Below are 43,921 nucleotides of genomic sequence, written 5' to 3'. Positions count from 1 at the left end.
TTTTGAAATTCAGAAACTGTTTTTCAAATCGAGGTTTCTTTAGATTGTACGATGGATTACCGCCTGAGCGGGAATGACGGAATTTGATGACCTACTGTATTTAAAGTTAAGTATGTTTGCAATAGTCTCGGGTTTCAGACGACCTTAATCCACTATACGATAAAAATTTGATAGAAGGCTTGAATTAAGGTCGTCTGAAACGTTATGCTTACCGTCTGTATTCCCATTTTTACCCGAAAGCAAAACCATGAGCAAAACCGTCCATTATCTGAAAGATTACCAAACACCTGCCTACCACATTCTCGAAACCGACCTGCATTTCGACATTGCCGAACCGCAAACCGTCGTGAAATCCCGTTTGACGGTCGAGCCGCAGAGGGTGGGGGAGCCGCTGGTGTTGGACGGTTCGGCGAAACTCTTGTCCGTCAAAATCAATGGGACGGCGGCGGATTATGTGTTGGAAGGCGAGACGCTGACGATTGCAGACGTGCCGTCCGAACGCTTCACCGTCGAAGTGGAAACCGAAATCCTGCCGGCGGAAAACAAATCGCTGATGGGGCTGTATGCTTCCGGCGGCAATCTGTTTACCCAATGCGAGCCTGAGGGCTTTCGTAAAATCACATTTTACATCGACCGTCCGGATGTGATGTCCAAGTTCACGACTACCATCGTCGCGGACAAAAAACGCTATCCCGTTTTGCTTTCCAACGGCAACAAAATCGACGGCGGCGAGTTTTCAGACGACCGCCATTGGGTGAAATGGGAAGACCCGTTTGCCAAACCGAGCTATCTGTTTGCTTTGGTCGCGGGCGACTTGGCGGTCACGGAAGACTATTTCACCACCATGAGCGGCAGAAACGTCAAAATCGAGTTTTACACCACCGAAGCGGACAAGCCCAAAGTTGGTTTTGCCGTGGAATCCTTGAAAAACGCGATGAAATGGGACGAAACGCGCTTCGGTTTGGAATACGACTTGGATATTTTCATGGTCGTCGCCGTGGGCGATTTCAATATGGGCGCGATGGAAAACAAGGGTTTGAACATCTTTAACACCAAGTTCGTCCTCGCCGACAGCCGCACCGCCACCGATACCGATTTCGAAGGCATCGAATCCGTGGTCGGACACGAATATTTCCACAACTGGACGGGCAACCGCGTGACCTGCCGCGACTGGTTCCAGCTTTCGCTGAAGGAAGGGCTGACCGTGTTCCGCGACCAAGAATTTTCCGGCGACCGCGCCAGCCGCGCCGTGCGCCGCATCGAAAACATCCGCCTGCTGCGCCAGCACCAGTTCCCCGAAGACGCAGGCCCGACCGCGCATCCGGTGCGCCCCGCCAGCTATGAGGAGATGAACAATTTCTACACCATGACCGTTTATGAAAAAGGCGCGGAAGTGGTGCGGATGTATCACACCTTGCTCGGCGAAGAGGGCTTCCAAAAAGGCATGAAGCTCTATTTCCAACGCCACGACGGGCAGGCCGTGACCTGCGACGATTTCCGCGCGGCGATGGCGGACGCGAACGGCATCAATCTCGACCAGTTCGCCTTGTGGTACAGCCAAGCAGGCACGCCCGTTTTGGAAGCCGAGGGTCGTCTGAAAAACAATGTTTTTGAGTTAACCATTAAACAAACCGTGCCGCCCACGCCCGATATGGCGGATAAGCAGCCGATGATGATTCCCGTCAAAGTCGGGCTGCTGAACCGCAACGGCGAAGCGGTGGCATTTGATTATCAGGGCAAACGTACAACCGAAGCCGTATTGCTGCTGACCGAAGCCGAACAGACCTTCCCGCTCGAAGGCGTAACCGAAGCCGTCGTTCCCTCGCTGCTGCGCGGGTTCAGCGCGCCGGTGCATCTGAACTATCCGTACAGCGACGACGACCTGCTGCTCCTGCTCGCCCACGACAGTGACGCTTTCACGCGCTGGGAAGCCGCCCAAACGCTCTACCGCCGCGCCGTCGCCGCCAACCTCGCCGCGCTTTCAGACGGCGTCGAGTTGCCGAAACACGAAAAACTGCTTGCCGCCGTCGAAAAAGTCATTTCAGACGACCTCTTGGACAATGCCTTCAAAGCCCTGCTTTTGGGCGTGCCGTCCGAAGCCGAACTGTGGGACGGCGCGGAAAACATCGACCCGCTACGCTACCATCAGGCGCGCGAAGCCTTGTTGGACACGCTTGCCGCCCACTTCCTGCCGAAATGGCACGAATTGAACCGTCAGGCGGCGAAGCAGGAAAACCAAAGCTACGAATACAGCCCCGAAGCCGCCGGCTGGCGCACGTTGCGCAACGTCTGCCGCGCCTTCGTTCTGCGCGCCGACCCTGCGCACATCGAAACCGTTGCCGAAAAATACGGCGCAATGGCGCAAAACATGACCCACGAATGGGGCATCCTGTCCGCAGTCAACGGCAACGAAAGCGATACGCGCAACCGCCTGCTGGCGCAGTTTGCCGACAAGTTTTCAGACGACGCGCTGGTGATGGACAAATATTTCGCCCTCGTCGGCTTAAGCCGCCGCAGCGACACCCTGCAACAGGTTCAAACCGCCTTGCAGCATCCGAAATTCAGCCTCGAAAACCCCAACAAAGCCCGTTCGCTCATCGGCAGCTTCAGCCGCAACGTCCCGCATTTCCACGCACAAGACGGCAGCGGCTACCGCTTCATCGCCGACAAAGTCATCGAAATCGACCGCTTCAACCCGCAGGTCGCCGCCCGTTTGGTGCAGGCATTCAACCTCTGCAACAAGCTCGAGCCGCACCGTAAAAGCTTGGTGAAACAAGAATTGCAGCGCATTCGGGCGCAGGGAGGATTGTCGAAAGACGTAGGCGAAATCGTCGGCAAGATTTTGGATTGAGGCACTATCCAAATAAACGGATTGCGCATTTTTTGAATACAAATACCTAATCGTCAAACCCGTAAAAAAGGCGCATGATTGCGCCTTTCTCAAACGAAGGAGCTGGTGTGCGGGTATGGTGATTACCATTGCTGCTACTTTGATGCAGATGAAAAATCATGATTGAGAAGCAGGAGTACCGTTGCTAGACAAAAAATCTCAGTAAAAATAAAAGGTCGTCTGAAAACGTACAATATTTGTTTTCAGACGACCTTTAAATTTGCAACGCATCAAAACAGCTATTTGCCTGCTTTCAGCGATTGCCACAAGCGGACGCTCAGACGGCTTGCATCTGTTGATTTGGGCGATACGATGAAACTTTTATCCATCAATTCCTTGGTCGGGAAGATAGACGCATCGCCGGTATATTTTGCGTCCATCAATGCGCGTGCGGGGCGGCTGGCGGGGGCGTAGGTAACGAAATTGCCGTTTTGTGCCGCGACTTCGGGATCGAGCGTGTGGTTGATGTATTTGTGCGCATTGGCGGTGTTTTGGGCATCGCGCGGAATCATCAGGGAATCCACCCAAATACCGACGCCGCTTTTTGGGGCTAACACTTCGATTTCGACGCCGTTCTTCGCTTCTTGCGCGCGTGTTTTGGCGATGTTCAAATCGCCGCCGTAACCGACTGAAACGCAAAGGTTGCCCGCCGCCATATCGTCAATATAGCCTGACGAAGTGAAGCGTTTGATGTCGGGACGCACTTTTTTCATCATGTTGACGGCGGCTTTGATGTCGTCGGGGTTTTCGGTATTCGGGTCTTTGCCCAAATAATGCAGCGCGAGCGGGATTTGTTCGATGGCGCTGTCAAAATAGCTGATACCGCAGGATTTCAGCTTTTTGGTGTATTCGGGATTGAACACCAAATCCCATTCGTTTTCGGGCAATTGCTCCGTCCCCAAGGCTTTTTGAACCAGTTTTTTATTGATGGCGAGCGTGTTGATGCCCCAGAAATAAGGGACGGCGTATTGGTTGCCCGGATCGACTTTTGCCATCATGGCAAGCAGGTCGGCATCGATATTGGCGTAGTTCGGGATTTGGCTTTTGTCGATTTTTTGATACGCGCCGGCTTTGATTTGGCGTCCGACGTTGGCAATGGACGGTGCAACGAGGTCGTAACCGGATTTGCCGGTCAAAAGCTTGGCTTCTAGGGCTTCGTTGCTGTCGTAGTAGTCGTAGCGGACGTTGATATGCGTATTTTTTTCGAACGCTTCAAGCGTGGCGGGATCGACGTAGTCCGACCAGTTGTAGATATTGAGCTTGTCGGAGGCGGTATGGGAAGAAGGTGCGGAAGATTCTGCGGCGGTTTGTTGGCCGCCGCTGCATGCAGTCAAGACGAGGCCGATGAGTGCCGCCGCCATTGAAGTTTTTTTCATGGGTACAGTCCTTTTGTGGAAGGGGGGATTGTTGCAGCGGCGGCAGTCAGTCAAGCGCAAACTGTCCGCATACAAAAGGTTAACTGTGGGGGCGGCCGGCATATGCCTCGGGCCCTTGATTCAGCAGGTTCGCATTAAACGGCAAAATCCCTGTCGGCGCAATAGGTTAGACGGGAAAATTTCTTCTTTTTTTCGTTGTTTCCGCTATGGTTTTCTTCATAAACAAAAAAATATTCAGACGACCTGTTACATACTGGCCACACATAAATTTTCCCTATCCGCACACCCATGCCCTTTGCCTAAAACCCATGTTATTTGTTATACTTTTTGAGAATTATTTTTAATTAAATCAAATCCGAATCCCCGCATGACTACCCCCGACTCCGCCACCGTAACCGACCACACCCGCCAATGGCTCGAAAAAGCCGTCATCGGACTCAACCTCTGCCCCTTCGCCAAACCGCCGCACGTCAAAAACCTCGTGCGCATCAGCGTCAGCCAAGCACGCCATCTGGACGGTTTCCTCGAAGACTTAGACCGCGAATTGCAGCTTTTGGGCGATACGCCCGCCGACGAGCTGGAAACCACCCTGCTTGTCCACCCGACCCTTTTCCCCGACTTCGACACCTTCAACCAAATGCTCGACATTGCCGATGCCGCCGTTGTGGACAACGGTTTGGAAGGCATTGTCCAAATCGCCCCGTTTCATCCCGATTTCCAATTTGAAGGCACGGATTCAGACGACATCGGCAACTACACCAACCGCTCGCCCTACTCCACCCTGCACCTCATCCGCGAAGACAGCATCGCCAAAGCCGCACAAGCCTTCCCCGACGCCTCCGTCATTTTCGAGCGCAACATCGCCCTGCTCGAAAAAATGGGACACGAAGGCTGGGACAAGCTCGATATTCCCCGCTGCCCGTTTGATCACGGCAAAACCAAAGCATCCGAATAAGATTTCCAACAAAACAACATGATTCGCTACTTACTCATCTTTTGCGGCGCAGTTTCCTTTCTCTTAGGCATCATCGGCATTTTTCTGCCGATTATGCCCACCACCCCCTTCATCATCCTTGCCGCCGCCTGCTGGGCAAGAGCCTCGCCCCGTTTCCACCGCTGGCTGCACCAACACCGCTATTTCGGCCCCATGATACAAAACTGGGAAAACAACGGCGCCGTCCCGCGCAAAGCCAAAATCTTCGCCATCAGCATGATGAGCCTATCCTGCATCTTCATGTTTTGGCGCTTTCCCGAAAAATGGTGGATAGGCGCGGCGTCCACATTGGGCTGCGGCTGCGTCGCCGTCTGGATGTGGCTGCGTCCCGAACCCTGATTCGTATCCAAAACACAAGGTCGTCTGAAAACGCAGTTTCCGTTCCGAAACCGTATTTTCAGACGACCTTTTGTCATTTCAAACCATCGGTTTTAAAATATCCGCAACACAAACTGCCAAAAGGAAAACCGCCATGGCACAATTCTTCGCCATCCACCCTGACAACCCGCAGGAACGCCTGATCAAACAAGCCGCCGACATCGTCCGCAGCGGCGGAGTCATCGTATACCCCACCGACTCCTGCTACGCGCTCGGCTGCAAACTCGGCGACAAAGCCGCGATGGAACGCATCCTCGCCATCCGCAAAATCGACTTGAAACACCACCTGACCCTCATGTGCGCCGATTTGAGCGAATTGGGCACTTACGCCAAAGTCGACAACGCCCAATTCCGCCAGCTCAAAGCCGCCACCCCCGGCAGCTACACCTTCATCCTGCAAGCGACCAAAGAAGTCCCCAACCGCACGCTGCACCCGAAACGCAAAACCATAGGCCTGCGCGTGCCCGACAACAACATCGCCTTGAGCCTGTTGCAGGAATTGGGCGAGCCGCTGCTCAGTTGCACCCTGATGCTGCCTGAAGACGACGAGCCGCTGACCGACCCTTACGAAATCCGCGACCGTCTCGAACACAGCGTCGATTTGGTGATTGACGGCGGCTGGTGCGGCACCGAGCCGACCACCGTCATCGACATGACCGACGGCACGGAACTCATCCGCCAGGGCAAAGGCGACACCGCCCTATTCGGTCTGTAAGCCCCAAAAACTATAGTGGATTAACAAAAATCAGGACAAGGCGACGAAGCCGCAGACAGTACAGATAGTACGGAACCGATTCACTTGGTGCTTCAGCACCTTAGAGAATCGTTCTCTTTGAGCTAAGGGCGAGGCAACGCCGTACTGGTTTAAAGTTAATCCACTATAAAAGGTCGTCTGAAAACCCAAATCCGTTTTCAGACGACCTTTTTATTCAACTTTATTCAACTTTTTTGCTGCCACACCACATCCCTCACGTTTTGCACCATGAAACTCTATGTTGTCGGTCATATTCATATATAATACCGACCTTCAAAAATAATTCCCTCAATAATTACATTACGGAAATAACAAATGGAAAATACCCAAACTCCCTCCCGTTGGCGTTTTGCCCTCAAAAACGCGGGCTGGCATCTTGTCGTCAGCCTGATACTTGCAGGCCTCGCGGCACTTTTGGTCTTCGCCGTCTGGTATCCCTACCCCTACTCAGAACTGACGGGCGGATTGAATTTGTACACACTCGTCGTCTCGGTCGATATTGTCTGCGGCCCCCTTCTGACACTGGTTCTCGCCAGCCCCAAGAAAAAACTGCGCGAACGCATTACCGACTTTTCTTTGGTCGGCATCATCCAGCTCGCCGCTCTGATTTACGGCTTGCACAGCGTTTCCTTAGCGCGCCCCGTCGTTGCAGCCTTTGAAAAAGACCGTATCAACATTGTTACCGCCGCTGAAATCGACGAAGCGGATTTAGCCAAAGCCCCCGAAAAAATGCGTCAACTGCCGTGGTTCGGCATCGAACGCGTCAGCCTGCGCGATCCCGCAACCGTCGAAGAAGCCAACGAAAGCCTCAGCCTTTCCCTCAAAGGCATAGAACCGAGTATGCGCCCGAATTGGTGGCAGCCCGACAGTCCTGCAGAACGTGCGAAAATCCGCAGTGCGATGAAACCTTTGGCAGAACTTGCCATTGCCCGAAACATGAGCGAAGCGGACATCCTCAAAGCCACCTCCGTCAAACAAGCCGACAAACCTCTGTTTTTCCTGCCGCTTACCAGCGGGAAAATCAAAAACTGGATTGTCGTCATGGATGAAAACGCCGACTTCCTCGGCTATGCGCCGATTGACGGCTTTATCGACAAAAAGCCCGAATTTAAAGAAAAAGTTATCTGATAGACAATTAGGTCGTCTGAAAATAGATTCCGCCCAATACCGCCGATAAAATTTCAGATAATCTCTCACCGTCAAAATGGTCGAACCCGAAGTCAGGGATTCGGCCTTTTCCGTTTAAAGCAATCCTATCCGGTGGTATGATGGGAAACATTCGCATCATCGGATGGATATAATATGGGGACGTCAAATAGTATCTCTCCCATCCCCCATAAGATCGGATTTTGATTCAGAAAGGAAAAACATGAGCGGCAACGCATGGCTTTTTTGGGCATTGGCTTCCGCAGGTTTCGCCTCGTTGACGGCGATTTTCGCCAAAATGGGTTTGCAGGGCATCGATTCAGATTTCGCCACTTTCATCCGCACGCTGGTCATCCTTGCCGCGCTGGTCTTGTTCCTGACCTATACCGGCAAATGGCAGGGTGTGAACGGGTTTACAGGAAGAAATTGGACTTTCCTGATTCTCTCCGGCCTCGCCACCGGCGCATCTTGGCTCGCCTACTTCAAAGCCCTACAACTGGGCAACGCTTCGCAAGTCGCCCCCGTCGATAAATTCAGCTTGGTATTGGTTGCGCTGATGGCGGTGGTCTTTTTGGACGAACGCCCCAGCACTCAGGAATGGATTGGGCTGGGGCTGGTTACGGCGGGCGTATTGACATTGGCTTTGAAACGCTAGAAATATAGTGGCTTAAACTTTAAACCAGTACGGCGTTGCCTCGCCTTACCGTACTATCTGTACTGTCTGCGGCTTCGTCGCCTTGTCCTGATTTAAATTTAATCCACTATATTTTTCCAATGAGAAAGGTCGTCTGAAAACCAAAATTCAGGTTTTCAGACGACCTTTTTACTTCCTTAACAACTTTACCTGACGCGTTTTACCTGCCCGACTGTGCCCACACGTTTTGCAGGTAGGCGTAGGTCAGCTCGGCGGTGCCGGAGACCAGCGCGATGTCGCTGCCCAAGTCTTCGGCTTTGCCCACGCCTATGGGCAAGGCGCCTGAGGCTTTGATGGCGGCGACGCCGGCGGCGGCGTCTTCAATGCCGATGCAGCGGCGGATGTCCGCGCCCACGCCCTCGGCGGCGGCGAGGAAGATGTCGGGGGCGGGTTTGGAATGCGCGACGGCGGCAGGGTCGGCGACGGCGTCGAAGAAGTGGGTCAGCCCCATGCGTTCCAGCAGGAACGGACCGTTTTTACTGGCGGACGCAAGGGCGATTTTTTTGCCGTTCGCCCTCAATGCTTCCAGCAGCGGCAAAATGCCGGGGTACACGTCTTCGGGTTTGACCGCCTGAATCATCTCGACGTAGTTGTCGTTTTTGCGGCGGGTCAGTTCGGCGAACTCGGCTTCGCTGATGGTTTTGCCGCCGTGCGCGAGGATGCGTTTGAGCGAATCGTCGCGCGACACGCCTTTGAGCTGCTCGTTAAACTTGCGGTCGATACTGATGCCCAGTTCTTCGGCGAGCTTTTTCCATGCGCGGTAGTGGTATTCGGCGGTGTCGGTGATGACGCCGTCGAGGTCAAACAGGACTGCGGTGAAAGTCATTTTGCGCCCTCCTTATTTTTCCAACGCGACGGTGTGGCTGCCGTTGAGCGTGATGTCTTTGCCGTACACCTGCAATTCGAGCGGCTCTCCTTTGAGCAGGGTGAAGACGACGTTTTCTTTGCCGACAGCGACTTTAATCAGACGGCCGCGGTAGTTGATGTGGAAGGCGTAGCCTGTCCACGCACTCGGCAGGAACGGGGCGAAGCTGAGTTTGCCGCCCCAGGTTTTCATTTGGGCGAAACCTTGGACGATGGCGAGCCACGAGCCGGTCATGGAGGTGATGTGCAGGCCGTCTTCGGTGTCGTTGTTGTAGTTGTCCAAGTCCAGTCGGGCAGTGCGCTGGTACATTTCCACGGCTTTTTCTTCTTTGCCCAGTTCGGCGGCGAGGATGGCGTGGATACAAGGCGACAACGAGCTTTCGTGCACGGTCATCGGTTCGTAGAAGTCGAAGTTGCGGCGTTTTTCGTCGATATTGAAACGGTCGCCGAAGAAGTAGATGCCTTGCAATACGTCCGCCTGTTTGATGAAGGGAGAACGCAAGATTTTGTCCCACGACCATTTCTGGTTGAGCGGCAAATCGTCGGGCGAAAGCGCGGACACGGGGCGGATGTCTTTGTCGAGGAAGCCGTCGTGTTGCACGAATACGCCGAGTTCTTCGTCATGCGGACGGTACATATTGGCGCTGATGTCCGCCCATTTTTCCAGCTCGGCGGCACTCACATTCAAATCCGGACGCGGATATTTCGCCAAGGCTTCGCGGGTGTAGTCCAATACCCATGCGGCGAGGGTGTTGGTGTACCAGTTGTTGTTGATGTTGTTTTCGTATTCGTTCGGGCCGGTTACACCGTGAATCATGTATTTGCCGTTGCGTTTGGAGAAGTGGACGCGGTCCGCCCAGAAGCGGGACACTTCGACCAAGACTTCCAAGCCTTCTTTGGCAAGATAGCTTTCGTCGCCGGTGTAGTTGGTGTAGTTGTAGATGGCGTAAGGAATCGCGCCGTTGCGGTGGATTTCCTCGAAGGTAATTTCCCATTCGTTGTGGCACTCGATGCCCGTAAACGTTACCATCGGATAGAGTGCGCCCGCCAAGCCCTGTTCGCGCGCGTTGTGTTGCGCCTGCGGCAGCTGGTTGCGGCGGTATTGCAGCAGGTTGCGGGTAACTTCGGGTTCCGCCAGTGCGAGGTAAAGCGGCACGGCGTAGGCTTCGGTGTCCCAATAGGTCGCGCCGCCGTATTTTTCGCCGGTAAAGCCTTTCGGGCCGATGTTCAGGCGTGCGTCTTCGCCGTAGTAGGTGGAGAACAGTTGGAACAGGTTGAAGCGGATGCCCTGCTGCGCTTCGTCGCTGCCTTCGATAACCACGTCGGCGATTTCCCAACGGTGCAGCCAGCCTGCTTTGTGCGCGTCCAGCAAGGTTTCAAACGCAACGCCTGCAATTTTTTCCGACAAGGCGCGGCCGGCGGCTTTCACTGCTTCCAAGCCCTGATAATCGCGACTGGTGGTAACAATCACGCGTTTTTCAAAGGTTTCGGGCGTACTGCCGACTTCGGCTTCAAAAGAATTGGAGACCTGCCAGTCGGTTTGGCTGCCGCCGAGGGCTTTGAAGCTGCCGGCGAAGGTTTGCTCGGCGTTGACGATGAATTGCTCTACGCCGAAGGGATTGGCGACGGTTTGGGTGGCAATGTAGGAGCGGTCGTCTGAAACGCCTTTGTCCAATACCTGCCAGAATTTTTCTTCGTAGTTGGAGTCTTCGTTTTTCACGTCGGCGTCGATGATGGAATCGATGCGGACTTGGTGGGTTTTGCCGTCGACGGATACGGCTTCCCAGCGGATGACCGCCAGCTCTTTTTGCGCGACGGACAGGAATTTGCACACATCGAAACGCACGCCGAATACGGTGAACGAGCGGCGCAACACGCCGTGCTGCATATCGAGTTCGACGGAGAAGTCGGTAACGTCATTTTTCGCCAAATCCACTTCCTGCCCGTCGACAAAGATTTTGACTTTGCTGAAATTGAGCGCGTTGATGGCTTTGCCGAAATATTTGGGGTAGCCGTTTTTCCACCAGCCGACGCGGGTTTTGTCGGGGAACCACACGCCGGCGATGTAGGTGCCCAAGTGGCTGTCGGCGGAATAGGTTTCTTCAAAGCTGCCGCGCATACCCATATAGCCGTTGCCCAAGCTGGTCAGGCTCTCTTGCAGCCGTTTGTGTTCTTTTTCCAGTTTTGCCGAACGCAGCGTCCAAGGGCTGATTTCCATGATTCTTGTATACATCGTAAAGCTCCTGTTTTGATGGTTTTATGGCAAACCGTTTTGGAATACGGTTCGTCTTATTCAATCGGATAAAGCGTCGGCAGAAGTTTCAGACGACCCTCCTGCCGATAAATGAAGAAAATTATGCGCCGCCGCGTGTTTCTTTAATCAGGAACACGGAAAACGCGCCCAGCAGCAGGGCGACGCCCCCTACCAAGAACATATTGGCCTGCAACTCGCCCAGCATCGGGAACAATTTGACGGTCGACAGCGAAGCGACGATTTGGGGCATACAGATGGAGCCGTTGAACAAGCCCAAGTAAGTGCCCATGTGTTTGCCCGACAAGGCGTTGGTCACAATCGTCAGCGGATAAGTGATGATGCCCGCCCAAGCGATGCCGATTAAGGTGTAAGACAACACCAGCGCGTATTGGTTACTGATGTAGCAAACGGAGAAAAAGCCGAGTGCGCCCAAAGCCAGACAGCTGAAATAACCCGCCTTATGGTATCGGTTGGGGATTTTTGCCAATACAAACGAACAAATCACCGCCGCAACCGACTGCACCGCCGCCAATACACCATACCAGTTGCCCGCTTCCTGATAGCCTACGGAAGACGCATTGGTCGCATGCCAGACGTTTTCCGCAATCGCGCCTGTGGAATAAATCCACATATATTGGAAGGCGAACCAGCAGAAAAACTGCACCAAAGTAACCGTCCAAAACGCCTTAGGCGCGGTTTTCAAGAGTTCGATCCAGTTGGTCTTTTCCTGATTCGCCGCCACATCTATGCCGTGGTAGCGGGCGTAGGTCTCCGGATCGTATTCCTTCACTTTGAAAATCGTGAACGCGCTGGTAATCACCAGCAACGCCGCACCCACATAAAACGCCACGACCACGGTCTGCGGCACGACGCCTTTCTCGGCAGTGTTCGCCAAACCGATATACGCAAACACAAACGGCAGAATCGCCGCCAAAACCGCGCCCGTATTCGCCAAGAAGCTCTGAATCCCGTAGGCGTAGCTTTTCTGCTCCTCATTGACCATGTCGCCAACCATCATCTTAAACGGCTGCATCGCCATATTCGACGACACGTCCAACAGCGCAATCATCAGCGCGCCGAACGACAAAGCCGCCAGCGACGCATAACCGAAACCGAAGCTGCCCGAGTTCGGCATCAGAATCATCACAATGACCGCAATCAGCGTGCCGTAAAGCAGATACGGCAGACGGCGGCCGCCCAAGCGCGGCTTCCATGTGCGGTCGGAGTAATAACCGACAATCGGCTGCACCAGCATCCCCGCCAACGGCGGCAGGATAAAGAACCAGCCGAGGCTGTGCGGGTCGGCACCGAGCGTCTGGAAGATGCGGCTCATCTGCGAGCTTTGCAGGGTAAAGGCCGTCTGAACGCCGAGAAAACCGAAACTGAGCATCCAAATCGTGCTTTTCGGCAGCGAGGGCAAGCCCTGCCGCGTAGGTTGCGTATTGTCCGACATGAGGTAGTCCTTTCGTTTTTTTGTAAAGAAAGCAATAAAACCATTTAAGCATTGACCCAAACCAGCCCTATTCGTTCATTTATCTTTACAATCGGGCGTTCGAAAAATTAAGGAAGGGGTCGTCTGAAAGCGTAGTTCTGATAAGCACGGGAAAGCGTCATGTTGCCCGTACGCAAAATTTCCCCATTCTATCCACGACGGCGGCAAACAGACAACCGTTGCACGTCCCAAACCTGTCTTACATCAAACATAACGGCAAACTTTCTTTTCCCCTATTTACAGAATACATTCCCTGCCTTTTGCCCGAAAAAGAGAAAAATCCCCACAGACAGTTTTCAGACGACCTTTTTCAATTCACCGTTTAAAATAGTAAACCGCCCTAAAACAGGGTAAAATACGCTCCGTTTCCAACACGACGCCTGAATCAGCAGGCTTTTATTATGGACCTTCCCAGTTCGTTTTTACTGAACTTCCCTTCCGGTTTATCCCGAAATACACGATAACCATCCCGCCGAAATGCCCTCCCGCATCCGGCGGGCGGAGCATTTATGAGCATCGAACAAACCCCTCCGAACCTTGAAAACGACGGTATCGAAAGCGACGTAGAGCGCGTTTCCGCCGATTTCGACCGTATCCACGCGCTGTGCGAAATTCTTTCGCCCGCCTTCCCGCAAATTGAGGAAGGCGTGCCGATTGAGGACGAGGCGTTGCGCGACAAATTTACTGAGCTGACCGTCCTTTTGAACGAGCTGCACCCTGCCGACGTGGCGGCGGTGTTGGAATCGTTGCCGCCGCGCGAACGTAATATCGTCTGGCTTCTGGTTACGCCTGAAGACGACGGCGAAGTGTTGCTGGAAGTCTCCGATGCGGTGCGCGAAACGCTGATCGAGTCGATGGACAAAGATGAGCTGTTGGCGGCGGTCGATGATTTGGACGCAGACGAGCTGGCGGAGCTGGCGGGCGATTTGCCGCACCAGGTGGTCTATGAAGCCTTGCAGACGCGCGACGAGGAAGAGCGCGCCCAAGTCAAGGCGGCGATGTCGTATGAAGACAACCAAGTCGGTGCGATTATGGACTTCGAGTTGGTCAGCATCCGCGCCGACGTTACTTGTGAAGTGGTGCTGCGTTATCTGCGCCGCTTCGAGAGCCTGCCTGACCATACCGATAAGATTTTTGTGGTCGATGAAAACGACATCCTGCAAGGCGTGCTGCCCATCCGCAAACTTTTGGTCGCTGATCCCGAAGATTTGGTGGCGGACGTGATGGCGACCGAAGTCGTGCGCTTCCGTCCCGAAGACGATGTGGAAGAGGCGGCGCAGGCGTTTGAACGTTATGACTTGGTTACCGCGCCCGTGGTCGATGAAAACAAAAAGCTCATCGGCAGGATTACCATCGACGAGATGGTGGACGTTATCCGTGAAGAATCGGAAGCGGATATGTTGAACATGGCGGGTTTGCAGGAAGAGGAAGATTTGTTTGCGCCCGTCTGGGATTCGGTAAAAAACCGCTGGATGTGGCTTGCCGTCAACCTCTGCACCGCCTTTCTCGCCAGCCGCGTTATCGGCGCGTTTGAAGGCAGTATCGAGAAAATCGTCGCACTCGCCGCGCTGATGCCCATCGTCGCCGGTATCGGCGGCAACTCCGGCAACCAAACCATCACCATGATTGTCCGCGCGATGGCGATGGGGCAGTTGACAGGGATGCAGGCAGGGCGGTTGTTGAAAAAAGAAGTCGGCGTCGCTTTGGTCAACGGCATCATCTGGGGAACGGTCATGGGCGTGGTGTCATGGCTGCTGTACGGCAGCATCGGCATCGGCTTGGTGATGGTCGCCGCAATGACGCTGAACCTCTTGCTTGCCGCTTCGGTCGGCGTACTCATCCCAGTCATCATGGATAAATTCGGACGCGACCCCGCCTTGGGCAGCTCGGTGCTGATTACGGCGGTAACGGATTCCGGCGGTTTTCTGATTTTCTTGGGGCTGGCGACAATGTTCTTGCTGTGAGGTCGTCTGAAAAGCGGACGGGAAAGATAAAAGGTCGTCTGAAACCCATGTGATTACGGGTTTCAGACGACCTTTTTAACTTTTATGGTGGAGTAACGTGAGTCTAAGAGAAGCAAAGAACTTTCTCACTGAGTACCACAAAAAACTTCCTTGACAGGTATAGTAGATTAATTTTAAACCAGTACGGTGTTGCCTCGCCTTACCGTACTATCTGTACTGTCTGCGGCTTCGTCGCCTTGTCCTGATTTAAAGTTAATCCACTATAAATTCGGCGGGGTGGCGGGTAGAGCACTGCGATACCTGCCGCGGATCGTAGCGTGGGCTTTGCCCATGAAATCGATGGCTTGGTTTCCGAGTCGGGCGATAAATAGTATTGTTTTTTTCGTGGGCGAAGCCCACGCTACGGCTGGGTGTGGATAGGTCGTCTGAAACCCTATCTTTAAGTATTTCAGACGACCTTTTATAGTGTATGAACCTAAAAATCACCCATTCCGTTATTGCCGTGCAGGCACGGTTCGAATCCTTCTGCCTTCATGAAATATTCAAAGACGGCCTTCATTTTAATACCGCCCTCGCTTTATCTGCCATACATTTCCCACAAGCTTTCTTGCAGGCTGAATGCGGGTTCGCCGTTTTCGGGGCGGGCGCGGATGTAGCTGCCGTCAGGCTGCATCAGCCAGGCGCGAGTGTTGTCTTGCAGCGCCATTTCGATGCCTTCGCGGATGACGCGGGCTTTGAGTTCGGGCGTGAAAATCGGGGTGGCGACTTCGATGCGGCGGAAGAAGTTGCGCCCCATCCAGTCGGCGCTTGAGATGAAGGTGTCGTCCGCGCCGTTGTTGTGGAAGCAGTACACGCGCGAGTGTTCGAGCTGTCTGCCGATGATGGAGCGGACGCGGATGTTTTCGGACAGGCCTTTGACGCCGGGGCGCAGGGTACACATGCCGCGCACGATGAGGTCGATTTGCACGCCTGCGCTGCTGGCGCGGTAGAGGGCGTCGATGACGCTCGGCTCAATCAGCGAATTCATTTTGGCGCGGATGCGGGCGGGTTTGCCTGCTTTGGCGTGTTGGATTTCGCGCTCGATGCGGTCGATAACCATTTTGTGCAGGGTAAACGGGCTTTGGTAGAGCTTGTTCAGACGACCCGGTTTGCCCAAGCCTGTGATTTCCATAAAGATGGTGTTCACGTCGGCGGTGATTTGGTCGTCGGCGGTGATGATGCCGAAGTCGGTGTAAATGCGCGATGTGCCTTGGTGGTAGTTGCCGGTGCCGAGGTGGGCGTAGCGTTTGAGCGCGCCGTTTTCGCGGCGGATGACGAGTGCCATTTTGGCGTGGATTTTGTAGCCGAATACGCCATAAACGACGTGCGCGCCTGCGTTTTCAAGCTGTTGCGCCCAGTTGACGTTGTTGGCTTCGTCAAAACGCGCCATGAGTTCGACGACGACGGTGACTTGTTTGCCGGCAAGGGCGGCTTTCATCAGGGCGCGGACGAGTTCGGAATTGCTGCCGGTACGGTAGATGGTCATTTTGACGGCAAGGACGGCGGGGTCGGCGGCGGCTTCGCGTATCATGTGGACGACGGGGTCGAAGGACTGATACGGATGATGCAGCAGGATGGGCGACTGTTTCGCCAGTTTGAAAATGGAGCCGTTCTTGCGCAATGCTTTCAGACGACCTGCCCCGCGTGCGGGAAACTTGAGATCGGGACGGTCAACCAAATCGGGCACGGCATTGAGGCGCACGAGGTTGACCGGGCCTTTGACTTGGTAAAGCTCGGCGGGGGTGAGTTTGAACTGGGCGAGCAGGAAGTCGTGGATGTGGGGCGGGCAGGTGTCGGCGACTTCGAGGCGCACGCCGTCGCCGTATTCGCGGTCGTGCAATTCGTTTTGAATGGCGGCGCGCAGGTTTTTGAGGTCTTCTTCATCGACGGTCAGATCGCTGTCGCGGGTGAGGCGGAACTGGTGGCAGCCTTTGACCGTCATGCCGGGGAAGAGTTTGCCGACGTGGGCGTGCAGGATGGAGGAAAGGAAGACGAAGCCGCTGCCGCCTTCGCACAATTCGGCGGGCAGGGGGACGACGCGCGGCAGGATGCGCGGGGCTTGTACAATCGCCATGCCGGAAGGGCGGCCGAACGCGTCCGTACCTTCAAGCTCGACGGCGAAATTGAGAGATTTGTTCAAGGGCCGCGGGAAGGGGTGCGACGGGTCGAGTCCGATGGGGGTAAGGATGGGCAGCAGTTCGGCGTCGAAATACTGCTCGATCCATTTCTGCTGCCCTGCCGTCCAGTTGCGGCGGCGGTAGAAATGGATGCCTTGTTTGCTCAACTCGGGCTGCAAGACTTCGTTGAACAGGCGGTATTGCTCCTGTATTAGAGCGTGCGCTTCGGCGGCGACGGCGGCGATGGTTTCGGACGGCGTGGTGCCGTTGTCCAAACGCTCGTGCGGATTCATTTTTTGCGCACGTTTGAGCCATGCCATGCGTACCTCGAAAAATTCGTCGAGATTGGAAGAGACGATGCACAAAAACCGCAAACGTTCCAAAAGCGGCACGTTTTCATCCTGCGCCTGCGCCAAAACGCGGCGATTGAAAGCAAGCAGGCTCAGTTCGCGGCAGAGGATGCGGTTTTGTTCGGGCATGGTGTTCTCCTGAAGCGGGTGGGTCGGACGGTTAATTGGGAAGTATAACGCGTTTCGGACGGGCGGGGCAGTGGTGCGGGATGGGCGGGCGGTTGATAGGGTGGGAGGTCGTCTGAAAAGACAGATTCACTATAAAAACAAACGTATTTACAAAAGCAGAATTAAGATGAAAAACCATAAAAATAGTCGTCTGAAAACGAATGTGGCGGGTTTGCTCTATCGTTTCAGACGACTATTTTCATCAGAGGAAGATTCGCGGGCAAAGCCCGCGCTACGGGTTGTCGCGGTTGAGTTTAAACCGTTTCAAATAATAAAAGGTCGTCTGAAACCCGTTTTCAGACGACCTCTTTGCCGTTTTATTTCACTGCCGATTCAAATCAGAACAAGCCGTGGATCACGCCGTCTGCGTCTACGTCGATTTTCTCGGCGGCGGGGACTTTGGGCAGGCCGGGCATTTTCATCATGTTGCCGCACAGGGCAACGATGAAGCCTGCGCCGGCGGAAACGGTGATGCCGCGCACGGTGATGCGGAAGCCTTCGGGGCAGCCCAAGAGTTTGGCGTTGTCGCTGAGGGAATATTGCGTTTTCGCCATGCAGACGGGCATTTTGTCCAAGCCCAGTTTTTCCAGCGAGGCGATTTCGGCGGCGGCTTCCGCGCTGAAATCGACGTCTTCCGCGCCGTACACTTTTTGGGCGATGGCGCGGATTTTGTCTTTGATGCTCAACTCGACATCGTAGGCGAAGCCGAAGTTATTAGGTTGGTTGTCGATGGCGTTGACGACTTTGCGCGCCAAATCCGCGCCGCCCGCGCCGCCTTTGCCCCACACTTCGGTCAGGGAAACTTCGACACCGTGTTCGGCGCAGGCTTTTTCAATCATGGCCAACTCGGCATCGGAGTCGGACACGAAGCGGTTGATGGCGACGACGACGGGCAGGCCGAATACGTTTTTCAGGTTGGAAATGTGTTTCAGCAGATTGGGCAGGCCTTTTGCCAAGGCTTCGAGGTTTTCCTCGCCGAGGTTGGCGCGTTCTACGCCGCCGTTGTATTTCAAGGCGCGGACGGTGGCGACGACGACGGCCGCGTCGGGTTTCAAGCCGGCAAGGCGGCATTTGATGTCGCAGAATTTTTCCGCACCCAAATCCGCGCCGAAGCCTGCTTCGGTCACGGCGTAATCGGCAAGGTGTTTCGCCAGTCGGGTGGCGGTAACGGAGTTGCAGCCGTGGGCGATGTTGGCGAAGGGGCCGCCGTGTACGAAGGCGGGCGTGCCTTCGATGGTTTGCACCAAGTTGGGCTTGATGGCGTCTTTGAGCAATGCCGCCATCGCGCCGTGGGCTTTCAAATCTTTGGCGTAAACGGGGCTGCCGTCTTTAGCGTAGGCGACGAGGATGTTGCCCAAACGCTCTTTCAAATCGCTGATGTCTTTGGCGAGGCAGAATACCGCCATCACTTCGGAGGCGACGGTGATGTCGAAGCCGTCGGGACGAATCACGCCGTCAACGGGTTTGCCCATGCCGTCGATGATGTTGCGCAACTGGCGGTCGTTCATATCGACCACGCGACGCCACAGCACGCGTTTGGGGTCGATGTTCAACTCGTTGCCTTGGTAGATGTGGTTGTCAAGCATGGCGGCGAGCAAGTTATTCGCCGCGCCGATGGCGTGGAAGTCGCCGGTGAAGTGCAGGTTGATGTCTTCCATCGGCAAAACTTGGGCATAGCCGCCGCCCGCCGCGCCGCCTTTGACGCCGAACACAGGCCCCAAAGAAGGTTCGCGCAGGGCGATAACAGAATCTTTGCCGATGTGGCGCAACGCGTCCGCCAAACCGATGGTCACGGTGGTTTTGCCTTCGCCCGCCGGAGTCGGGTTGATGGCGGTAACCAAAATCAGACGGCCTTGTTTTTGCGGCAGTTTGAACGCTTCGGCGGGGTTGATTTTAGCTTTGTAATGGCCGTAGGGTTCGATATTGTCAACGTTCAAACCCAGCTTGGCGGCAATTTCGCCAATCGGACGCATGGTGGAGGATTGGGCGATTTCGGCATCGGTTTTGAAGCTCATGATTTTCCTTTACTGAATGGAGAAGAAAAAGAGGAGGGTCGTCTGAAAGCCCATCGGAAAGACAAACGCTGATGGATTCAAAAGAATATTAGGCATATTATAGCGTTATCTGAGAATGAATCGCAGTGAAAAATTCGATAGTTCAATAAAAATACAGTTCATATTGTTGACAATTCATAATCAAAGGTCGTCTGAAAAATGTCTGTCCCAAAAGATTTGCACACCCACACCATACCCGCCGTCTATTTTTCCGACACCGCCACCGAACACGCCCGCCGTTTGGCGCAGAAATTCGACCTCCCTACCCTGCCCTGCCCGCCCGACAACGGCGAATACCTGCTTGCCGATGCGGAGGGCGTCAGCTTGTGCCGCGCGGGAGAAAAGGGGCGCGTCCGCGTCGACTTCGGCGGCGGCGCAGCCCAATACCGGCGCACCAAAGGCGGCGGCGAGCTGATTGCCAAAGCGGTCAACCACACAGCCAAACCGACCGTCTGGGATGGCACCGGCGGACTCGGGCGCGACAGTTTCGTCCTCGCCTCGCTCGGTTTGAACGTCCACACTTTCGAGCAGCATCCCGCCGTTGCCTGCCTGCTCGCCGACGGCCTCGAACGCGCGCTGCAAGAGCCTGAAATCCAAGACATCGCCCGCCGCATGACTTTCCATTATGGCAACGCCGTCGAATTGATGCGCGAACTCGCCGCACAATCGCGCCCCGACATTGTCTATCTCGACCCCATGTACCCCGAACGCCAAAAGTCCGCCGCCGTCAAAAAGGAAATGGCGTATTTCCACAGCGTCGTCGGTGCCGCCCAAGAAGAAGCCGGGCTGCTTGCCGCCGCCCGCGCCATCGCCAAAAAACGCGTCGTCGTCAAACGCCCGCGCCTCGGCGAATTTCTCAACGGCGAAAAACCCGCCTACCAATACACGGGCAAAAGCACCCGCTTCGATGTGTATTTGCCCGACCATCCGGTTAAAGACGGGGAATAATTCAAAATGTAAAGGTCGTCTGAAAACGGGCAAAATGGTTTATCGGCATCCCCACCTGAATTTTCAGACGGCCTTTTCCCTTCATAAACCAACAAATTAGAATAAACACTCGTTGAAAAAATACGCATTCGGGCGAAATCTCCGAATTTGCCCGTTTTGTTCAAAAACCGCCTTTTTTCGAGATTTTGCTAGACATTTGTCGGCAAGTTCGGGAAAATAGTCAAATTCATTTACGGGGTTTCTACTCCTGAGAATGCCCCTTTATGGAACAAAATACTGTCCGGTTTGCGCCGTTGCCGCAGGCCGGTTGTTTTCTGAAATATCACGCAACAAACACGGCCGCTTAACGACATTTGGGCCGTATCTAAAGGAACGAAAATGGATTTGCGCAAGTTAAAAAAACTGATTGATTTAGTAGAAGAATCAGGTATCGCCGAAATCGAAGTGACCGAAGGCGAGGAAAAAGTCCGCATCACCCGCGCCACCGCCGCTCCGGCTCCCGTTTATGCCGCGCCCGCCCAAGTAGCGGTGCCTGCCTCTGCACCCGCCGCCGCGCCTGCCGCAGCAGCAGCCCCCGCTCCCGCAGCCCCAGCCGCCCGCGACCTGTCCAACGCGCAAAAATCGCCTATGGTCGGTACGTTCTACCGCGCGCCCGGCCCGAATGCCGCCTCCTTCGTCGAAGTCGGTCAGCAAGTCAAAGCCGGCGATACGCTGTGTATCATCGAAGCGATGAAGTTGATGAATGAAATCGAAGCCGAGAAATCCGGCACGGTTAAAGAGATTCTGGTGGAAAACGGTACGCCTGTGGAATTTGGCGAGCCGCTTTTCATCATCGAATAATTCGTTTTCAGACGACCTTCCGGATTGCGGGGAGGTCGTCTGAAATGCTTTCCAACTCAGGATTTCCACCATGCGCCTGCTGTTAGCCATCTTCCTGCCCTTTGCCGTATTCTTCACCATCGGCCGTCCGATTGCGGGCATCATCTGCCTGATTCTCCAATTCACCTTAATCGGCTGGATTCCTGCCGCCATGTGGGCGGTGTACGCGTTGAGCCAATACAAGACCGATGAAAAAATCCGCAATGCGTTGGGCAAAAGGTAACAAGCAGGTCGTCTGAAACCACAGGAAAGGTCATCATGCTGAAAAAAGTATTAATCGCCAACCGAGGCGAAATCGCGCTGCGCGTCCTGCGTGCCTGCCGTGAAATGGGCATCGCCACCGTCGCCGTGCATTCCGAAGCCGACAAAGACAGTCTGCACGTCAAACTTGCCGACGAATCCGTGTGCATCGGCCCTGCCGCTTCCGCACAAAGCTATCTCAATATCCCCGCCATCATCGCCGCCGCAGAAGTTACCGGCGCGGATGCCATCCACCCGGGCTACGGCTTCCTGGCCGAAAACGCCAACTTTGCCGAACAGGTCGAACAATCCGGCTTCATCTTCATCGGCCCCAAAGCCGAAACCATCCGCCTGATGGGCGACAAAGTTTCCGCCAAACACGCGATGATTGAAGCGGGCGTACCCTGCGTTCCCGGTTCGGACGGCGCCCTGTCCGACGATCCCGCCGAAATCCTCAAAACCGCCGATAAAGTCGGTTATCCCGTGATTATCAAAGCATCGGGCGGCGGCGGCGGACGCGGTATGCGTGTGGTCGAGAAAAAAGAAGACCTGATCAAATCCGTCGAAATGACCAAAGCCGAAGCAGGTGCGGCGTTCGGCAATCCGATGGTCTATATGGAACGCTACCTGCAACGCCCGCGCCACGTCGAAATCCAAGTGCTCGCCGACGAACACGGCAACGCCATCTACCTTGCCGAGCGCGATTGCTCCATGCAGCGCCGCCACCAAAAAGTCATCGAAGAAGCACCCGCTCCCTTCATCGACGAAAAAGCCCGCGAAAAAATCGGCAAAGCCTGTACCGATGCCTGCAAACGCATCGGCTACCGTGGCGCAGGTACGTTTGAATTCCTGTATGAAAACGGCGAGTTTTTCTTTATCGAAATGAACACCCGCGTCCAAGTCGAACACCCCGTTACCGAGCTGATTACCGGCGTGGACATCGTACAGGAACAAATCCGCATTGCCGGCGGTCTGCCTTTGCAATACAAACAAAAAGACATCCACATCGAAGGCCATGCTTTCGAGTGCCGCATCAATGCCGAAGACCCGTACAACTTCATCCCCAGCCCCGGTCTGATTGAAAGCTGCCACCTGCCCGGCGGCTTCGGTATCCGCGTGGACAGCCATATTTACCAAGGCTACCGCATCCCGCCGTACTACGACAGCCTGATCGGCAAAGTCTGCGTCATCGGTAAAACCCGCGAGCAGGCAATGGCAAAAATGCGCGTCGCCCTCGCCGAGCTTGCCGTAACCGGTATCAAAACCAATACACCGCTGCACCGCGATTTGTTCAGCGACCCCGGTTTTGAAAAAGGCGGCGTCAGCATCCATTATCTGGAACACTGGCTGGAAGAACGCAAAGCCAAACAGGACAAATAAAACCGTCCCGCTTGGATAGTCGAAGGTCGTCTGAAAAACCGCATGGCTTTCAGACGACCTTTTTTCAGACAAATTGAAACCTGATTTCGGGTGTACATCAGCGATTGCTGACAAGCCTATAATTATGACTGAGTAAGCCTGTCCGCCGCCATTTCACGCAAGAAAAAAACGTGTTCAGGCAGAAAAACGATTCAATCACACTGTTACGCCAATAGCCGAAACATACCGCAAACGACCAACATCGCGTATTTGACCGCCATTTCCTAATTTCAGACGACCCCACCGAGAAAGCCCACCATGTCCTATCAACAAATCACCATCAACGTCAACGACGCCGTCGCCGAACGCCTCGCCGACGCCCTGATGGAAAACGGCGCACTCTCCGCCGCCATCGAAGACGCCTACGCAGGCACCGAAAACGAACAAGCCATCTTCGGCGAACCCGGTATGCCGACCGAACAAATCTGGCAGCAAAGCAAAGTCATCGCCTTGTTCGGCGAAAACGACGATGCCGCAGCCATGATTCAAGCTGCCAGCCAAGCATGCGGACTGAAAGACTTGGCATACACCAGCGAAATCCTCGCCGACCAAGACTGGGTGCGCCTGACCCAAGCGCAGTTCGACCCCATCCAAATTTCCGAACGCCTGTGGATTACCCCCTCTTGGCACGAAGCGCCCAACAGCAACGCCGTCAACCTCCAGCTCGACCCCGGCCTTGCCTTCGGTACCGGCAGCCATCCGACCACCCGTCTCTGCCTCAAGTGGCTGGACACACAACTCAAAGGCGGCGAAAGCGTCCTCGACTACGGCTGCGGCTCAGGCATCCTGACCATCGCCGCCCTCAAGCTCGGCGCAGGTTCTGCCGTCGGCGTCGATATTGACGAACAAGCCATCCGCGCCAGCAAGGACAACGCCGCACAAAACAACGTCGATGCACAGTTCTACCTGCCCGACGGTTTGCCGCAAGGACAATTCGACATCGTCGTCGCCAACATTCTCGCCAACCCCCTTCGCATGCTCAGCGAAATGCTCGCCGCCCGCACCAAACAAGGCGGCCGCATCGTGTTGTCCGGTCTGCTGGACGAGCAAGTCGAAGAACTCAGCGGCATTTACCGCCAATGGTTCGACATCGAACCCGCCGAAATCGACGAAGGCTGGGCAAGGCTCAGCGGCGTCAAACGCTGATAACGATACGCTCAAACAAAAGGTCGTCTGAAAACCGCTTCAGGTTTCAGACGACCTTTTATGTTCAACCTATAATTTCAAAAACTGCTGTATTACCTACAAATTTTCTGATCTATAGTGGATTAAATTTAAATCAGGACAAGGCGACGAAGCCGCAGACAGTACAGATAGTACGGAACCGATTCACTTGGTGCTTCAGCACCTTAGAGAATCGTTCTCTTTGAGCTAAGGGCGAGGCAACGCCGTACTGGTTTAAAGTTAATCCACTATACTTTATTAAGCGTGTGATCGAGAACCATTTTGACCAAACACATTATCAAATTCATTACTCTCTAAAATTTCTTTGATTTCAGCAACTTTGTCATCATTTAAAACGACTTCGCTATATTGTGCAATGTATTCATTGAATTCTGTAGATTCAATGACATTATCCGGCATCATAGTTTGGAATTGGCAATTTCCCGAAAATACGACAACCGAGTAAAACAAACGCGGGCTTAAATCAAGCTGCCGCACTAAAGCTTGGATATAGCGTTGATTCTGTGCCAATGGATTAGGGAAAAGCATCTTGGTTCTATGGAATTTCTGCGTCCACATCCCATCTCCGTTATCCCCCCAAATACGGCCTTGGTAATTCGGTGTAGATACGATAAAAATACCGAATCGTGAAACGTAAACATAATCAATTTGTTCATGTGTTCCTGAAATACGTATATCAAGATGACGGAAAACATGATATGAATTTTCATCCAAGTAGCATTGAGCACGCACATTAACAGCAAAACGGCTGATAAACCGTTTTACTGAATCTTGCTTACTGACAAGCGCAGCCAAAATCAGTATCAGGCTATATCCCGCCATACCTGATACACCATCCCCAAATATGAAATCAAAGTTCATGACAAATTATCCGCAATATAAAATATTTATTTTTTCGTAATAGGTTACACATCAATTTATGATAATGTATTTTAAAATTATAACCTAAATGGCATTTTTTACAATAAAAATACCGCTTATGCAAAATAAAAACCTTTTGTCTCTAAAATTTGTTGTTTTTTAATTTCAGATATAATGGCAATCTTCCCAAATAGCCAAACTTTATTCATTATTAGAATAGGCAAATAGGTGTCCTTAAAAACAAAAAAGTCGTCTTAAATACATTCAGACGACATTAACACCACTTTAAAATACGATAGATCCTTACCAAAAGATTTGCTTTATCCTATAAAAACCGTATTCAGTAAACAACCTTTATCGCCGAATCAGAAAAGCAAAATTATGCGCAATAAAAAAATCATTTAAAACTTTTCTATAGCATTTGTTACCTAAAGATTCCGTTCTTCTCAAAATCATCCATCATGAAAAAATAAAAAGCACGGTAATCAACCGTGCTTTTTGTAAAGCAAAACTGCTTATTTGTTTTTGTGCGAACGAAGATAATCCAAGGTTTTGAGCTGGGCAATCGCTGCGGCCAAGGCTTTGTGTGCTTCAGCCAGCGATTTATCGTCTTTGGCTTGAGAAATACCGGTTTCCGCCGCTTTCTTGGCAGCTTCCGCGCGCTCCCGATCCATCTCGGAACTGCGTACGGCAACATCTGCCAACACAGTAAGTTGGTTGGGCTGCACTTCCAGCACTCCGCCGGACACGGCAACAAGCACTTCTTCGGCTTCGCCCGGCACGGTCAAACGCAATGCACCGGGACGTACCAAACTCATAATCGGCTCGTGTCGCGGATAAATACCGAGCTCACCTTGAACAGTCGGAACCACTACAAAACTGGCTTCGCCTGAATAGATGTTCTGCTCGCTACTTACCACTTCAACTCGCATGATGCTCATGCCGACCTCCTTAGTTTAAGGTTTTCGCTTTCTCGACCGCTTCTTCGATACCGCCTACCATATAGAAAGCTTGTTCAGGCAGATGGTCGTATTCACCGTTCAAGATAGCTTTAAAGCCGGCAATGGTGTCACGCAGCGATACATATTTGCCGGGAGAGCCGGTAAATACTTCGGCAACGTGGAACGGTTGCGACAGGAAGCGTTGAATCTTACGCGCACGCATCACGGTCAGTTTATCTTCGTCTGACAATTCGTCCATACCCAGAATGGCAATAATATCGCGCAATTCTTTGTATTTTTGCAGGGTAGATTGTACGCCGCGGGCTACGTCATAGTGTTCTTGACCCAATACCATCGGATCCAGTTGGCGCGAAGTAGAATCGAGCGGATCAACTGCGGGGTAAATACCCAAGGAGGCGATATCACGGCTCAATACGACAGTGGCGTCCAAGTGGGCAAACGTCGTTGCAGGAGACGGGTCAGTCAAGTCATCCGCAGGTACATATACGGCTTGAATGGAAGTAATGGAGCCTGTTTGGGTAGAGGTAATACGCTCTTGCAAACGACCCATTTCTTCAGCCAATGTCGGTTGGTAACCTACTGCTGAAGGCATACGGCCCAACAATGCGGATACTTCGGTACCGGCCAGGGTGTAACGGTAGATATTGTCCACGAAGAACAATACGTCACGGCCTTTGCCGCTTTCGTCTTTTTCATCACGGAAGTATTCGGCCATCGTCAAACCGGTCAAGGCTACACGCAGACGGTTACCCGGGGGTTCGTTCATCTGACCGTAAACCATCGCCACTTTGTCCAATACTTTGGAATCTTTCATCTCGTGGTAGAAGTCATTACCTTCACGGGTACGCTCACCCACGCCTGCGAACACGGACAAACCGCTATGTGCTTTGGCGATGTTGTTAATCAATTCCATCATGTTGACGGTTTTGCCCACACCGGCACCACCGAACAGACCTACTTTACCGCCTTTGGCAAACGGACACAGCAAGTCAATTACTTTAATGCCGGTTTCCAACAGCTCAGTAGTCGCAGACAGTTCATCAAATTTCGGAGCTGTCTGATGGATGGCACGGTGTTTGTCGGTATCAATCGGACCTGCTTCATCAACAGGCGTCCCCAATACATCGACAATACGTCCCAAAGTGCCTTTACCTACCGGCACTGTAATCGGCGCACCTGTATTGCTTACAGTCATGCCGCGTTTTAAACCATCCGAACTACCCATTGCAATAGTACGGACTACGCCGTCACCCAGAAGCTGTTGCACTTCCAAAGTCAGGCCGTTTGCATCCAATTTCAGGGCGTCGTAAACACGCGGAATGGCATCACGCGGGAACTCCACGTCAACCACCGCACCAATAATTTGTACGATTTTGCCTTGGCTCATTATCGTATCCTAATTTCCTGTTCAGGTTTCAGACGACATCAAACTGCCGCCGCACCTGCTACAATTTCTGACAATTCCGTGGTAATCGCAGCTTGACGCGATTTGTTATATACCAAACGCAACTCTTTAATGGCATTGCCTGCATTGTCGGTGGCTGCTTTCATTGCCACCATACGTGCAGCTTGCTCAGATGCCATATTGTCACTCAATGCTTGGTAAACCACAGACTCTAAATAGCGGCGAACCAGATATTCCAACACAGCGACAGGACTTGGCTCATAACGGTATTCCCAACTGAATGAAGAATAACTCTCCTCGTCTTCTATCACATTTTCGCCGATAGGCAGCAGAACCTCCAACCGTGGTTCTTGACGCATGGTATTCACAAAACACGAATATACCAGATGTATTTTATCCAACTCATGCTTCTCGTAACGTTGGAAGATTTCAGTCAATGGACCAAGCAGCAATTCCATTTTTGGGGTATCACCCAAATTAATCGCACTGGCAATAACGTTCAAACCGATGCTTTGACAAGCTGCCAAGCCTTTACTACCTAAACAGACAACATCAACTTCAATGCCCTGCTCTTGGTATTCTTGGACTTGCGCTAAAAATTTCTTCAAAACATTCGCATTCAAACCACCGGCAAGACCTTTATCAGAGGTAATTAAAATGAAACCCACCCGACGTGTTTCACGATGATGTGCCAATAATTTAATACCATGATCTTCATTGGTTTGCGCCAAATGACTCATAACTGTCCGCACTTTTTCGGCATACGGACGCGCCAAGCGCATCCGTTCCTGAGTCCTCCGCATTTTAGAGGTTGACACCATCTGCATCGCTTTAGTGATCTTTTGAGTATTTTGAACACTACGGATTTTGGTGAGAATCTCTTTTCCGACTGCCATTTCAGACTCCTTTCATTTCAGCTCTTAAGCTTGGTAAGCATAAGAAGATTTGAAAGAATTCATGGCTTCAGTCAATGCTTTTTCGCTTTCATCGGACATCGCACCTGATGCATTGATTGCTTCTAAAACACCAGGATGCTGAGTGCGTACAAAGCTCAAAAATTCTGCTTCGAAAGCCAATGCCTTGGATACCGGTACATCTTCGTAAGAACCATTATTAATGGCCCACAAGGTCAAAGCCATTTCGGCTGTATCCAAAGTGCTGAATTGTTTTTGCTTCATCAATTCAGTAACCACTTCACCGTGTTGCAGCTGTTTGCGTGTAGCCTCATCCAAATCGGAAGCAAATTGCGAGAAGGCTGCCAACTCACGATATTGGGCAAGTGCCAAACGGATACCGCCACCCAGTTTTTTAATTACTTTGGTTTGCGCAGCACCACCTACGCGCGATACCGAAATACCGGCATTAATCGCAGGACGGATACCGGCGTTAAACAAATCGGTTTCCAAGAAAATCTGACCGTCGGTAATCGAAATCACGTTTGTCGGTACGAATGCAGAGACGTCGCCGGCTTGCGTTTCAATAATCGGCAATGCAGTCAGGGAGCCTGTTTTGCCCTTCACTTCGCCATTGGTCAGTTTTTCAACTTCGTGCTCATTTACACGGGCAGCGCGCTCCAACAAACGAGAGTGAAGATAGAAAACGTCGCCAGGATATGCTTCACGACCGGGAGGACGGCGCAACAACAGGGAAATTTGACGGTAAGCAACAGCTTGTTTGGACAAGTCATCATATACAATCAATGCGTCTTCACCGCGATCGCGGAAAAACTCGCCCATCGTACAACCTGCATAAGGTGCAATATATTGCAGAGCCGCAGCTTCAGATGCAGTCGCCGCAACCACAATAGTGTGTTCCATTGCGCCATGCTCTTCCAATTTTCGTACTACATTGGCAATAGAAGATGCTTTTTGACCGATTGCAACATAAATACAGATAACGCCTGTACCTTTTTGGTTGACAATAGCATCCAATGCTACGGCTGTTTTACCTGTTTGACGGTCACCAATGATCAGCTCACGTTGACCGCGACCAATCGGAACCATTGAGTCAATGGCCTTCAGACCGGTTTGCATAGGCTGGTCAACTGATTTACGGGCAATCACACCCGGTGCAATTTTTTCAATTGGCGCTGTGGAAGATGTGTTGATCGGGCCTTTACCATCAATCGGGCGACCCAGCGCATCTACAACGCGACCAACCAACTCACGGCCGACAGGTACTTCCAAAATACGGCCGGTACAAGTAACTGTGTCGCCTTCTTTAATATGTTCGTATTCACCCAACACTACGGCGCCGACGGAGTCGCGCTCCAAGTTCATCGCCAAACCGAAAGTGTTACCCGGGAATTCGAGCATCTCACCTTGCATTGCGTCTGACAAGCCATGAATACGAACAATACCGTCTGTTACAGAAATAACCGTACCACGGGTACGTACTTCTGTATTTCCAGACAGATTTTCAATTTTAGCTTTAATCAAATCGCTAATTTCAGCAGGATTAAGCTGCATGAAAACTCTCCTAATTTGTCATAGTCGCATACAGGGCATTCAATTTACCCTGCACCGACAAATCCAAGACCTGGTCACCCACTTCAACTTTGACACCGCCAATTAATTCAGGCGCAACTTCAGTTGTAATCCGCAACTTACTGTCAAAGCGTTTTTTCAATATTTCAGCCAACTCAGCCAGTTGTTCTTCAGTCAATGGATAAGCACTGTAAATTACAGCGGACTTAGTATGATTGAATGACAAGGTTAAAGCTTGATATTGAGCATAGATTTCAGGCAATACTGGCAAACGTTTTTGCTCTGCCAAAACAGTAATGAAATTTTTCAATTCATTACTTTTTAACTCAACGAGTTTGGCAAGCAAATTCACCTTTTCAGAAGTATTTGTTTCAGGTTGCTCGATCAAAGAAATCACTTTCTGATTTTGAACAACCGCGGCTAATTCTTCCAGTCCGCCCAACCAAGACTCAATTTGGTTTTTTTCCTGCGCCAGATTAAACAATGCTTTCGCATAAGGTCTGGCAATCGTTGCGAACTCAGCCATAAGATTACAGCTCCTGTTTTAAAGCACTGAGCAGCTGCGCGTGTTTTGAAGTATCAACTTCACTGCGCAAAATAGACTCGGCACCTTTAACCGCCAACGCAGCAACCTGTTCACGCAAAACTTCGCGTGCACGATTCATTTCTTGCTGGGCATCGGCTTTAGCTTGTGCTGTAATCCGCACTGCCTCGACAGAAGCTTGTTCTTTCGCTTCTTCTACGATTTTGGCGGCACGTTTTTCGGCGTTAGCTACCATTTCGGAAACTTGGTTACGCCCTTCAGCCAAGAGTTCTGCAACTTTCTTCTCTGCCTGTTCAAAATCGCTCTTACCGCGCTCGGCTGCAGCCAAGCCTTCGGCAATTTTTGCGGCACGCTCATCCAATGCTTTTGCGATCGGCGGCCACACAAATTTCATGGTAAACCAAACCAAACCGAAAAAGACGATGATTTGAGCGAATAAGGTTGCATTAATATTCACGTTAGTTAACCTTCGTACTAGTGTTAATCAAACAGACCAAAGTCTGTACCTAGACGGATCACGCCGTTTGATTATGCACCTGCAAACGGGTTAACAAAGGCGAACAACAGTGCAATAGCCACACCAATCAGGAACGCAGCATCAATCAGACCGGCTATCAGGAACAACTTAGTTTGCAGAGGGCCAATCAACTCGGGTTGGCGAGCAGAAGATTCTAAATATTTAGAACCTACCATTGCGATACCGATAGAGGCACCCAATGCACCCAATGCAACGATCAAACCACATGCAATAGCAATCAAACCCATTTTAAACTCCTTAAAAAAACAAAGGTTAAACTACAAATAACTACAAACAAAAATAAAACCACCTAGAAAATTTAGTGGGCATCATGAGCTTGTCCGATATAGACAAACGCTAAAGCCATAAAGATAAATGCCTGCAGGGTAATCACCAAAATATGGAAAATCGCCCATGCCAATCCGGCAAGAATGTGAAAACCAAACAGAACTGGATCCAACACTTCAACGCTTCCAGATGTTGCCCAGGCACCACCCAGTAAAGCAATCAGAAGGAATACCAGCTCGCCGGCATACATATTACCGAACAACCGCATCCCATGAGAAACGGTTTTAGAGAGGAATTCGACCAGATTCAAAAAGAAGTTGACGGGAGCAAGCATGGCGCCGAACGGGGCAGTAAACAACTCATGAATCCAACCACGAACACCTTTGATTTTGATATTGTAATAAATACAAATTAACAAGACTCCGATAGCCAACGCCAACGTGGTATTCAAATCCGCAGTCGGCACAATGCGCAACAATGCATGATGGTTACCGGTAGCGTTTTGCCACAGCCACGGCAGCAAATCTACCGGCAACATATCCATGGCATTCATCAGGAAAATCCATACAAACAGCGTCAAGCCTAACGGGGCAACGGCTTTTCGTGATTGTTCGTTGTGAATAATGCTCTTGCACATATTATCCACAAACTCAAACAAAATCTCTACAGCAGCCTGAAAACGTCCGGGCACGCCTGCAGTTGCTTTCTTAGCGCCACGCCAAAGCAGAAAACTTCCGATTACGCCTAACAAAACAGCAAAAAAAATCGCATCAAGATTGATAAACGAAAAATCGGCAATATTTTTCAGGCCTTGTCCTTGGGCAACATCCGACAGACTGGTCAAGCTTTGCAAATGGTGCTTGATGTAGTCGGCAGCGGTCATTGTTGTTTCACCTGCCATAATGCTTCACTCTCAACAATACTAATAAAAAAACCAAATGACTGACACCGAGCAATCCGAACAAGAACGGAAAGAATATTAAAGACTGATACCAAACCATGAATACGGCAAGCATCATCACCAGCGACAGCACTACTTTTAAAACTTCCCCAATAATGAAAACCTTACCATGATACAAAGGGTTGCACTTAGAAAGTTTTAAAAGTAAAACTGCAATAGAAGACGGGACTAAATAACAAATCCCGCCTACGACAGATGACCAAAATCCATTCAAACCTGCAAAAACAGCACTTAATGCAGAAATAATTAATAAAACAACAACTTGATAAACTAAAATCTGATTCATGCAAATTTAGAAGCTACAACGAAATGGCCAAGCAGCGATACTAGAATATAATGAAGAAGCCTATACACGTCAAGGGATAGTTAATCTTTGTCAAATAATAACCCCTACCACATTCCCAACTTCTACACTACAATTTTCAATCATATCACAAATTACATTAAATTACAGCCATTGCCCAGTAATTTTATTTCAATAAAAAAGTCATCTGAAAACCGGAGAATAAGTTTTCAGATGACCTTAATTCTAAATTTTCCGCACAACCTAATTTACATCTGATAATCAATGCCCAATTGTTTCAGTAAATACTCAAATGTTTCCGGCGTATCGAAGTGGAGGACGATTTTGCCTTTTTTGTGATTGGTGGTTTTGACTTCCGCATTAACGCCCAGTCTTTCGGTCAACACGTCGTTCAGACGACGTATATCGGGGCTGATGGTTTTTTTGATTTCCTGTTTGGTTTGATGGGCGATTTGGCTGCGGCGTTCGACTTCGCGCACCGACCAACCGTTTTTTACTGCTTTTTGCGCCAATTCAAGCTGCTCGACCACGGGCAGGGTCAGCAGGGCGCGAGCGTGTCCCATTTCAAGATGGCGGTGGTAGAGCATTTCTTGGACCGGCTCGGGCAGGCTCAACAGGCGCAGGCTGTTGGAAATGGCACTGCGGCTTTTGCCGACTGCCTTGGCGATGGTTTCATGAGCCAGTCCGAACTCGTCGGCGAGGCGTTTCAAACCTTGCGCTTCTTCAATCGGGTTTAAGTTTTCGCGTTGCAGGTTTTCAATCAAACCCATTGCCAGCGCAGTTTCGTCGCTGATGGTTTTGATGACGACCGGAATCTCGGTCAGTCCGGCGAGTTGGGATGCGCGCCAGCGGCGTTCGCCGGCAATCAATTCGTATTGGGAAAGGCCGTGTTCGCGCACGATGACCGGCTGGATAACGCCTTGCGCTTTAATCGAATCCGCCAGCTCCTGCAAGGCTTCGTCGTCCATCTGTACCCGCGCCTGATAACGGCCGGGTTGGATGTCGTTGATGGCGACGGTAGTCAGGCGGTCGCTGCTGCTGTTGTCCACGCCGTTGGAAATCAGGGAATCTAAACCGCGGCCCAAACCGCCTTTTGCTTTTGCCATATTGAATCCTTTTCAGACGACCTTCCATAAAGCGCGTATTCTAGCGGATATTCGCAGGTGGCGACAATTCATATCACACCGTCTGTATTTATTAGATCTTATATTTTCAGCTAAAATCCAGCCTTCTATTTTTTATCGAACCACCCGTCATTCAATGCTTTATTCTTTTCTTATCGATATCTGGGATATTCTGCGTCTGCTCTATAAAAATCCTGCTGATTATTTCTATACGCTGCCTGTCATTTTGGCGATTTTCTGCTGTTTGGCATAATTAATGCGCCAGATATGTCGATCTTGCTCGACGTCAGCACTGCCGTCTTTGTCTTTGCCGTGATGGTTACCGTCATAAAGTGGCTGATTTTGAGCCGTGTGATGCGTTATGTCTTGAGCAGAAACGGCGAGCTGCGCTCGCCTTTATGGGGATTCATCTTGGCATCGGAAGCTTTGATGATTCCTACTCTGTTGGTATTTTATATAGACATATCGCCGAAATCTATGAACAGCATAAAGGGCACTACGGAAAAAGGCGCATTGCCGCAATATTGGGTTGGAACCAAAAAAGTAACACGATTGATGAAGTAAATAGATGATTGTATGGATTACAACAATCAGGAGCGGTGTAGTTTGACATTGAAAAAACTGAGTTCTGTAGCACGCAGAACTCAGCTTGTACAGGGCATCTGAGTAAGCTTTTATGAGTATCCAATATTTGGAGACTGGTTTAAAACTTAATTATTTTTCAGACGACCTTTCGACTTTCGAAACAGTTAGAAAACCGCCTGCAACACCAAATAAGAGATCACAGACAAAACTGCGGCTGCGGGCAAGGTAATTACCCATGCCAAACCGATGGGTTTCATCAGTTTCCAGTTGGCATTGCGGTTAACCAAGCCGATCCCCAAAACCGCTCCGACCAGGATATGGGTACTCGATACAGGCAACCCCATGAATGATGCACCCATCACAACGGCGGCAGCGGAAAGCTCGGCCGCAAAACCCGAAGCGGGATGCATTTCCGCCAGACTGGTCCCGACGGTCTTGATAACCTCTTTACCGACAAACCATAACCCGACAATCAATGCGATACCAAAGGTCAACATAGCGATAGGCGGGACGGCATTTTGCGCGGTAATGCTGTTGGTACGCAATGCATCCATAATGGCGGCAAACGGTCCGATGGCATTGGCAATATCATTTGCTCCGTGGCTGAATGCAAAGCCGCATGCGGTAAAAACCTGCATCCAAGAAAACATTTGAAAGGTTGATTTGCCAAGGTCTTTGCGTTTGAGACTTTTAGCGAATACGAATGTCGCCATCCAAATCGCCGCGCCGACCATGAAGATAATCAGGAAACTGTTGACATTGCTCATGCCCAAATGCAAGTTGTTCAATCCTTTGAAAATCAGCATTGCAGCAATCATCATACCGCCTATCGAGCCGATAAAGGGAACCCAGGAATGAAGGGCTTTATAGGAATCGACATTGTTTTTCCGGTTATCCAATTCATACAGCCCGCGATAATAGTCAGACTGTAATTCGGAAGGTTCGAAATCGGGTTCGTCGTAAATCTGCGCATCGTGTGCTACTTTGGTAGCGTATTCGACTTTTTCAGCTTCGCTCAGAGCTTCAAAGAAAAGACGATGTTGCTCTTTGTATGCTTTCTTTTCCTGTTTGATGGTTTTAAGCGTTCCTTCTGCCCAGTCGTTGTAATCTAATACATTTTTCTTAATACGGGAGAAAACGAGGTAGGAAACCAATCCGCCCAACATTGGCGACAGTACCCATGAAAGGGCAATCTCTCCAAGCTTGCCCCATTGGATAAGCGTACCTGCATCAATTTTGTGCATAAACGCCATACACAATGCACTGCCGACAATACCGCCGATAATGGCGTGGGTAGTCGATACCGGCAGTCCCTTGCGTGAAGCAAACAAAAGCCATAATGCCGCTGCCAAAAGGGCTGACATCATAATGAAGACAAATTGCATGGGTTGCAAATCCAACCCGTTCAAATCGACAATACCTTTACGGATGGTATCTGTAACCTCGCCACCCGCTATAACGGCTCCGCTGACTTCAAATACAGCGGCAATCAAGAGTGCCTGCGGGATGGTCAGCGTGCCGGAGCCGACACTGGTTCCGAACGAGTTGGCAATATCGTTGCCACCGACATTAAATGCCATAAATACGCCGAACATCGTGGCAATGATGAAAAGTATAGGATTGTTGTAATGGGTATATCCCAGACCCCAATAAATAAAATAGCCGACCATGCCCACCAGCATAGCGGCAAAAGCGGCGTTAATAAGCTTCAAGTTCGCACTCGGTTGAGTTTGAGCCATGGAAGTTTTCCTTTGGAAATACGAAAGTTGGCAGATTCGGAATCTCGACCTAATTGTAACCTTTTTACAATCTTTCTTGAAATATTTCTTTATCTTCTCCAATACTGAATCCAAATAAAATCTAAAACAGCGTTACAATGTTTCTTTTTGCCTACTTCAAAATCACAATTTTATGAATATCCGAAACTATATCGGCATTATGTCCGGCACCAGCATGGACGGTACGGACGCAGTTTTAATCCGCATGGAAGGCAGTCGATGGCTGGAAGCCGTTTCCCACGTATTCATCCCCTATTCAGACGACCTTAGGCATGAATTGCTGGATTTGCAAAATATCGGCAACAACGAACTGCATCTCAGTATGCTGCTATCTCAAAAACTAAGCTGCCTTTACGCAGATACGGTTTCTTTACTGCTAAAACAAACCAACCTGCAAGCCCACGATATTGCCGCCGTTGGCTGCCACGGGCAGACTGTCCGCCATGCCCCCGAAGCAGGATACAGCATACAACTCGCCGATCTACCGCTTTTGGCACATCTGACCGGTATCTTTACCATCGGCGATTTCCGCAGCAGGGATTTAGCGGCAGGCGGACAAGGCGCCCCTCTTGTCCCCGCATTCCATCAAGCCTTGTTCCAAAGCGACTCCGAGACACGCGTTGTTTTGAATATCGGCGGTATTTCCAACATCAGCGTCCTACCAAATTCCTCTCCGGCATTCGGCTTTGATACCGGCCCGGGCAATATGCTGTCTGACGCATGGATGCAAGCCATTTGGCAACGTCCTTATGACAAAGACGGCTTGATTGCGGCAACAGGAACCGTTTTACCCGAACTGCTAACCCGCCTGCTCGACCACCCATATTTTTCCTCCCCATACCCCAAAAGTACCGGGCGTGAATTATTTTCATTGGATTGGTTGAAAGGTCGTCTGAAAGGTGGTGAAAAACCGGAAGACATTTTGCGAACGTTACTCAGGTTTACTGCCCAAACGATTTATGATGCAACCATCTCTGCCGCTCCTGATGTTTGCAATCTTTATGTTTGTGGCGGTGGTATCCGCAATCCTGTTTTAATGGAAGATTTGCACCAACTTTTTTCCTCTACCACGAAATTACATAGTACAGCAGCACTCAATCTTGATCCGCAATGGGTCGAAGCCGCTGCCTTCGGCTGGCTTGCGGCCTGTTGGATGAATAAAATTCCAAGCAGTCCGCACCATGCGACAGGGGCAGAAAAATCCTGTATTTTGGGTGCAGGACATTATCCCTAATATGTCTCAATAGTTTCATTAGTTACTTTGCGACCCATAGCAAACCATAAGCTGTTCCCTGTATTTCATACACATTTATAGTGGATTAAATTTAAATCAGGACAAAGCGACGAAGCCGCAAACAGTACAGATAGTACGGCAAGGCGAGGCAACGCCGTACTGGTTTGAATTTAATCCACTATAAGATAAAGACAGAAATTAAATTGCTATGAAAACAGATGGCTTGACCATAAAAAAACGCACCTTATGAAAAGGTGCGTTTTAATTTCTACGGTTTAGAATTTAGCGCCGGATTGGTTGGCCATATAGTCAACCGCTGCTTTGACTTCGTCATCACTCAGGCTTGTGTTACCGCCTTTGGCAGGCATGGAGTTAAAGCCTTCGAGCGCGTGTTTGTGCAGGGTATCCTTACCTTGTTTGATACGCGGAGCCCACTCGTCTTTCTTACCTATGCCTGGAGCACCGGGGATGGTACCGCCGTGACACATTTTACAGTTGGCTTCAAAAACGGCTTTACCGTCCACTTTGGCAGAAGAAGCATCTGCTTTTTCTGCCGGCTTGGCTTCGGCAGGAGCGGCCGCTTTTGCATCAGCTGCTGAAGCCGCTTTTTCAGCTTGTGCAGGTGCGGACGCAGATGAAACGTCAGCGGATGATGCGGCAGCAGAAGCAGGGGCCGGTGCGGGAGCAGTTTCGGCTTTTTTCACGGGCGCTTTGCCGTCTTTATTGGACAGACCCCATACATACGCAGTCATGATGTGGAGTTTGTCTTTATCCAAGAAACGACCCCAAGCCGGCATTTGACTGTGTCGGCCGTTGGTGATGGTTTCTATAATCGATTTTTGAGTACCGCCCCACAGCCATACGTTGTCGGTCAGGTTCGGACCCAGTCCTTGGATACCTTGACCTTTGTCGCCGTGACAGGTAAAGCAGTTTGCCGGTGGACCACTGAACAATACTTTACCGCGTGCGGCACGTTCTTCATCGTATTGATCTTTGGATTTGGATAAGGACATGACATAGTTTGCCACATCTTTTACCCGCTCTTCACCCAACGCAGGACCCCATGCCGGCATCGTCGCCGTACGGCCTTTTTCAATGGTCTCATGGATTTTCTCAGGTTCGCCACCCCACAACCAATCGTTGTCGGTCAAATTCGGGAAGCCTTTGGAACCTTTAGCATCAGAACCGTGACATTGGATACAGTAGGTATTGAAGAGGTTTTGACCGATGGCGTGTGCTTCAGGATTTTTTGCCACTTGTTCAATCGGCATATTGGCAAACTTAGCATAAACTTTGCCGTACTTCTGGTCTGCTTTAGCCATTTCCTGATCATATTGTCCACGGCTGCTCCATTTCCACTGGCCTTTATAATCGCCTAAACCCGGGTACATGACCAGATAGCCGATACCGAACAGCCAGACAAAAACATACAGCCAAAACCACCAGCGTGGCAACGGGTTGTTATATTCTTCGATACCGTCCCATTGATGACCTGTCGTTTTGACTTCTTCGCCCTTTTTAGGACGCTTCACAACGTTTTGGGAAAGCAGCAGCCATGCCAAGCCGATAAAACTGAGCACGACGATGACTGCAATGTATATATTCCAGAAATTGCTGGTAAATTGGGATGTTGTGTTCATTCTTTTGCTCCGTGATCACGGACTAAACTGTTATCGCCCGTCTTTTTCAGACGACTCTTTATCATCATTTTCGAAAATACTGTTGGCGGCATCATCGTAGTTCTTTTTATTGCGTCGGTTGAAAACGATATAAAGCACTAAGATAAAGCTGATAAAAACCCAAACAGTAAAGAGCGAGCGGGCCCAGTTTACGTCCATGATGTTACCTTACGTTTTTCAATGCCAAGCCTAAGCCTTGCAGGTATGCAATCACCGCATCCAGCTCCGATTTGTTTTCCAAGGCTTCAGGCGCTTTGGCAATCTCTTCGTCGCTGTAAGGCGTACCGACTTTACGCAGGGCTTTCATATGCGCCACGGTTGCTTCGGCATCGACTTTGTTGCGGGCAAGCCATGGGAAAGCGGGCATATTGGACTCCGGCACAACGTCGCGCGGATTCAGCAGGTGGATGCGGTGCCATTCGTCGGAATAGCGGCCGCCGACACGTGCCAAGTCCGGACCGGTACGTTTGGAACCCCATTGGAACGGATGGTCATAAACAGACTCGCCGGCAACGGAGTAGTGGCCGTAACGTTCGGTTTCCGCACGGAACGGACGGATCATTTGAGAGTGGCAGTTGTAACAACCCTCACGGATATAGATGTCGCGACCGGCCACTTGCAAAGCGTTATAAGGTTTCACACCTTCAATAGGCTTGGTAACAGCTTTAGTAAAGAACAGCGGCACTGCTTCAACCAACAGGCCTACGCTGACTACAAGCAGGGTAAATACAATCAGGACGCCGACTTTTTCTTCAGCTAATTGTTGTAATTTCATTTTGGTAGCCTTTTCTTATGTTTTTAGTGGTGCTGGGTTTGAGACACCGCAGGAATCTCGGCGTCAACCGCTTTGCCACTGATGGCCGTACGGTAAACGTTGTATGCCATGATGCACATACCGCTCAGGTACAGCAGGCCGCCGGTAAAACGAATCATATAGTAAGGCATAGTACGCTTCACTGACTCTACGAAAGAGTAAGTCAAAGTACCGTCGTCATTCAAAGAACCCCACATCAGTCCTTGCAATACACCGGCAATCCACATAGCGGCTATATACAGCACCACACCGATGGTCGCGATCCAGAAGTGCGCTTCCACCAATTTGGTACTGTACATTTCATTTTTGCCGAACAGGCGGGGAATCATGTAGTACACAGAACCAATCGTTACAAAACCCACCCATCCCAATGCGCCGGCATGGACGTGTGCGACAGTCCAGTCAGTGTAGTGGCTCAAAGCGTTGACGGTTTTGATAGACATCATCGGACCTTCGAAGGTGGACATACCGTAAAAGGAAAGAGAAACGATCAAGAATTTCAAGATAGGGTCGGTACGCAGTTTGTCCCATGCGCCGGACAAGGTCATGATACCGTTGATCATACCGCCCCAAGAGGGTGCGAACAGAATCAGGGACAACACCATACCCAAGGACTGAGTCCAATCAGGCAGAGCGGTATAGTGCAAGTGGTGGGAACCTGCCCACATATAGGTGAAAATCAAAGCCCAGAAGTGGACGACGGACAGGCGGTAAGAATAAATCGGACGACCTGCTTGTTTCGGCACGAAATAGTACATCATACCCAAGAAGCCTGCAGTCAGGAAGAAACCTACGGCATTATGACCATACCACCATTGAACCATAGCATCGATTGCACCCGCATAAACCGGATAGGATTTCATGAAGCCCGCAGGAATGCTCAGGTTATTGACGATGTGCAACAGGGCGACGGCCAAAATGAAACCGCCGTAGAACCAGTTGGCAACGTAGATATGTTTGATTTTACGTTTGGCAATCGTACCGAAGAATACGATGGCGTAAGCAATCCAAACCAAAGCGATCAGGATGTCGATAGGCCATTCCAATTCGGCATACTCTTTAGCTTGGGTATAACCCAAAGGCAGGCTGACGATTGCCGCAACGATAACTGCCTGCCAGCCCCAGAAGGTAAATGCCGGCAACCAACCGCCAAACAGACGTGCATTACAGGTGCGCTGAACAACGTAGTATGATGTACCCATCAGACCGCAACCCCCGAACGCAAAAATTACCGCGTTGGTGTGCAACGGACGCAGGCGGCCGAAGTGGAACCAGGGGCCGACATCTGATAAATCAAGGGAAGGGGCGAACAATTGGGCAGCGACAATGACGCCGACCAACATACCCACAATACCCCAAACTACGGTCATGATGGCGAACTGGCGCACCACCTTGTAGTTATAAGTTTGTGTGTCCATGAGAGTCTCCATGAATTATGGGAATAAAAATTTTTTATCTCACTTTGCCGTATGCATTTTGAAAAAACGCAACAAGAGCTAAGTTTAAATTTTTCTAAATTTAACATATAAGACTAGCCTAGCCAAGCGGAATTACATTTCCCACCATATAGCCGTACGATCGATTTTTTATATTTTTTAACTTATAATCATAACGTTATTTAAAAACCCCTCCAATAGTATTATTTTATTTTTCAACTCATCCTTTTTAGTTTAGCCGCCTTTTGCATGAGACTTTGACTTTATTGATATAAATTAAATTGCATAATCCACCCTTTCAACCATAAGAATTAACAAATAAACCAATAGTCATGATTAATTACAAAATCACCCCCAACCCGCTCGCCCATGAGTGGCACATCCGCCTAACCTTCCGACAAGAACATGATTTGGAAACAGAAATCAGCCTGCCGAACTGGGTTCCCGGCAGCTATCTGATACGCGATTTTTCCCGCCACATCACCACCATCCGCGCTTTTTGCAACGGAGAATATACCCATCTGTCCCAAGTCAAAAAAAACCGGTGGCGCACTGCCCCGCAGTCCGGCGAGTGGGAAATTTACTACACCGTTTACGCCTACGACCTGTCCGTCCGCGGCTCGTTTCTGACTGCCGAACGCGGGTTCTTTGACGGCGCGTGTCTGTTTTTACAGGTAAACGGACAAGAAAACAGCGCGCACCAAATCGAATTCCCCATCCTGCCGAAAACATGGCGGATTGCCACCACCCTGCCCCAAACCGGCATCCACAGCTTTCAGACGACCTCCTACCACTACTTAATCGACCACCCTGTCGAACTGGGCAACATCGAATTTCTCGATTTCGAAGCCGGCGGCATCCCGCACCGCATCGCCTTGAGCGGCCACTACCCCGATTTCGACCGCGACCGCCTCGTGTCAGACATCCGCACAATCTGCGAAACCGAACTGGCCATGTTCCCCTCCCCTGCCCCGTTCACCCATTACCTCTTCCTGCTCCACGTCGGCGACAACATCTACGGCGGACTGGAACACATCAGCAGCACCGCCCTGCTCGCCGACCGCCACAGCCTGCCGCCGCACGGCATGACCGACGCCAACGATGCCTACACCCAACTACTCGGACTGTTCTCACACGAATACTTCCACGCCTGGAACGTCAAATCTATCAAACCCGCCGCCTTTGCCCCCTACGACCTCGACCGCGAAAACTACACCGAGCAGCTTTGGGCATTTGAAGGCATCACCTCCTACTACGACGACCTCTTCCTCGCCCGAAGCCGCACCATCTCCCCCGAAGCCTACCTGCGCCTGCTCGCCCAAAGCATCACCCGCGTGCAGCAAACCAAAGGTCGTCTGAAACAAAGCCTTGCCGAATCCAGCTTCACTGCTTGGAACAAATTCTACAAACAAGACGAAAACAGCCCCAACGCCATCGTCAGCTACTACCAAAAAGGCGCACTCGCCGCCCTCTGCCTCGACCTCGCCATCCGCAGCAAAAGCAACGGACGACACACCCTCGACAGCGTCATGCAGCAACACTACCGCGATTGGCTGTACACCCGGCAAGGCATCCCCGAAAAACAATGGCAAGCCCGTTGCCAAGCGTTTACCGGTCTAGACCTCGAAGACTTTTTTCAGACGACCCTCTACTCCACCGCCGACCTGCCCCTTGCCGAACTCCTCGCCACCATAGGCATCGGACTGCAATGGCAGGCACAGCCGCGCAGCCACGGCGGTGCATTCCTGCCCGAACCACCAACCGAAACGCCCGCCCCCGCATCTGACTTCGGCGCAAGGTTCAAACAAAACAGCGACCACGCCACCCTGACCCACGTCTTCAACGGCGGCAGCGCGGAAAACGCCGCCCTCTGCCCGCAGGACAAAATCATCGCCGTCGACGGCTACGCCTGCACCGACCTTGCCGCACAGTGGGCGCAACTTCCCATCGGCTACACCGCCCGCCTCCACTACTTCCGCACCGGCATCCTGTACGTCGCCGACATCACCGTCCAAGCCGCCGAAGCCGATACCGCCGTCCTCTACATTACCGACCGCAAATTATTTGAAAACTGGCTTTATAATGACCGAGCCTAATTTTCAGACGACCTCAAATACCGGATCAAGGTCGTCTGAAAACCACTTACAGAAAGGAAACCCATGTCTATCCAAAAACTTGCCGATAACCTCTATATCGCACCGCAGCTGACCGAAGCAGACGTACAAGAAGCCGCCAAACTCGGTATCCAAACCGTCATCTGCAACCGCCCCGACGGCGAAGAAGAAAACCAAGTTACGTTCAAACAAGTCGAAAGCTGGCTTGAAGCCGCAGGCATCCGCGAACACCACCATCAGCCCGTCGTCGCGCCCACCATCAACGCCGCCGATGTCGCCGCTTTCCAAAACCTGCTCAAAAGCGTTCCCCAACCCGTCCTCGCCTACTGCCGCACCGGCACCCGCTGCTCCCTGCTCTGGGGCTATCATCAAGTGCAAAACGGCGCAAGCGTCGCCGAAGTCGTCGCTGCCGCACAACAAGCAGGCGTCAACCTGAGCAACTTCGAAGCCCGCCTGCAAGACGCGCAACAAAACGGTCTGGCATAACACATTCTCCGTTTACCCAAACGCAAAGGTCGTCTGAAAATACCGTTTCAACGAATGGAAACCGTTTTCAGACGACCTTTTTTACTGTTCCATCAAACAAATTCATGCCTGTTCTATAGTGGATTAAATTTAAATCAG

The 43,921-nt window shown here is 51.3% G+C and carries 38 protein-coding genes and 2 pseudogenes; 17 read left to right on the top strand and 23 right to left on the bottom strand.

Annotation, left to right across the window (positions count from 1 at the left end; translation table 11 throughout):
• Positions 1-247: 247 nt before the first annotated feature.
• A complete protein-coding gene (pepN, locus tag HMPREF2907_RS06715; RefSeq protein ID WP_070681454.1) occupies positions 248-2,851 on the top strand; it encodes an aminopeptidase N in 2,604 nt (867 codons plus the stop codon).
• 278 nt (positions 2,852-3,129) lie between these two features.
• Here pepN and HMPREF2907_RS06710 read toward each other — a convergent pair whose 3' ends face one another.
• Positions 3,130-4,266, bottom strand: coding sequence for a polyamine ABC transporter substrate-binding protein (locus HMPREF2907_RS06710; protein WP_036492900.1), 1,137 nt, complete (start codon positions 4,264-4,266; stop codon positions 3,130-3,132).
• 367 nt (positions 4,267-4,633) lie between these two features.
• Here HMPREF2907_RS06710 and HMPREF2907_RS06705 point away from each other — a divergent pair, with 367 nt between their 5' ends.
• The 5 genes from HMPREF2907_RS06705 (at position 4,634) to HMPREF2907_RS06685 (ending at position 8,193) form a co-directional block, all read left to right on the top strand.
• Positions 4,634-5,221 carry a DUF1415 domain-containing protein gene (locus tag HMPREF2907_RS06705; RefSeq protein ID WP_070681451.1) on the top strand — a complete coding sequence of 196 codons (588 nt, stop codon included), beginning with the start codon at positions 4,634-4,636 and terminating at the stop codon, positions 5,219-5,221.
• An 18-nt stretch (positions 5,222-5,239) separates the two neighbouring features.
• Positions 5,240-5,599, top strand: coding sequence for a YbaN family protein (locus tag HMPREF2907_RS06700; protein WP_003777107.1), 360 nt, complete (start codon positions 5,240-5,242; stop codon positions 5,597-5,599).
• Between the two features lie 133 nt (positions 5,600-5,732).
• Positions 5,733-6,353 (top strand): L-threonylcarbamoyladenylate synthase, encoded by a 621-nt coding sequence (locus HMPREF2907_RS06695; RefSeq protein WP_039862805.1) that lies wholly within the window; start codon positions 5,733-5,735, stop codon positions 6,351-6,353.
• Positions 6,354-6,707: 354 nt separating this feature from the next.
• On the top strand, positions 6,708-7,520 hold the full coding sequence (locus HMPREF2907_RS06690; RefSeq protein WP_070681448.1) for a fimb protein: 813 nt from the start codon (positions 6,708-6,710) through the stop codon (positions 7,518-7,520).
• A gap of 241 nt (positions 7,521-7,761) precedes the next feature.
• A complete protein-coding gene (locus tag HMPREF2907_RS06685; protein ID WP_016687139.1) occupies positions 7,762-8,193 on the top strand; it encodes an EamA family transporter in 432 nt (143 codons plus the stop codon).
• 199 nt (positions 8,194-8,392) lie between these two features.
• Here HMPREF2907_RS06685 and pgmB read toward each other — a convergent pair whose 3' ends face one another.
• The 3 genes from pgmB to HMPREF2907_RS06670 form a co-directional block, all read right to left on the bottom strand.
• On the bottom strand, positions 8,393-9,058 hold the full coding sequence (pgmB, locus tag HMPREF2907_RS06680; RefSeq protein WP_070681445.1) for a beta-phosphoglucomutase: 666 nt from the start codon (positions 9,056-9,058) through the stop codon (positions 8,393-8,395).
• 12 nt (positions 9,059-9,070) lie between these two features.
• Positions 9,071-11,329: a glycoside hydrolase family 65 protein gene (locus tag HMPREF2907_RS06675; RefSeq protein WP_070681440.1), complete on the bottom strand. Its 2,259-nt coding sequence runs from the start codon at positions 11,327-11,329 to the stop codon at positions 9,071-9,073.
• A gap of 121 nt (positions 11,330-11,450) precedes the next feature.
• Positions 11,451-12,803: an SLC45 family MFS transporter gene (locus HMPREF2907_RS06670; protein WP_070681438.1), complete on the bottom strand. Its 1,353-nt coding sequence runs from the start codon at positions 12,801-12,803 to the stop codon at positions 11,451-11,453.
• A 548-nt stretch (positions 12,804-13,351) separates the two neighbouring features.
• Between HMPREF2907_RS06670 and mgtE the strand changes: the two genes are divergently transcribed.
• Positions 13,352-14,806 carry a magnesium transporter gene (gene mgtE, locus HMPREF2907_RS06665; protein WP_070681435.1) on the top strand — a complete coding sequence of 485 codons (1,455 nt, stop codon included), beginning with the start codon at positions 13,352-13,354 and terminating at the stop codon, positions 14,804-14,806.
• 121 nt (positions 14,807-14,927) lie between these two features.
• Here mgtE and HMPREF2907_RS13695 read toward each other — a convergent pair.
• The 3 genes and pseudogenes from HMPREF2907_RS13695 to HMPREF2907_RS06655 all read right to left on the bottom strand — a co-directional run.
• Positions 14,928-15,071 (bottom strand): annotated as a pseudogene (locus HMPREF2907_RS13695) (IS5/IS1182 family transposase); the annotation flags it as partial.
• 312 nt (positions 15,072-15,383) lie between these two features.
• Entirely contained in the window at positions 15,384-17,441 is a 2,058-nt protein-coding gene (gene ppk1 / locus HMPREF2907_RS06660; RefSeq protein ID WP_070681432.1) for a polyphosphate kinase 1, read from the bottom strand.
• A 377-nt stretch (positions 17,442-17,818) separates the two neighbouring features.
• Positions 17,819-19,495: a formate--tetrahydrofolate ligase gene (locus tag HMPREF2907_RS06655; RefSeq protein WP_070681429.1), complete on the bottom strand. Its 1,677-nt coding sequence runs from the start codon at positions 19,493-19,495 to the stop codon at positions 17,819-17,821.
• Between the two features lie 231 nt (positions 19,496-19,726).
• On the opposite strand from HMPREF2907_RS06655, the gene HMPREF2907_RS06650 reads away from it, so the two are divergent.
• From HMPREF2907_RS06650 to HMPREF2907_RS13690, 6 genes and pseudogenes are all read left to right on the top strand, one after another.
• Positions 19,727-20,482, top strand: a complete 756-nt coding sequence (locus HMPREF2907_RS06650; protein ID WP_141754418.1) for a class I SAM-dependent methyltransferase — start codon at positions 19,727-19,729, stop codon at positions 20,480-20,482.
• Positions 20,483-20,860: 378 nt separating this feature from the next.
• Positions 20,861-21,322, top strand: coding sequence for an acetyl-CoA carboxylase biotin carboxyl carrier protein (gene accB / locus HMPREF2907_RS06645; RefSeq protein WP_070681424.1), 462 nt, complete (start codon positions 20,861-20,863; stop codon positions 21,320-21,322).
• A 70-nt stretch (positions 21,323-21,392) separates the two neighbouring features.
• Positions 21,393-21,584, top strand: coding sequence for a YqaE/Pmp3 family membrane protein (locus tag HMPREF2907_RS06640; RefSeq protein ID WP_003741645.1), 192 nt, complete (start codon positions 21,393-21,395; stop codon positions 21,582-21,584).
• A gap of 35 nt (positions 21,585-21,619) precedes the next feature.
• A complete protein-coding gene (accC, locus tag HMPREF2907_RS06635; RefSeq protein WP_003757186.1) occupies positions 21,620-22,981 on the top strand; it encodes an acetyl-CoA carboxylase biotin carboxylase subunit in 1,362 nt (453 codons plus the stop codon).
• A 297-nt stretch (positions 22,982-23,278) separates the two neighbouring features.
• The gene (gene prmA / locus HMPREF2907_RS06630; RefSeq protein ID WP_070681420.1) at positions 23,279-24,166 is read left to right on the top strand and encodes a 50S ribosomal protein L11 methyltransferase; all 888 of its coding nucleotides are present in this window, start codon (positions 23,279-23,281) and stop codon (positions 24,164-24,166) included.
• 113 nt (positions 24,167-24,279) lie between these two features.
• Positions 24,280-24,498, top strand: a pseudogene (locus HMPREF2907_RS13690) (hypothetical protein); the annotation flags it as partial.
• On the opposite strand, the gene HMPREF2907_RS06625 reads toward HMPREF2907_RS13690, so the two are convergent.
• The 11 genes from HMPREF2907_RS06625 to HMPREF2907_RS06580 form a co-directional block, all read right to left on the bottom strand.
• Positions 24,443-25,066, bottom strand: coding sequence for a nuclease-related domain-containing protein (locus HMPREF2907_RS06625; RefSeq protein WP_045074110.1), 624 nt, complete (start codon positions 25,064-25,066; stop codon positions 24,443-24,445). The pseudogene HMPREF2907_RS13690 and the gene HMPREF2907_RS06625 sit on opposite strands and share 56 nt — an antisense overlap.
• Positions 25,067-25,581: 515 nt before the next feature.
• A complete protein-coding gene (locus HMPREF2907_RS06620; RefSeq protein WP_003741652.1) occupies positions 25,582-26,007 on the bottom strand; it encodes a F0F1 ATP synthase subunit epsilon in 426 nt (141 codons plus the stop codon).
• A 10-nt stretch (positions 26,008-26,017) separates the two neighbouring features.
• Positions 26,018-27,415 carry a F0F1 ATP synthase subunit beta gene (gene atpD, locus HMPREF2907_RS06615; RefSeq protein ID WP_070681416.1) on the bottom strand — a complete coding sequence of 466 codons (1,398 nt, stop codon included), beginning with the start codon at positions 27,413-27,415 and terminating at the stop codon, positions 26,018-26,020.
• A gap of 38 nt (positions 27,416-27,453) precedes the next feature.
• A complete protein-coding gene (gene atpG / locus HMPREF2907_RS06610) occupies positions 27,454-28,329 on the bottom strand; it encodes a F0F1 ATP synthase subunit gamma (RefSeq protein ID WP_070681413.1) in 876 nt (291 codons plus the stop codon).
• Positions 28,330-28,353: 24 nt separating this feature from the next.
• Positions 28,354-29,901: a F0F1 ATP synthase subunit alpha gene (gene atpA, locus HMPREF2907_RS06605; RefSeq protein WP_003760437.1), complete on the bottom strand. Its 1,548-nt coding sequence runs from the start codon at positions 29,899-29,901 to the stop codon at positions 28,354-28,356.
• A 10-nt stretch (positions 29,902-29,911) separates the two neighbouring features.
• Positions 29,912-30,445, bottom strand: coding sequence for a F0F1 ATP synthase subunit delta (locus HMPREF2907_RS06600; protein ID WP_070681412.1), 534 nt, complete (start codon positions 30,443-30,445; stop codon positions 29,912-29,914).
• 4 nt (positions 30,446-30,449) lie between these two features.
• Entirely contained in the window at positions 30,450-30,920 is a 471-nt protein-coding gene (locus HMPREF2907_RS06595) for a F0F1 ATP synthase subunit B (RefSeq protein ID WP_019270018.1), read from the bottom strand.
• Positions 30,921-30,991: 71 nt separating this feature from the next.
• A complete protein-coding gene (atpE, locus tag HMPREF2907_RS06590) occupies positions 30,992-31,228 on the bottom strand; it encodes a F0F1 ATP synthase subunit C (RefSeq protein WP_002214801.1) in 237 nt (78 codons plus the stop codon).
• Positions 31,229-31,299: 71 nt separating this feature from the next.
• Positions 31,300-32,169, bottom strand: a complete 870-nt coding sequence (gene atpB / locus HMPREF2907_RS06585; protein ID WP_070681411.1) for a F0F1 ATP synthase subunit A — start codon at positions 32,167-32,169, stop codon at positions 31,300-31,302.
• Positions 32,159-32,515 carry an ATP synthase subunit I gene (locus HMPREF2907_RS11885; protein WP_083310695.1) on the bottom strand — a complete coding sequence of 119 codons (357 nt, stop codon included), beginning with the start codon at positions 32,513-32,515 and terminating at the stop codon, positions 32,159-32,161. Before HMPREF2907_RS11885 ends, atpB begins: the two co-directional genes overlap by 11 nt.
• A gap of 266 nt (positions 32,516-32,781) precedes the next feature.
• Entirely contained in the window at positions 32,782-33,639 is an 858-nt protein-coding gene (locus HMPREF2907_RS06580) for a ParB/RepB/Spo0J family partition protein (RefSeq protein WP_070681408.1), read from the bottom strand.
• Positions 33,640-33,924: 285 nt separating this feature from the next.
• Between HMPREF2907_RS06580 and HMPREF2907_RS13555 the strand changes: the two genes are divergently transcribed.
• On the top strand, positions 33,925-34,221 hold the full coding sequence (locus HMPREF2907_RS13555; RefSeq protein ID WP_239650777.1) for a hypothetical protein: 297 nt from the start codon (positions 33,925-33,927) through the stop codon (positions 34,219-34,221).
• 185 nt (positions 34,222-34,406) lie between these two features.
• Here the strand turns inward: HMPREF2907_RS13555 and HMPREF2907_RS06570 are convergent, their stop codons facing one another.
• On the bottom strand, positions 34,407-35,981 hold the full coding sequence (locus HMPREF2907_RS06570) for an inorganic phosphate transporter (RefSeq protein WP_070681405.1): 1,575 nt from the start codon (positions 35,979-35,981) through the stop codon (positions 34,407-34,409).
• 172 nt (positions 35,982-36,153) lie between these two features.
• Here HMPREF2907_RS06570 and HMPREF2907_RS06565 point away from each other — a divergent pair, with 172 nt between their 5' ends.
• Complete coding sequence (locus tag HMPREF2907_RS06565; protein WP_070681402.1) at positions 36,154-37,254, top strand: anhydro-N-acetylmuramic acid kinase; 1,101 nt, start codon at positions 36,154-36,156, stop codon at positions 37,252-37,254.
• Between the two features lie 275 nt (positions 37,255-37,529).
• Here the strand turns inward: HMPREF2907_RS06565 and ccoP are convergent, their stop codons facing one another.
• Genes ccoP through ccoN form a run of 4 tightly spaced genes read right to left on the bottom strand, consistent with a single transcriptional unit; the run spans position 37,530 to position 41,165 of the window.
• Entirely contained in the window at positions 37,530-38,894 is a 1,365-nt protein-coding gene (ccoP, locus tag HMPREF2907_RS06560) for a cytochrome-c oxidase, cbb3-type subunit III (protein WP_083310694.1), read from the bottom strand.
• A 30-nt stretch (positions 38,895-38,924) separates the two neighbouring features.
• Positions 38,925-39,092: a cbb3-type cytochrome oxidase subunit 3 gene (locus HMPREF2907_RS06555; protein ID WP_070681399.1), complete on the bottom strand. Its 168-nt coding sequence runs from the start codon at positions 39,090-39,092 to the stop codon at positions 38,925-38,927.
• 4 nt (positions 39,093-39,096) lie between these two features.
• Entirely contained in the window at positions 39,097-39,708 is a 612-nt protein-coding gene (ccoO, locus tag HMPREF2907_RS06550) for a cytochrome-c oxidase, cbb3-type subunit II (protein WP_070681396.1), read from the bottom strand.
• Positions 39,709-39,731: 23 nt separating this feature from the next.
• Positions 39,732-41,165, bottom strand: coding sequence for a cytochrome-c oxidase, cbb3-type subunit I (gene ccoN / locus HMPREF2907_RS06545; protein ID WP_199900494.1), 1,434 nt, complete (start codon positions 41,163-41,165; stop codon positions 39,732-39,734).
• Positions 41,166-41,515: 350 nt separating this feature from the next.
• Between ccoN and HMPREF2907_RS06540 the strand changes: the two genes are divergently transcribed.
• Together HMPREF2907_RS06540 and HMPREF2907_RS06535 are read left to right on the top strand one after the other, a co-directional pair.
• Positions 41,516-43,279 (top strand): M61 family metallopeptidase, encoded by a 1,764-nt coding sequence (locus tag HMPREF2907_RS06540; RefSeq protein ID WP_070681389.1) that lies wholly within the window; start codon positions 41,516-41,518, stop codon positions 43,277-43,279.
• Positions 43,280-43,342: 63 nt separating this feature from the next.
• Positions 43,343-43,783 (top strand): TIGR01244 family sulfur transferase, encoded by a 441-nt coding sequence (locus tag HMPREF2907_RS06535; protein WP_070681386.1) that lies wholly within the window; start codon positions 43,343-43,345, stop codon positions 43,781-43,783.
• The last annotated feature ends 138 nt before the right edge of the window (positions 43,784-43,921 follow it).

The sequence above is a fragment of the Neisseria sp. HMSC055H02 genome (assembly GCF_001813335.1).
GTDB lineage: Bacteria > Pseudomonadota > Gammaproteobacteria > Burkholderiales > Neisseriaceae > Neisseria > Neisseria sicca_C.
This window is presented reverse-complemented; position numbering and strand designations above follow the sequence as displayed.

What these genes read in the sequence shown, in the direction of transcription:
- pepN (WP_070681454.1), top strand. Translation starts at nt 248, where the DNA reads ATGAGCAAAACCGTCCATTATCTGAAAGATTACCAAACACCTGCCTAC.
- HMPREF2907_RS06710 (WP_036492900.1), bottom strand. Translation starts at nt 4,266, where the DNA reads ATGAAAAAAACTTCAATGGCGGCGGCACTCATCGGCCTCGTCTTGACT.
- HMPREF2907_RS06705 (WP_070681451.1), top strand. Translation starts at nt 4,634, where the DNA reads ATGACTACCCCCGACTCCGCCACCGTAACCGACCACACCCGCCAATGG.
- HMPREF2907_RS06700 (WP_003777107.1), top strand. Translation starts at nt 5,240, where the DNA reads ATGATTCGCTACTTACTCATCTTTTGCGGCGCAGTTTCCTTTCTCTTA.
- HMPREF2907_RS06695 (WP_039862805.1), top strand. Translation starts at nt 5,733, where the DNA reads ATGGCACAATTCTTCGCCATCCACCCTGACAACCCGCAGGAACGCCTG.
- HMPREF2907_RS06690 (WP_070681448.1), top strand. Translation starts at nt 6,708, where the DNA reads ATGGAAAATACCCAAACTCCCTCCCGTTGGCGTTTTGCCCTCAAAAAC.
- HMPREF2907_RS06685 (WP_016687139.1), top strand. Translation starts at nt 7,762, where the DNA reads ATGAGCGGCAACGCATGGCTTTTTTGGGCATTGGCTTCCGCAGGTTTC.
- pgmB (WP_070681445.1), bottom strand. Translation starts at nt 9,058, where the DNA reads ATGACTTTCACCGCAGTCCTGTTTGACCTCGACGGCGTCATCACCGAC.
- HMPREF2907_RS06675 (WP_070681440.1), bottom strand. Translation starts at nt 11,329, where the DNA reads ATGTATACAAGAATCATGGAAATCAGCCCTTGGACGCTGCGTTCGGCA.
- HMPREF2907_RS06670 (WP_070681438.1), bottom strand. Translation starts at nt 12,803, where the DNA reads ATGTCGGACAATACGCAACCTACGCGGCAGGGCTTGCCCTCGCTGCCG.
- mgtE (WP_070681435.1), top strand. Translation starts at nt 13,352, where the DNA reads ATGAGCATCGAACAAACCCCTCCGAACCTTGAAAACGACGGTATCGAA.
- ppk1 (WP_070681432.1), bottom strand. Translation starts at nt 17,441, where the DNA reads ATGCCCGAACAAAACCGCATCCTCTGCCGCGAACTGAGCCTGCTTGCT.
- HMPREF2907_RS06655 (WP_070681429.1), bottom strand. Translation starts at nt 19,495, where the DNA reads ATGAGCTTCAAAACCGATGCCGAAATCGCCCAATCCTCCACCATGCGT.
- accB (WP_070681424.1), top strand. Translation starts at nt 20,861, where the DNA reads ATGGATTTGCGCAAGTTAAAAAAACTGATTGATTTAGTAGAAGAATCA.
- HMPREF2907_RS06640 (WP_003741645.1), top strand. Translation starts at nt 21,393, where the DNA reads ATGCGCCTGCTGTTAGCCATCTTCCTGCCCTTTGCCGTATTCTTCACC.
- accC (WP_003757186.1), top strand. Translation starts at nt 21,620, where the DNA reads ATGCTGAAAAAAGTATTAATCGCCAACCGAGGCGAAATCGCGCTGCGC.
- prmA (WP_070681420.1), top strand. Translation starts at nt 23,279, where the DNA reads ATGTCCTATCAACAAATCACCATCAACGTCAACGACGCCGTCGCCGAA.
- HMPREF2907_RS06625 (WP_045074110.1), bottom strand. Translation starts at nt 25,066, where the DNA reads ATGAACTTTGATTTCATATTTGGGGATGGTGTATCAGGTATGGCGGGA.
- HMPREF2907_RS06620 (WP_003741652.1), bottom strand. Translation starts at nt 26,007, where the DNA reads ATGAGCATCATGCGAGTTGAAGTGGTAAGTAGCGAGCAGAACATCTAT.
- atpD (WP_070681416.1), bottom strand. Translation starts at nt 27,415, where the DNA reads ATGAGCCAAGGCAAAATCGTACAAATTATTGGTGCGGTGGTTGACGTG.
- atpG (WP_070681413.1), bottom strand. Translation starts at nt 28,329, where the DNA reads ATGGCAGTCGGAAAAGAGATTCTCACCAAAATCCGTAGTGTTCAAAAT.
- atpA (WP_003760437.1), bottom strand. Translation starts at nt 29,901, where the DNA reads ATGCAGCTTAATCCTGCTGAAATTAGCGATTTGATTAAAGCTAAAATT.
- HMPREF2907_RS06600 (WP_070681412.1), bottom strand. Translation starts at nt 30,445, where the DNA reads ATGGCTGAGTTCGCAACGATTGCCAGACCTTATGCGAAAGCATTGTTT.
- atpE (WP_002214801.1), bottom strand. Translation starts at nt 31,228, where the DNA reads ATGGGTTTGATTGCTATTGCATGTGGTTTGATCGTTGCATTGGGTGCA.
- atpB (WP_070681411.1), bottom strand. Translation starts at nt 32,169, where the DNA reads ATGGCAGGTGAAACAACAATGACCGCTGCCGACTACATCAAGCACCAT.
- HMPREF2907_RS11885 (WP_083310695.1), bottom strand. Translation starts at nt 32,515, where the DNA reads ATGAATCAGATTTTAGTTTATCAAGTTGTTGTTTTATTAATTATTTCT.
- HMPREF2907_RS06580 (WP_070681408.1), bottom strand. Translation starts at nt 33,639, where the DNA reads ATGGCAAAAGCAAAAGGCGGTTTGGGCCGCGGTTTAGATTCCCTGATT.
- HMPREF2907_RS13555 (WP_239650777.1), top strand. Translation starts at nt 33,925, where the DNA reads ATGTCGATCTTGCTCGACGTCAGCACTGCCGTCTTTGTCTTTGCCGTG.
- HMPREF2907_RS06570 (WP_070681405.1), bottom strand. Translation starts at nt 35,981, where the DNA reads ATGGCTCAAACTCAACCGAGTGCGAACTTGAAGCTTATTAACGCCGCT.
- HMPREF2907_RS06565 (WP_070681402.1), top strand. Translation starts at nt 36,154, where the DNA reads ATGAATATCCGAAACTATATCGGCATTATGTCCGGCACCAGCATGGAC.
- ccoP (WP_083310694.1), bottom strand. Translation starts at nt 38,894, where the DNA reads ATGAACACAACATCCCAATTTACCAGCAATTTCTGGAATATATACATT.
- HMPREF2907_RS06555 (WP_070681399.1), bottom strand. Translation starts at nt 39,092, where the DNA reads ATGGACGTAAACTGGGCCCGCTCGCTCTTTACTGTTTGGGTTTTTATC.
- ccoO (WP_070681396.1), bottom strand. Translation starts at nt 39,708, where the DNA reads ATGAAATTACAACAATTAGCTGAAGAAAAAGTCGGCGTCCTGATTGTA.
- ccoN (WP_199900494.1), bottom strand. Translation starts at nt 41,165, where the DNA reads ATGGACACACAAACTTATAACTACAAGGTGGTGCGCCAGTTCGCCATC.
- HMPREF2907_RS06540 (WP_070681389.1), top strand. Translation starts at nt 41,516, where the DNA reads ATGATTAATTACAAAATCACCCCCAACCCGCTCGCCCATGAGTGGCAC.
- HMPREF2907_RS06535 (WP_070681386.1), top strand. Translation starts at nt 43,343, where the DNA reads ATGTCTATCCAAAAACTTGCCGATAACCTCTATATCGCACCGCAGCTG.